We start from the raw sequence: 56955 nt of genomic DNA, 5'->3' as shown, positions 1-56955 counted from the left end.
CTCACCCAAAAAGCCAAGCTTTGCAGCGAACTGGGCCTGTTTCAGGTGCTCAGTCTCTCCCTCAATGGCCTCATCGTGGAAAATTTGCCCTTCGACATGGTGGCCGATACGCCCATCAACGGCGAGCTCTGTATCGAGCAAGAGGCCCCTTTTCCACTGCAGGGACGACTGGTAAGGCGCATCAAGGTAAATGCCAACCATGCCACCTGGGCGCTGAGCTTTCAGATGAGCGAGAGCAACATAGAACGGCTGCGCCACTGGCTGTTCCAGCGTCATCAGGACGCCTTTACCGAGGCGTATCTGTCCTGATCAGTCGTGATACCGATAAAGACAAACAGGGGAGCGCCAGCCCCCCTGTTTCATCCTCTGTGGCATTCGCTTAGATATAAGCGACTTCCAGCACTTCGTACTCCACATCACCGCCCGGCGTCTTGACGATAGCGACATCGTCCACTTCCTTGCCAATCAGGGCACGAGCAATGGGTGAGTTGACGGAGATGAGGTTCTGTTTGATATCAGCCTCATCGTCACCCACGATGCGGTAGACCACCTCTTCCTCTGTCTCGCTCTTGAGCAGAGTAACGGTCGCGCCAAAAATCACACGGCCGTTGTTGGTCATCTTGGTGACGTCGATCACCTGGGCATTGGAGAGCTTGGCTTCAATCTCCTGGATGCGCCCTTCACAGAACCCCTGCTGCTCGCGAGCGGCATGGTATTCGGCGTTTTCCTTCAGATCGCCGTGCTCACGGGCATCGGCAATCGCTTCGATAATCTGGGGACGAAGCTCGGTCTTGAGATAATCGAGCTCTTCGCGCAGCTTCTCAGCGCCGCGAACAGTCATCGGAGTATGATTCATAGTCGAAACCTGGGTTGCTTGAAAATAGAAGCTGCGGCTATCTGCAAGGAGGCCGCAGCAATCGGTTCGGATGAGGCATCTTAATATGAAGCCAACACAAAATCCACGTCAGCCCCCTGATGCAGATCCCACTTGCGGCATCGTCATTACTCTCGCCTACTTCCCTTCCGGCACTGAAATGGGCGCCGATACGGTCGGTTTGCCCTGCATGATGGCGATCTCCACCCGCCGGTTCATCCGACGATTTTCCGGAGTGGTGTTGGGCACCAGTGGCTGGGAATCCGCCATCCCCTGCACCACCAGCCGCCCCGGATCAAAACCGGGGACCTTGATCATCTGGTGCGCCACCGCCACCGCCCGTTGCGATGACAGCTCCCAGTTGGACTGGAACAGCTCATCTTCGGTCGCCACGTTGTCGGTGTGACCGGAGATGGTGATTTCCCCCGGCACATCCTTAAGCAGGGTCGCCACCTTGCGAATGACTGGCCAGAACTGGGGCTGCAGAAACGCCGAACCGGCCGGGAACGACGCTTTTTCCCTGATCCGAATAATGATCTGCTGGCCCAGCGCCTCAATCTCGATGGCGCCATCCTGGATCTGATCTTTCATCTGCTCGGCAAGGGCTTTTGCCAGGGTATTGGACTGCTGCTGCGCCTTCTGTGCATCCTGAGCGGTATCGCCCCCCGTCTGCTTGCCATCACTCTTGTCCTGACCACCGGCCTGATCCGACTCGCCGGGCAGAAATTCCAGCTCGGTCTGGGTCATATCGATGGTCTGCTGCATCACGGTATCAATGGGCGTGGGCTCCGGGCGGCCGGGCCTGAACTCCTGGGCGATCACCGAGGTTCCCTTGGGAATATCTTTCACTTCGAGGATGTTCTGTACACCGAATGCCTTGTCCATGGAGCCGGCTATCTGCTTGAACTTCTGCACATCCATCTCGGCAAAAGAGAGCAGCAACACGAAGAAGCACATGAGCAGCGACATCAGGTCGGCAAAGGTGCCCATATAACCGGGCAGCCCAGGTGGCGGGCACTTGCAATCAGACATAGCGCCCCCTATTCGGTGCCGGTATTACGTTTGGACTGGTTCAGATAGTTCTGCAGCATGGACTGGATCACCCGCGGATTCTGACCATCCTGAATCCCCATAATCGCATCGAGGATCAGGGTACGACTGAGTTTCTCCTCCCCGCTGCGCAGTTCCAGCTTGTCGGCGATGGGAATCGCTATCATGTTCGCCTCAATCGCACCGTACAGGGTGGTGAGCAAGGCCACCGCCATCGCCGGACCGATCGACTTGGGGTCACTCATGTTGGCCAGCATGGCCACCAGGCCCACCAGAGTACCGATCATACCCATGGCCGGGCCCAGATCCCCAAGGGTACGGAAAACCTTGATGGCAATGACATGGCGCTCTGCTGTCAGGTCAATATCCTTTTCCATCACGGCACGCACCACATCGGCATCGTGACCATCCACCAGCATGTCGATCCCTTTTTTCATAAATGGATTGGGGATCTCTGCGGCCTCCAGTGCCAGAAAACCCCCTTTGCGAGCCGCGTCAGCCAGTTCAACGGCTTTGGTGATCAGGTCTTCAAGCTTGTCGCCCTTGTACATAAAGGCTTTACCCGCCACCTTGAATGCCATCAGGAACTGGCCAATGTTGAACTTCATCATGGCGATGAAGATGGAACCCAATATGGTGATGTAGACCGATGGCATATCCACGTACATACTCATGGGCCCGCCCAGCAGCATGCCGTACACCACCACCCCGAAACCCAGCACTATCCCTATAAGACTGCCTAGATCCACGTCCCTACTCCTGTCACCGGTTCTTATGTCTATTTATAGTTTGTTGAATTTTCTGCTATTGCGACCCATGCGGCAAGCATGCATCCACTGAGAATGATGGCTCATTATCGGCCAGTTTAGCGAGAGTTTGAGGGGGCAGTGCTTTTCTGCCTCCCCCCTGTGGACGGTCGATGTTAATATAAGCCGTTTTTTTCAATCCCCGAGGATGGACATGGCCAGTAAAAAAATCGACCGCCTGAGTTTTGATGCCACTCTGGAAGAGCTGGAAACCATCGTTCATCAGCTGGAACAAGGTTCCCTACCCCTGGAAGAGGCGCTCAAGCAGTTCGAGCAAGGCGTTCATCTGGTACGGGCCGGTCAGCAGAAGCTGGAACTGGCCGAACAGAAGATCCAGATCCTGCTCAGTCAAGCCGATGGCAGTGACCAGCTCGCCTCCTTCCAGCCAGAACAAGGAGAGGAGTGAGTGGCGCTGGACCATTTTTCCCGTCTGCATCGTCAGCGTATTGACGACTGTCTGTCAGCACAACTTGAATCCTTGCCCGCCATGGCGCCGCGTCTGCGCGATGCCATGAGTTACGGCCTGCTGCTGGGCGGCAAGCGGGTTCGCCCGTTTCTGGTCTACGCGGTCGGCGAGATGCTGGGCGTCAAGAGCGAACTGCTGGATGGCCCCGCGGCGGCCGTGGAGTGCATCCACGCCTACTCCCTGCTGCACGATGACCTGCCCGCCATGGATAACGACGACCTGCGTCGCGGTCAGCCAACCGTTCACAAGGCGTTTGACGAAGGAACTGCCATTCTGGCCGGTGATGCGCTGCAGACCCTGGCGTTCTCCATTCTGGCCGACCACCCCATGCCCGATACCTTGATGGCCAACCGGGTGCGGATGCTGAGTACCCTCGCCCGCGCCTCCGGCTATCTGGGTATGTGTGGCGGTCAGGCGCTGGATCTGCAGGCCGAAGGGCGCCAGATCTCGCTCGCCGAGCTGGAGCAGGTACACCGTCACAAGACCGGTGCGCTGATTGAGTGCGCCGTGGCGCTCGGCGCCCTGTGCAAAGCCGATGTCGATGACGCCACACTGGCTGCGCTGCAAACCTACGCCGCAGCCATCGGGCTGGCCTTCCAGGTGCAGGATGACATCCTCGACATCACAGGTGATACCGCCACCCTGGGCAAGCCGCAAGGTTCTGACCTGGCGCTGGAGAAGAGTACCTATCCTGCCCTGCTCGGACTCGAAAATGCCCGTGAGCTGGCTCGCGAACTGCATGGGAAAGCCTTAACAGCCCTGCAATCCTTGCCCTACAATACGGACATTCTGGAAGCGTTTGCCGATTACATCATCGAGCGAACCCACTAAACGCTGGATAACAGTAACAATATGAGCGTTGATATTAGCAATTTCCCCAACCTGGCCCTCGCGGACACTCCGGTCGAGCTGCGTTCCTTGCCCAAAGATCGGCTGCCGGTGCTGTGCAACGAGCTGCGCGAATATCTGCTGCGCTCTGTCAGCCGCTCCAGCGGACACTTTGCCTCCGGTCTCGGCACGGTCGAACTGACCGTGGCCCTGCACTACGTCTACAACACCCCGTTCGATCGGCTGATCTGGGACGTGGGCCATCAGGCCTATCCCCACAAGATCCTGACCGGGCGCCGTGACCAGATCCACACCATCCGTCAGAAAGACGGTCTGCACCCCTTCCCCTGGCGTGGCGAGAGCGAGTATGACGTCCTCTCCGTCGGCCACTCCAGCACCTCCATCGGTGCAGCGCTCGGCATGGCGGTTGCCGCCGAGAGCGAAGGGCTGGGCCGCAAGGTGGTAGCGGTGATCGGTGACGGTGCCATTACCGCAGGGATGGCCTTTGAAGCGCTCAACCACGCTGGCGATGTGCACAAGGACATGCTGGTGATCCTCAACGACAACGAGATGTCCATCTCCGAGAATGTCGGCGCTCTCAACAACCATCTGGCCCGGGTCATGTCCGGCAAGCTCTACACCACCATCCGCGAAGGCGGCAAGAAGGTGCTGGCGGGGCTGCCACCGGTCAAGGAGCTGGCCAAGCGGGCCGAAGAGCACCTCAAGGGGATGGTGGTGCCAGGCACCCTGTTCGAGGAGTTCGGCTTCAACTATATCGGCCCCATCGACGGTCACGATATCGAGGCGCTGGTCGAGACCCTGCGCAATATGCGCAACCTCAAGGGCCCGCAGCTGCTGCACGTCAAAACCAAGAAGGGCAAGGGTTACGAGCCGGCAGAGAAAGATCCCATCGGTTATCACGCGGTGCCCAAGTTCAATCCGGACGAGTGCTCCCTGCCCAAGGCGAGCGGTGCCAAACCCACCTTCTCCGCCATCTTTGGCCAGTGGCTGTGCGACATGGCCGCCAAAGACGAGAAGCTGGTCGGTATCACCCCCGCCATGCGTGAAGGCTCCGGTCTGGTGAAATTCAGCCAGCAATATCCGGATCGCTACTTCGACGTGGCGATTGCCGAGCAGCATGCGGTCACGTTCGCCGCAGGCCTTGCCATTGCCGACAAGAAGCCGGTGGTCGCCATCTATTCGAGCTTCCTGCAGCGTGCCTACGATCAGGTGATCCACGATGTGGCTCTGCAAGATCTGCCGGTGCTGTTCGCCATCGACCGGGCCGGTCTGGTGGGTGCCGACGGCCCGACCCATCAGGGGGCGTTCGATATCAGCTTCCTGCGCACCGTGCCCAACATGGTGGTGATGACACCATCCGACGAGAATGAGTGCCGCCAGATGCTCTATACCGGCTATCTCCATCAGGGCCCTGCCGCGGTGCGCTACCCGCGCGGCAGCAGTCTGAGTGATGCTCCCATCTCGTCAGAGATGCAGGCGCTGGAGCTTGGCAAGGGACGTATCCTGCGAGAGGGCAAAGGTACAGCTATTCTGGCCTTTGGTACTCTGCTGCACCACGCGAAAGCGGCCGCAGAGGCACTGGATGCCACTCTGGTGGACATGCGCTTCGTCAAACCGATGGATGAGGCACTGGTGCTGTCGCTAGCGGCCAGCCACGATCACTTCGTCACTATCGAAGACAACGCCATCATGGGCGGCGCCGGTTCGGCGGTGAACGAACTGCTGATGCGCAGCAAACAGTGCAAGCCGGCGCTCAACCTCGGCCTGCCGGATCGCTTCGTTGAACAAGGCACCCAGCAGGAGATCTATGCCCTGCTCGGTCTGGACGATACTGGCATCCAGCGCAGTATCGAAACCTGGCTGCAAGCCTGATAAATACCTTTTGCTAAGGCGCTGTCCCAATTACATGTTGCATGGGGTGTCCCAGCGCCTCATGCAAACATGCTTTGATATTCAGCCCCTTCCCGCAACGCTCCAGCATCCTGCGCCAACCCAGATAATTCCTCAGATAGTGAGTCGCCACGCCATGGAAGCGCTCCATCCACTATTTCAACCGATGGTGATACCCGTTCACGTGCTAGATGTGTGATACGCACCGACCACCCGTTCGCCTTGGCGATTNTTTCAACCGATGGTGATACCCGTTCACGTGCTAGATGTGTGATACGCACCGACCACCCGTTCGCCTTGGCGATTGTGCACTACCTGATGGGTTACGCCCTGCTCTTTGCTGAAACAGGCATACACACCCGCTCCATCGCTACACAGTACCGCATCCGGTGATACCAGCAGCTGCAAGACCGCGATGACCGCCTCGGCATCTATTTTCTCCAACTGAAAATCCGCATGGTGGCCTGCTCGGTCTTGTACCACCATCACCGAGATGTAATCCGGCCCGGTTCCACGGGTTCGCCCCTTGCCACCACGATGTCTTGGCGGACGTGGTAGTCCCCGTTGCCCCTTGAACGATTCGAGGAAGCAGCACCAATAAAGTGACAATCTTGGCGGCAGGCAAGACGGGGGCAAGGCTTCTAACACCCCGCCCCTTCATCTCGATACCACCGAAGCCAACGGTCGATGGTCGATGGTCGATGGTCGATGGTCGATGGTCGAGCGCACATCGCCGGTAAGGTGATGAACATCAGTGATTGTGCGTCCTTAATGTAACAGCAAAATGGCCATCACGCGGCTAGCATGCCCTTTATCGCGCGTGGCATGGATGATTTTGTGAATAAGGCACCGTTGTGGTCGTGACAGGGGGGGAGGAGCGGCATCAACTCAGTCCTTTGGGTGTGGCCTGTTTTGTTTGGCGACTAATCTGATCGCACAAACTGGACTGAGTCCCCTTCCTCCGGTGATCTACTATTCGGAACAGCTATTTAGGTGATGATTCAGTTAGAACTGTATCAGGCCGGATCACTCTCCTGCACAGACGGCGCAAAGGGGCGCAGCCGCAGGAAGAACACCGGCAACACCACCAGCACCATCAGGAAGAAGATGCCGCCGCCGAGGGGCTCGAACAGCACGCCACAAATCGCCATAAGGGCCGCCACTGTCATGCCGAGGCCAAGGGCCGCATAGAGCGCCTGAGTCGGGATCAACTGCTCGGCCGGAAGCTGGCGAGTCATGAAGCGCACCGCCCCGAGATGACTCATACCGAACGTCACCGAGTGGAGCAGTTGCCCCAGCACCAGTACCCACAGCTCGGTCGAGGCCCCAAGCAATACCCAGCGCACCACACAACCGATGGCACCTGCGATAAAGAGGCTCTGGGCGCCAAAGCGCTGCAAGAAACGCTTGTCGGCGGCGAACATGCAGATCTCCGCTACCACCCCCAGCGCCCAGAGATAGCCGATGATGGTGCCGCTATACCCTTGCGCCTTCCAGTAGATGGCGCTGAAACCGTAATAGGCGGCGTGGCTCCCCTGCAGCAACGCCGTCAACAGCAGGAAGCGACGTACCGGCGCGCTGCGCAGGGTTGCCAACAAAGAGGCCTTGGCACGTTCGCCTTGGCTATCTTGCGGCGCCGGATAGAGCGGCAGCCAGCTGAGCAGCAGCATCAGCACCAACCCCGCCACCATGGTGTGCAAAATCCAGTCGCTACCGAAGTTGCCCACCAACGCCCCCACCAGCGTCGAGGCGACGATAAAGGCAAAGGAACCGCACAGCCGCACCTTGCCGTAATCGAGGTGGGCCTGCACCACCATGCGGGTCGCCAGCGCCTCTCCCACCGGCATCAGGGTCGGATAGATAAAGTTCGCCAGCAGGGTCAAACCCACCAGCCACCAGAGGTTATGACTGAGGTAGAAGCCGAGAAACGCCAGCAGACTGAGCAGGGAGAGCAATCGGGTCACTGGCAACAGATGGCCCGCCCCCTTGATCTGCCCCATCACCATCAGGTTGCCGGCAAAGCGGATCGCCATTCCCGCCCCCAGCAGAAGACCGATCATCTCGGCGCTGACTCCCACCCCCTCCAGCCAGAGCGACCAGAACGGCAAGTAAGCGCCGTAGACAAAATAGAAGGCGCCGAAAAAGAGCGCTAACCAGGAAAACGCGGGCATAGATCCTCTGCAACCGGATGACGGGAGCAGAATGATAACCCATCCGCCCCACAGATCCCGATGGAAACCCCGCGAAGAAAACGAAAAAACTTCAATAAAATTGAACCATTACCGAAGAAGCAGGGTCTACCTGATAACACCTCCTCCTGGTTAGTGTTGCAATCCTTCCACCCGCCCATGGCGGGTTTCTTTTTTTAGGCAAACATCTGCTCTGCGCCATCGTCGCAACATAGCTGCCGCAAAAAAGGGGCCGAAGCCCCTTTGATCATCTGCGTCTGTTGTTTGCTCTTTAGAATACGTATTTGACCCGTGCGCTCAGGTTGCGGCCCGGTTCGGTCATCAGGCTGTTATCGGAGCCCTCGGCACGACCGGCGATGCGCTCGTAGCTGGTGTACTCCTTGTCAAACAGGTTGAAGACCCCGACGTTGAGCTGCAGGTCGGTCATCGGGTTGAACTGGGCGTACATATCCACCACACCCCAACCGGCGCTCTTCACGTAATCGTTGCCTTTGGCATCCTTGCGCACCTTGTCCATGTCGTCGGCAAAGCGCAGCGCGGTGTTGAAGTTCCACTGGGACTGTTCCAGACGCACACCGACCGAGCCGTTGAGCGGGCTCAGGCTGTTGATGTAGTTGCCATCCCCATCCTTGCCTTCAATGTAAGCCAGGTTGCCCCAGACATTGACGATGTCGTTGAGCCAGTAATCCGCCTTGGCCTCAACCCCTTTGGTAGTCGCCTTGCTCAGGTTCTGGTACTGGTAGACGGCGGTGCGCCCTTGTTGACCCACTTCCACCATCTCGATGAAATCATCGAACTTGTTGTAGAAGCTGGCCACTTCGTAGCTAAAGCCGTGGCTGTTGCCACGCACGCCGAGATCGATGCCGTCGCTGCTCTCAGGATTGAGGTTCGGGTTGGGCTCGATGCGATAGCCGTAAGCCTGATGGTTCAGGGTGGAGAAGGCGCTGTCATACATGGGGGCCTTGAAGCCGTGGCTGTACTGGGCGAACAGGTTGGCCGCCTCGTGCGCCTTGAACACCAGACCCAGCTTGGGTGACAACTCCCCTTCGGAGAACTTGTGCAGCTGATCGCCTGTGTAGGCGGGATCGTTGTCCGGGGTCATCCGGTAGTAGTCATAACGGGCACCCGGGGTCAACACCCAGCGCTCGCCAAACTTGATCTCGTCAAAGGCCCACAGGGCGCTGCGTTCGCTGGTGGTCGCCGGGAAGCTCAGCTCGTTGTAGCCGACAAAATCACCGGGAGTGGTCGGCCCCTTGTAACGGGTACGTTCGTTGTCGGTATGCTCGTATTCAGCGCCCCAGGCCAGACGGTGATTCGCGACCGCCTTGTGGAACTGCAACTGGGCGCCGATGTTCTTCTGATCGAACACATTGTGATCCAGCGAGTTTTTGGTCACATAGGGGTTGCCGGGGCTGACCGGATACTTGGACGAGGCGTACTGATCCAGCGTCTGCTTGGTGCGACCGAAGTAGACCTTGGTATCCATCCGATCGGCCCAGCCTTGATTCAGTGCGATACCGTGATCCAGCACCAGCGAGAGGTTGTCGGTCTGCTTGTCGGTGATGGGCTGATCAAAGACACGGGCAGTGCCGGTCCCCACCTTGTTGAGCTTGACCGCATCCGGCTCCTCGCCATCGGTCAGGTAGTCAACGGTCAGCTTAAGGAACTGCTCATCGGAGAGGTTCCACTTGCTCTTGAGCAGCAGGGCGTGGGTACCGATGTCGAAGTCGTTCTTGCTGGAGTCGTAATTCTGGGTCACCCCGCCATCACGCCAAGTGTAGCGCAGCAGGTTCTCCACCTCGCCGGTGCGCAGGGCGCCGGTAAAGCCCGCCATCTTCTGGTGGCTGCTGGAGGCGTAACCGCTGGTCACATCCAGATAGCTATCCTTGCCCTTGAGGAAGTCGCTGGCATCCTTGGTGGTGATGGCAATCACGCCACCCAGCGCATCGGAGCCGTAGGCCGCAGACGCCGGCCCCTTGGCCACTTCCACCTGCTTGATCATGTCGGTATCAAAGTAGCTCTGGCCGACACCACCCTTGCTGTAGGCATCGTTCTGGCGCACGCCGTCGCGCACCACCTTGACCCGGTTTTCACCCATGCCGCGGATGACGAAGGTCTGGGCATCCCCCTGACCGCCGAGCACGGTCACACCGGGTTCGTAGCGGAACAGGTCGGCGACATTGGTGACGACCTGCTCTTCAATCTGCTTGGCGGTGATCACCGAGATGGGGCCGGAGACATCTTCCAGTTTTTGCTCCATCCGTGAGCCGCTGACGACCACGACTTCATCCGCCTTCTGGGTGGCAGCAAAGACCTGGGATGAGAGACCGGCCGCCACGGCAAGGGCAACCAGAGAGAGTGCGTTATGATGGGTCACAGCGAATCCTTATTGAGAACTGTTATCAAACAGGCCACATATTACCCAGCTCTCGACAAAGATCAACAAGAAACGAAATCATTCTCATTTTGCTTTGAACCAAATTGGTTTTACACTGTCGCCACGTGTTGCCCTTATTCTGTGTTAGCCCCCCGAGATGCACCGGCATCCGGGCATATCTGCCGTGAGATCCCATGATGAGACGACTTCCCCTGCTCGCCCTGCCGCTGCTGTTGGCAGCCTGTGCCACCCCCACCCAGCCGACCGTGTCATCACAGTTGCAGACGCTCTATGACTACCGACTGAGCAGCGAGGGCGCCGCAGACCTGACGCTGGAGCAGGCGATCGCGCGCATTGCCGACGCTGACATAATTCTGGTGGGCGAGCTGCACAGCCATCCCGCCGTGCATCTGCTGCAATCGCGCCTGCTGAGCGGGCTCTACACCGCCGGTCAGCAGCACGGTCGGCCATTGGCCCTCTCCATGGAGCAGTTCAGCCGCGCCGATCAGGAGACGCTGGATGCCTATCTGGCGGACCAGATTGGTGAAGCGGCCTTGATCCGCGAAGGCAACGCCTGGCCCAACTATCCGAGCGACTACCGCCCGCTGGTGGAATTTGCCAAGGCACACCGGATGCCGGTGATCGCCGCCAACGCCCCCAAACCGCTGGTGAGCTGTGTCGGTCAGGAGGGGGCTGAGTGGCTCGACAAGTTGCCCGCGTCGCGCCGCAGCCAGCTGGCCCGCCAACTGACGCTGGGGGATGATCCCTATCGCCAGAAATTTATGGCCTCCATGCACCACGGCGATGCCGACAGCAACGCCCGCCGCTTCGCCGCCCAGACCAGCTGGGACGACACCATGGCCGAGAGCATGGTGGATTATCTCGCCAAGCACCCGGGCCAGCAGATCATGCATATCGCCGGCAATTTCCACGTCGAGGGGGGGCTTGGGCTCGCCAGTCGCATCGCCAGCCGCAATCCGGCACTCAAGGTGGCGCTGGTCGTGCCCCGTACAGATGAGACCTCTGTTGCAGATCGCGCAGCCGATGTGCAGGTAACCATCATGCCGCTGCCTAAGCGCTGGCAAAACAGTGACGAGATGAAGCAAGATATGGGCGCGCTGCATCAATCCCGCAGTCGTGACTGCAGCCAGTGGCTGCAACCCTAATCTTCAAGGAAACGGCGGGTAAGAAAATGGATGTGTTACTGATCATCGATGTGCAGCAAGGCTTGTTCAACGAGCCCCGTTACCGCCAGGAACAAATGCTGGCCAATATCAACCGGGCGGCGGCCCATGTCAGGCAGCAACAGGGACGGGTCATCTATATCCAGCATGACTCGCCCCCCGGCACCGAACTGGAACCGGGCACCCCGGGTTGGCAGTTGCACAGTGCGCTGCAACCGGCCAAGGGAGAGAGCCGGGTACGCAAGACGGCCTGTGACAGCTTTCTCGACACCGAGCTCGCCTTCCTGCTGGCCGAGCAACCGGTCGATCGGCTCATTCTCTGTGGCTGTGCCACCGATTTTTGCGTCGACACCACGGTGCGCAGTGCCGCTTCTCATGGCTTCGAGGTACTGGTGCTGAGCGATGGCCACACCACCGCCGACCGCCCGCACCTGAACGCGCCCCAGATCATCGAGCACCATCACTGGATGTGGCGCCACCTCAGCCTGCCGGAGGGGCGCAGTGTCACCCTGCTCACCACCGACGAACTGCTGGCAGTAACACCCGCCCTGCAGCCGTGCTAATCTGCGAGCCTCGCCTCGTTTCTCACCGGAGTCTGTCGTGCGCCAGTTGTCTGCCACCCTGTTGTTGATTGTTCCCCTGCTGTCGGCCTGCTCCAGCTTGCCCGGACAGAAGTATGACGGGCCTGAACCCCTGTTTCTGACCCACATCAACGAGGAGGGGAGCAAGCGGTTCACCTTTGAAGCCGCGCCCAACGACACCTTGCCGCGCGGCCTCTCGGCGGCCCAGAGTCAACGGTTGCTGGAGCAGCGGGAGGCATTACAGGAGAACCTGCTGACCGAGACCCTGGCGACCAAGCAGTATTGCCGCCAGGGCTACATAGTGCTGAGCCAGACCTCCTGGAAGGTGCGGGGAGAGTGCAACGAAACGGCCACCGACGCCGATCGCCGCGCTTTTCCCAACAAGGCCAGCTGGCAGGACTGAACAGGCCGAATGAGATAACGCAATAAAAACGGGCAGCCCAGTGGCTGCCCGTTTTGTTATGACTGCTGTCGTGGTCGACAGGGATCGTCAGACCGGCGCATCGGCCGGACTGGTGAGCTCGGCACCGGTGTCGATGCGCTTGTGCCCTTCCACCAGATGGACGAAATCCACCAGCTCGTCACCGGAGACCGCGAACGCCTGGCCGAAGCCCTTGACGAACAGCCCCTGCTCCGGCTTGAGGCGGAACAATTTGAAATCCTTGAGGTTGGAGAGACCCTTGATGATCTCGCCAAAACGCCCTTCCAGCGCCGCGACCGCCTTGCTCCAGCGAGCGTCGTCACGGGCGACCACTTCGGCCACCGCATCGAAGGTGAGGCGCTTGCGGGCAAACAGCTCGCGGGCACCGATCTCATCTTCGATCAGCATCAGGGATACCCGGGGCACCTGTTGCAGGTTGCGGGCGTGGCGGGCGATCTCGGAGATCAGCACATAGTAGCCATCTTCCTGCAGCACGAACGGGGCATAGCTGGCGTTGGGATTGCCTTCGCCATCGACGGTGGCGAGCTGCAGGGTACGGCAGCTATCGCGAAACTCGCGGATCTCCGGTTGCAGGCGGTTCTGCAGACGCTCCTGACGTTCACTCATGCTTTGACTTCCTCTTGAGAGTTGTGGCGCAGCGCCATGAAACGGGTGACCTGATCGGCCAGCAGCTGGCGTTTCTCGTCGCGCCCCAGATAGACCTTGAACATGCAGCGGCCGGAGTGAGCGAAGAACTGGAAGGAGTGCCCCTCCTTGCCCATGAACAGCTTGCTGACCAGCGCAATCCCCGCCACGTTGTCGAGTTTGAGGTGACCATGCAGCTCACCGTCGCGGCCCATCAGGTTGTAGTAGCCGCGTGCATCCTTGCCTTTCGGGAAGGGGGCTTTTACCTCGAAGATGGAACCTTCTGATTCGACGATGGTGGTCACCGGGCCCCAGTCGGCCAGATCTTCCAGCAGACCCTGCGCGCGATCGGCGGGCAACAGGGTCACCAGCTCGGCGGGCAGATGGCGAACCACCTCCCATTCGCTGATGGCAAGCTGGGCCGCCAGGGTGGACGGATGAGCGCCGGGATCCTGCTCCAGCAGCGCGTGAATGCGTTGTGCAATGCTCATGTTTTCTCCCTCTGCGAGACCATGTTGTCCCGCTGTTTATCATGGCGGCTACTCTAATAAAGCACCGAAACCAATGCAATTGATAATTGCTATCATTATCAGTGCATTTTTTTCAAAGCCTTGATATTCTCGGCGGCACACCCGTTTCATTCACCCCTTCGGAGGTTAGCATGGGCCGTCGTCTTGCCCTCGCCATCACCCTGCTCTGCAGTTCACTGTCCCCCTTCTCTGCCGTTGCCGCCGACGGACAGCAAGAGCGTATCGTCAGTATCGGCCCCGCCACCACAGAGCTCATTCTGGCCCTTGGTGGTGAATCGAGCCTGATCGCCACCGATGTCAGCAGCCCCTTGCCAAAAGGGCTGCCCAAGGTGGGCTATCACCGGGCACTGGCCGCCGAAGGGATCCTGAGCCTCTCCCCCACCCGACTGGTGGGCAGCGACGAGATGGGCCCAGCCCCGACCCTGGATCAGCTGCGCCGTGCCGGGGTCAAGGTGGAGGTGCTGGCTACCGCACCGACCCTCGCCAACCTCAACCAGCGTATCGACACCCTCGCCAGCCTGCTGGGCGATAAAGCCGCTGGCGATCGCCTGAAGGCAGAGATCCAGGCCCAGACCGCTCAGCTGGCGGCGCAAGCCAAACAGAACAAACCGCTCAAGGTCGCCTTCCTGCTGCTGCACAAGGGGCAACCCACCAGCATCGCCGGAGGTGACACCACCGCCAGCGCGCTGGTCTCGCTGGCGGGTGGCATCAATCCGGTCGCCGAGTTGCGCAACTACAAGCCGGTATCCGCCGAATCCCTCATCGAGATGCAACCCGATCTGGTGCTGGTCAGCGGTCGTGACTGGCAGCAATATGCCGATCCGGCCACGGTGCTGGCAGAAGTGCCCGCACTGGCCGCCACCCCGGCGGGCAAGCGCAACGCCATTCACGCCATCGACGGTCACGCCCTGCAAGGGGGCCTGAGCCTCAACTCCCTGCAACAGGCGAACCAGATCGCCCAGTGGATCAAGCAGGGGTCATGATGCGCTTGCCCCTCTCCTGGCTGCTGGCCTTCACCACGGCCGCACTGGCGTTGTTGCTGCTCGGTTCGCTGGCAACCGGCCCCATGGCGCTCACTCTGGGCGAGAGTCTGCGGGCGCTGTTTGCCGGGCAGGAGAGCGGGATTGAGTCGCACAAATTATTGATAGTGCAGGAAATCCGGCTGCCTCGTACCCTGCTCTGCATCGCCGTGGGCGGGATCCTCGGGCTCTGTGGTGCCGTGATGCAGGGGCTGTTTCGCAACCCCCTGGCCGACCCCGGCATCATAGGGGTCTCCGGCGGTGCGGCGCTCGGCGCTGCGCTCGCCATCGTGCTGCTGGCACCACTCGGTCAGCAGTTGCAAACCACCATCGGGATTGGCCTGCTGCCGCTGCTCGCCTTTCTCGGCGGCGCCCTCACCACCACCCTGGTCTATCTGCTCGGCACCCGTGAGGGGGGCACCTCGGTCACCGTCATGCTGCTGGCCGGGGTCGCCATCACGGCGCTCTCCGGCGCGGTGATCGGCCTGCTCACCTATCTGGCCGACGATCAGATGCTGCGCAACCTGAGCCTGTGGCAGATGGGAACGCTGGCAGCAGGCAAACCGGCCGATGTGGCGCTGGCCCTGCTCACGTTGGCGGCGCTGCTGTGGCTCTTTATGCGCGATGCCAATCCCCTCAACGCCCTGCTGCTGGGTGAGGGGGAGGCCCGCCATCTGGGGGTCAATGTGCAGTCCCTCAAACGCCGCCTTATTCTGCTCACCGCAGCGGGCGTCGGAGTGGCGGTGGCGGTATCGGGGATGATCGGCTTCGTCGGGCTGGTGGTGCCCCATCTGGTGCGCCTGCTGGCGGGCCCCAACCATGTCCGGTTGCTGCCACTCTCGGCTCTGCTTGGCGCTGCCCTGCTGCTGGCGGCCGATATGCTGGCGCGTACCCTGCTGGCCCCGGCCGAGCTGCCGGTGGGCATCATCACTGCCCTGCTCGGCGCCCCCTTCTTCATCTGGCTGCTGGTAAAAGGCCGCCGCGCCCTGTGATACGGACTGTTATGCAACCACTCTCATCCGCACTCTCATCCTCACTCTCCGCCCCCCTGTTGAGCTGCAACCGGCTCAGCCTGCGTCGTGGCCAGCGCCAGATCCTGGATGGGCTCGATCTTAGTCTCGAGAGCGGCACCCTCACCGCCCTGCTCGGCCCCAACGGGGCGGGCAAGAGCTCGCTGCTCAAGTGCCTGACCGGCGAGCTGGAATATGAGGGTTCCATCACCCTGTTTGGCGCGGATCGCCAGCAGTGGGACCGCGGCCAGCTGGCCCACCGACTCGGGGTATTGCCGCAAAGCTCCTCACTCAACTTCCCCTTTCTCTGCGAGGAAGTTGTCGCCATGGGGCGCCTGCCCCACAGTGAACCGGCGGCGCGGCGTGACGAGATAGTGGCGGCGGCCATGACCCATGCCGGAGTCGAGCATCTGGCCAAACGGCTCTATCCGGGGCTCTCCGGCGGCGAGCGGCAGCGGGTGCAGTTTGCCCGGGTACTGGCGCAGATCTGGCAGGCACCTTCCCCGACCGAGCAGGCCGAGCAACCCCGCTTGCTGCTGCTCGACGAGCCCACCTCGGCGCTGGATCTGAAATACCAGCATCAGCTGCTCACCATGGCGCGCGCCCTGGCCAGCCGCAATACCGCGGTGCTGGTGGTGCTGCACGACCTCAATCTGGCGGCGCGCTATGCCGATCGGCTGGTGATGCTGGAACGGGGCAAGCTGATGGCCGATGGCACACCTGCCGAGGTGCTCACCCCTGAGCTGATTGCCCGTCTCTATGACTATCCGGCCCAGGTGATCCACCACCCCGAGAGCGGCCTGCCGATGGTGGTGTGAAGGAGGGGCCGCCGCACGCGAAGACAAACGCTTTTATTTGCCTGCATCTATTTGCCTGCTATTTGCCTGCGTCCCGCCCCTCAAACTGCATTAAAATTCATCATCGCCAGATATGTGGTGTGAATATCCTCACACTTTGCTCAGGCAAAACCCCCGCAGCATCACCGTCTACTTATAATGGCGCCGCCTCACAGAAGGCATAACTCATTGATGCTACGGAATAATTACAATGAAAAATATCAACAAAACCCTACTGGCTGCCGCCATCTCCCTCGGGATGCTGGCTGGCTGCAACAGCGACAACGACTCAAAGGCAGCTGATCCCATGGTTCGTTTTGCCACCTTCAACCTCTCTTTTGACCGCACTGCCGCCGGTATGCTGACCGGTGAGCTGGCACTGACCCGCACCGAGCAGGATGCCCTGCTGGCCCGCCTCGCTGAAGGAAGCCTGAGCGGCGCCACTGAAACCAAAGCCAAGAACGTGCAGCAGATCCGCAACGTGGCGGAGATCATCCAGCGCACCCGCCCGGATGTGTTCCTGCTCAACGAGTTCGACAACGACGGCAAAGGCGAGAGCACTGCCGACCTGAAAGCCTTCAACGACAACTATCTGGCCCACGCCCAGCACGCGGAGGTGACGTCCATCAGCTATCCGGTGATGCAGAACTTCGCCACCAACACCGGCCTGATGAGCGGTTATGACCTCAATCTGGATGGCAATATCAACAACGGTCCCGACGATGCCTGGGGCTTTGGCAACTACCACGGCCAGTACGCCTTTGCGGTGATGTCCAAATATCCGATCGATACCAAGCAGATCCGTACCTTCCAGCACTTCAAGTGGAAGGATATGCCGGGCGAGAAGAACCCCATCATCGATGACTGCAACAATCCCAAGGTCAAGATCCCGGCCAGCCGCCAGTGTGGCGACGCCTGGTATTCAGATGCAGCCTGGCAGCAGTACCCGCTCTCCTCCAAGAACCACGCCGATGTGCCGGTGCTGATCAAGACCGAGAAGGGTGAAGAGGTGATCCACTTCCTGATCTCCCACCCGACGCCGCCGATCTTTGCCAACGCGGCACGCCATACCGTCAAGCACAACCGTGCCGAGATCGCCTTCTGGAACGACTACGTCAAGGGTCTCAACTACATGACCGATGACAAGGGCACCAAGGGTGGGCTGGCCAAAAACGCCAAGTTCGTTATCGCCGGGGATCTCAACGCCGATCCGCAAACCGGCGACGGTGACCTGACAGCCATTCAGGCGCTGCTGGACAATGCCCTGATGAATCAGGCCATCACCAATGGCACCCTGATCCCGGTCAGCGAAGGGGGCCCGGAGTGCGTCAGCAAGGGGGCCGACTGCAAGCGCAACCTTGATCGTCCCAACCCGGAGCGCATCACCAACTCCAGCGTACTGCAGCTGGATCACGTCATCCCCTCTGCCAACCTCAACGCGGTCAAGAGCGGCGTCTTCTGGCCTGCCAGCTTCGAGGCCGGTTATCACCTAGTCTATGATGCGAAACTCGGCATCGCCAAGGGAGTCAGTTCGGATCACCGCATGGTCTGGGTCGATCTCAAACTCGATTGAGCCACCCACTGACCATCAATTCGGGGGCCTCTTGGTCCCCTTTTTGTTGCCGCAATATCGCCACGTCTGTCGCAGGCTCAAGCACCATGCTGAGTAACCAGACAGTTACCGCCCGCCACGGCGTCAGGCGATTCGGCAAATCGTGCGCTGCGCCACCATTCCGATAACCCTGCCTTGCAAGGGGGTATGGGGTTTGCTAATACTCCGCGTCCATTAAATGACCAACCATTACCGGGGCAACGAGCCGTGGCGTTTGAACAATTCACTCTGGTGATCTCGCTGTTCCAGCAGCTCTGCGTCTATCTGGTGATCGCCTGGCTGCTCTCCAAGACGCCGCTGTTCATGCCGCTGACTCAGGTGACCCTGAGCTGGCCCCACAAGATCCTCTGCTACCTCATCTTCTCCGGCTTCTGCGTCATGGGCACCTACTTTGGCCTGAGGGTCGAGGACTCCATCGCCAATACCCGCGCCATCGGCGCCGTGCTGGGGGGCATCGTCGGCGGCCCGGCCGTGGGACTGCTGGTGGGGCTGACCGGCGGCATCCATCGCTATTCGCTGGGGGGCTTTACCGCGCTCGCCTGCACCTTCTCCACCATCGCCGAAGGGCTGCTCGGCGGGCTGGTACACCGCCACTTCGTCGCCCGCCACCGGCTCGATCTGCTGTTCAGCCCCTGGGTGGTTGGGTCGGTGGCCCTGGTCGCCGAGCTGATGCAGATGGGGATCATATTGCTGGTGGCCCGCCCTCTCGACGACGCCGTCCACCTTATCGAGAACATCATCGCCCCCATGCTGGTGGCCAATACCCTGGGGGCCGCCATGTTCATGCGGATGATCCTCGATCACCGCGCCATGCTGGAGAAATACTCGGTTGCCTTCTCCGCCCGCGCCCTCAAGATCGCCGAGCGGGCGATGCGGGTGCTGGACAAGGGCTTCACTCAGGAGGCGTGCCAGCAGATGGCGCGCATTCTCTACGAGGAGACCGGGGTGGGCGCGGTGGCCATCACCGATCGGGAGAAGCTGCTCGCCTTTATCGGCATCGGCGAGGATCACCACCTGCCAGGCACCGCCATCAACTCTCAGCACACTTTCAAGGCGATCCAGCACAACGAGGTGGTCTATGCCGATGGCAACCTCATCCCCTACAGCTGCACCATCCACCCAGGCTGCAAGCTCGGCTCCTCGCTGGTCATTCCGCTGCGGGGGGAAGAGGGATCCGTGGTGGGCACCATCAAGCTCTACGAGCCCAAGCGCAAGTTCTTCTCCTCCATCAACCGCACCCTGGGGGAAGGGATCGCCCGGTTGCTCTCCGGCCAGATCCTGGCGGGCAAATACAACGAGCAGAAACGGCTGTTGGCCCAGTCGGAGATCAAGCTGTTGCAGGCACAGATCAATCCGCACTTCCTGTTCAACGCCCTCAATACCCTGTCGGCGGTGATCCGGCGCGATCCCGAGAGCGCCCGCACCCTGGTACACAACCTATCCACCTTCTTTCGCAAGAACCTCAAACGGCAAGGGGACGAGGTTACCCTGGCCGACGAGCTGGAGCATGTGAACGCCTATCTGCACATCGAACAGGCCCGCTTCGCCGAGCATCTGAGCGTGCAGATCCATATTCCCGAGCCACTGCTGGAGTACCGGCTGCCCACCTTCTCCCTGCAACCCATCGTCGAGAACGCGGTCAAGCACGGCATCTCCCAGATGTTCGAACCCGGCCTGCTGACCCTGACCGCCCGGGTTGAGGCCCAGCGGGTGGTGCTGGAGGTGTGCGACAACGCCGGGCTCTATCAGACGAAGCAGGAGGGGAGCGGCCTTGGCATGAACATAGTGGATCGGCGCATCAAGGCCCGTTACGGCGCCGAATACGGGGTCGCCATCGACTGCGTCCCCCATCAATCCACCCGGGTGAGGATCACCCTTCCCCTGCAGGAGAGCCCATGCTGACCGTCCTGATCGTTGACGATGAACCCCTCGCCCGCGAGGAGCTGCGCCTGTTGCTGGAGCAGGCTGGCAATATTCGCCTGCTGGGAGAGTGCGCCCACGCCATGGAGGCGCTGCCCGCCATCCATCGCCTCAAACCCGACCTGCTGTTTCTCGACATCCAGATGCCGCGCATCAATGGGCTGGAGCTGGTGAGCATGCTGGACCCGGACTTGCGCCCCCACATCGTCTTCATCACCGCCTATGACGAGTTTGCCCTGCGCGCGTTTGAGGAGAACGCCCTCGACTACCTGCTCAAACCGGTCACTGCACAGCGGATGAACAAGGCGCTGGAGCGCATCCAGCGGCTACTGTCGCCAAAAGGTGAGCTGGCGGGCCAACCGCTGCCGGATCCGACCCGCATCGCCCAGCCCCTGCGCAGCATCCCCTGCACCGGCCATAACCGCATTCTGTTGCTGCCCCTTGGCGAGGTGGAGTTCATCCACAGCGATCTCACCGGCAACCGGGTGATCAGCGGCCAGCAGCAGGGCACCACCGAGCTGACCCTGCGCACCCTGGAAGAGAAAACCGGCTTCGTGCGCTGTCACCGCCAGTACCTGCTCAACCCGGGGCAGATCCGCGAAATCCTGCTGCTGGAGGGCGGGTTGGCGGAGGTGGTGACCCAGGGCGGCCACAAGGTGCCGGTGAGCCGCCGCTACCTCAAACCTCTCAAGGAGCTGCTCGATATTCCCTGATGGTGCGGGCCACTCATCCCGCACTAGCTCTACCAGCGACCACTCACCCGCTGACCACGGCCGTCGGCCCCCCCCGCCAAACCACTCGGGGTCGCTTTTCTGCCACTCGCGGGCAGAACCCGGCCACTGACCTTTTCTTCGCTCCCCTTTCCCCACCGCATGAGTAGAGTGCAGCCTGAGCCCGGCCAGACTGGCCACAGGAAAAGGAAACTCCCCCATGCAACACGCAATCACTTTTGTCATTGCGGCCCTCTGCATCCTCGCCATCGCATATCGCCTCTACGGCGTGTTCTTTGTGCGCAAGGTGCTGCAGGCTGACGACAAACTGGTCACCCCCTCCCACCAGCTGGAAGATGGCAAGAACTATGTGCCGACCAACAAGTGGGTCAACTTCGGTCAGCACTTCGCGGCCATCGCCGCGGCCGGCCCGCTGGTTGGCCCGGTTCTGGCGGCCCAGTACGGCTACCTGCCCAGCTTTCTCTGGCTGCTGATCGGCTGCGTCATCGGCGGCGCGGTGCACGACACCGTGGTGCTGTTCGCCTCCATGAAGCATCAGGGCAAGTCCCTCTCCGAGGTGGCGAAGGCCGAGCTCGGCCCCATCGCAGGCTGGTGCACGGGGCTCGCGATGCTGTTCATCATCACCATCACCATGGCGGGTCTCTCCATGGTGGTGGTACACGCACTGGAGCGTAACGCCTGGGGCGTGTTTGCGGTGTTCATGACCATCCCCATCTCCATGGTGGTGGGAATTTGGCACAAGCTGACCGGCAACCTGCAAGCCGCCTCCTGGGTCGGGTTTGCCGCCGTGCTGGCCTGTGTCTTCTTCGGCCCCTATGTGCAGGAGAGCGCCTTCGGTGCCTGGCTGACCCTGCGTGCCGAGACCATCAGTCTGGCGCTGCCGATCTACGCCTTCTTCGCCACCGCGCTGCCGGTCTGGCTGCTGCTCACCCCACGCGGCTACATCTCCAGCTTTATGAAGATCGGCGTGTTCGGCGCGCTGGTGATCGGCGTGATCTGCATCAACCCGGAGATCCAGTTCCCCGCCATGACCCAGTTTGTCCACGGCGGTGGTCCGGTACTGGGCGGCCCGGTCTGGCCCTTTATCTCCATCACCATCGCCTGTGGCGCCATCTCCGGCTTCCACGCCTTTATCGGCTCCGGCACCACCCCGAAACTGGTGGACAAGTGGAACGACATCCTGCCGGTCGCCTTCGGTGCCATGTTGGCCGAGTGCGTAGTGGGCGTGATGGCGCTGATCGCCGCCACCGCCCTGCACCCGGCGGATTACTTCGCCATCAACGCTACCCCGGAGGCCTTCGCCAAACTGGGGATGCAGGTGGTGGACTTGCCCTTCCTCTCCCAGGAGATCGGCATGGATCTGAACGGTCGCACCGGCGGCGCCGTCACTCTGGCGGTGGGCATGTCCTACATCTTCACCAAGGTGCCCTGGTTCAGTAACCTCGCCTCCTACTTCTTCCAGTTCGTGGTGATGTTTGAAGCGGTCTTTATCCTGACGGCGGTTGACTCCGGCACCCGGGTCTCCCGCTACCTCATTCAGGACTTCTTCGGCGAGTTCTACCCGCCCCTCAAGCGCATCGACTGGATGCCGGGCGCCATCGGGGCCAGCGTGCTCGCCTGCGTGATGTGGGGTTATCTGCTGATGTCCGGCGATATCGGCTCGGTGTGGGCGCTGTTCGGGGTCTCGAACCAGCTGATGGCCTCGGTGGGCCTCATCATCGGTGCCACCATCATCTTGCGACTGGCCAGCAAGCGTCGTTACATGCTGACCTGCCTCATTCCGCTGGCCTACCTGTTCGTCACCGTCAACTACGCCGGTTACTGGATGATGAGCAACGTCTACTTTAACGCCGCGGCCAAGGGTTACAACCCGATGAACGGCATCATCTCCCTCATCATGCTAGTGCTGGGGATGCTGATCCTGCTCTCCGCCCTGCGCAAATGGAGCGAACTGTGGAAGCTGCGCCAGCAGCCCTCCTACAAGGTGGTCGAAGCGACCGCCTCCTGATGGGCGAGTTGCTTTACCCCTGACATGACCCCGCTGCGGCGGGGTCTTTTATTGGTGCTGGCTGGCGAGTTGACCACGGCTCATTAATCCACCGTTTGGCATTGAGTTATCCATCCATAGCCGTTGAATGGACCCCCCGATCACAGAACCGCCGCGCCAATGGTGGTAGCATGCCTCCTCTTGCCATCCGGCCGCAGCGCGGATCCGGTGGCCCTTCCTCCTCCGCTTTCAATTTTGAGGACGTATTGATGGAACTGCTTCTGCTTAGCAATGGTAAAGCCAACGAATTTCCGGGTCTGCTCGGCTGGGCCCGTGACCGGGTGCAGAGCCTGCTGGCTCGCAAACCGGTCAAGCGCATTCTGCTCATCCCCTATGCGGTGATCCGCAGCGACTGGGATGCCCGCGCCAACGATCTCACCGAGAGCCTCGGGATCGAGACCATCAGCATTCACCACTTCGATGATCCGGTCGATGCCATCAATCAGGCCGACGCCATCTTTATCAGCGGTGGCAACACCTGGCGCCTGAATCAGTTGCTGCATGAAAATGGCCTGATCGTACCGATCCAGCGTGCCGTACGCGAACGGGGCGTCCCCTATGTGGGCTGGAGCGCCGGTTGCAACGTGGCGACCCCGAGCATCCGCACCACCAACGACATGCCGGTCTGCAACGCCGCCGTACTGCCAGCGCTGGGGCTGTTCCCGCTGCAGATCAACCCCCACTATCTGGACGCCAGCATCAGCGGCCACATGGGCGAGACCCGCGATGAGCGTCTGGCCGAATTCTGCGCCATCAACCAGAGCGAATACGTGGTGGCCCTGCGCGAAGCGAGCCTGCTGCAGATCAGCGGCGATACCGTTGAGTACTGGAGCGCCCGCGATCAGGACTTCAAGATCTTCAAACACGGTCAGGAGCCGCAAGCCTTTATGGACGCAAGCCCGCTGGCCGAGCTGACGCCGTTCAAGGTGCGCTGAGCGCCACCGGCAAACGGGTCACTCACAACACCGTAGAAACGAAAGAGGGATGGCTCGGCGCCATCCCTCTTTTTTATCCAGTTTTTCAGCTGGTTGCAGCCTGATTACTCACCCTGCAGGGTCACCAGCACCTTGCGGGCGCCGCCATCGACGCGATGCTCGCCAAGCCAGATCCCCTGCCAAGTGCCGAGCGCCAGCTGACCATCGCGAACTGGTAGTAGCAGGCTCACCCCGAGCAGGGAGGATTTAATGTGGGCGGGCATGTCATCCACCCCCTCATAGGTGTGGCGATAGTAGGGAGCATCTTCCGGCGCCAGCCGGTGCAGATGGGCCTCCATATCGCTGCGCACGCTGGGGTCGCAGTTCTCGTTGAGGGTGAGCGAGGCGGAGGTATGTTGCAGCAGCAAGTGCGCCATGCCGACTCGGTAATCCGCCAGCATCGGCAGCTTGGCCACCAGCTCGTCCGTCACCAGATGAAAGCCCCGCGAACGGGGCTTTAAGGTCAACAGGCACTGCTGCCACATCAGACGTATTCCATAAAGACGCGGGAGGTGAGCTTGGTGATGAGCTCGTAGGGGATGGTGCCAATCTCGTCGGCCACCCGCTCCACCGGCAGCCCCTCGCCCCACAACACCGCCTCGTCGCCGGGCTTGTCGGTGGCGCCCGGCCCCAGATCGACGGTGCTCATATCCATGGAGACACGCCCCACCAGCGGCACGATGCGGCCATTGATCAGCACGGAGGTGCCGTTGGGCGCCATGCGCGGATAGCCGTCACCGTAACCGATGGCGATCACCCCGAGCCGGGTATCACGATCAGACACCCAGTTGGCGCCGTAGCCCACCGGCTCGCCCGCCTTGTGATCTCGCACCGCAATCAGCTGGGTCTTGAGGGTCATCACCGGCTGCAGGTCGTAATCGGCCGCCACCGTGTTGGGGAACGGCGACACACCATAGAGAATGACACCGGGGCGCACCCAGTCGCAGTGGGAGTCCGGCCAGGCCAGAATACCCGCCGAGTTGGCCATGGCCCGCTCGCCTGCCAGCGGTGCCGTGAGACGGCTGAAGAGATCGATCTGCTCGCGGGTGGTGGGCTGCTCCAGCTCATCGGAGCGGCTGAAGTGGGTCATGATGTTGAACGGCTGCACCACGTTCTTGCACTTGCCGAGTCGCTCGATAAAGGCGGGCATCTCGTCGGCACGTACCCCGAGGCGGTGCATGCCGGTGTCGAGCTTGAGCCAGGCCACCACGGGGGCTGGCAGCTCGACCTGCTCCAGCGCTTCGAGCTGCTCCCAGGTGTGAACCGCCGTCTGCAGGTTGTTGGCCGCCAGCACCGGCAGATCGTCGGCGGAGAAGAATCCCTCCAGCAGCACGATGGGCTTGACCACGGCGCAGGAGCGCAGCATCAGCGCCTCTTCGATGCGGGCCACCGCATAGGCATCCGCATCCACCAGGGTGCGGGCGACCGGCAGCAGTCCGTGGCCATAGGCGTTTGCCTTGACCACAGCGATGATCTTGCAAGCGGGTGCGTGGCGCTTGACCACGGCGAGGTTGTGGCGCAAGGCCGCAGTGTTGATTTGGGCAGTAGCCGCTTTCATGGTTTTCCCTTACGAGGGCACAAATGGTCTCCCCCTCATCGGGCCGAAGACCGCCACTCACTTATCGTCGTCGAAGGCCGGACCGGCATAATTGTCGAACCGGGAAAACAGGCCCTGACGGTTGGCCGCTGTCTGCTTGGGCTATCGGTCAGGGCAGTTGTGGTGATGGCTAATCCCCCATCACCCTGGGTTTACATCAATAGTCGTCATCAAACGCCGGACCGGCATAGTTGTCGAACCGGGAGAACTGACCCTGGAAAGTGAGGCGCACTCTTCCTATCGGCCCGTTACGCTGTTTGCCGATGATGATCTCGGCAATCCCCTTGTCCGGGCTGTCATCGTGATAAACCTCATCACGATAGATAAACATGATCAAGTCCGCGTCCTGTTCGATGGAGCCCGATTCACGAAGATCCGAGTTGACCGGACGCTTGTCGGCCCGCTGTTCCAGGCTTCGGTTCAACTGGGAGAGCGCCACCACCGGGCACTGCAGCTCTTTCGCCAGCGCCTTGAGGGAGCGGGAAATTTCACCGATCTCCAGGGTACGGTTGTCAGAGAGTGCTGGCACCCGCATCAACTGCAGGTAGTCGATCATGATCATCGAGAGGCCACCGTGCTCACGGGCGATGCGGCGGGCGCGAGAACGCACGTCGGTCGGGGTGAGGCCGGAGGCGTCATCGATGTACATCTTGCCCTTCTCGAGCAGCAATCCCATGGTGGAGGAGAGACGGGCCCAATCCTCGTCGTCGAGCTGACCGGTACGCACCTTGGTCTGGTCGATACGACCGACCGAGGCGAGCATACGCATGATGATCTGCTCGGAGGGCATCTCCAGCGAGAAGATAAGCACCGGCTTGTCGGCGGTCAGAGCGGCATGTTCACAGAGGTTCATGGCAAAGGTGGTCTTGCCCATGGAGGGACGGGCCGCCACGATGATCAAGTCCGAACGCTGCAAACCGGCGGTCATCTTGTCGAGATCGCCATAACCGCTCGACACCCCGGTCACCCCGTTGTGCGGGGTCTTGAACAGCTCTTCAATCTTGTCGACGGTCTGCTCGAGGATCAGCTTGAGGGGCTGGGGCCCCTCATTGGCGCTGCTGCGCTGCTCGGCAATCTTGAATACCTTGCTCTCGGCCAGATCGAGCAGATCGCCGGAGGTACGGCCCTGTGGCTCGTAGCCCGCTTCGACTATCTCGTTGGCGACCGAGATCATTTCCCGTACCACCGCCCGCTCACGCACGATCTCGGCGTAGGCGTTGATGTTGGCAGCACTCGGGGTGTTCTTGGCGATCTCCACCAGATAGGCGAAGCCACCGGACTCCTCCAACTGCTCGGAGCGTTCCAGCTCCTCCTGCAGGGTGATGAGGTCGATGGGGTTGCCCGCGTTGGAGAGGCGGGTCATGGCCTGGAAGATCAGCCGGTGCGGGCGGCTGTAGAAATCCTGATCGATCACCCGCTCGGCAACCCGATCCCAGGCATCGTTATCCAGCATCAGGCCGCCCAGTACGGACTGTTCGGCCTCAAAAGAGTGGGGAGGAACTTTCAGCTGTTGTGTCTTGGCGTCTTTTTTCGCCGTCACTTGCTCTGCCATACACATAAAAACCGCAGCGGGAAGGGGACGGGAATTTTACAAAAGAAAGCCAACTACGGCGAGCCCTATCTGGCGGCTCATACCATCATAAAGGGCCAGACCAGGGTCGGCTCACTCTTGTTGCTTTTGATTTTGCTACGCATTTTGCGCTCCTTGCGACTCAATCGCCTGCTTTTCATGCTGTGTACTCCTGCTCTTGACGCCTGATGACCAGACAACTCGTTCATGAATAATTCATGCCAACAGTGATATTGATGAATACAAGCTGCGACACATTTAGGGACAGGCAGCCTGCCATGCGCCTTGCTGAGCTTGCCAAAGCGGAGCATGCCCCACCCACAGACGAGAGTGAAAAGAGTCAAAATGAAAAAGATGCTGACCCTGTTTGCCGTGATCCTGGCCATTGGCCTGGGGGCACCTCACGCCGAAGCCAAGAAATTTGGCGGCGGCAAATCCTTTGGTAAAAGTTACAAAACTGCGCCGGCCCAGCCTGCGGCCAAACCGGTCGACACCAAGAACCCGGCACTGGGTGCCCAGACTGCGCCGAAAAAGAGCGGCATGATGGGTGGCCTGTTGGGCGGCCTGCTGGCCGGTGGCCTGTTTGCCTACCTGCTGGGCAGCGGTGCCTTTGAAGGTCTGCAAGGAATGGACTTCCTGCTGATCGCCCTGCTGGCACTGGGTGCCGTCTTCCTGTTCCGTGCCATGCGCCGGGGCAAGGTCGCGACGCCACAGCCACAACAGGCGGCCTATGCGGGCTATCAGCCACCGCAATCCGCTGCCCCGCAGCAGTTCGAGCAGAGCAACAGCGCACCGCAAGCCACCGGCTTTGCCGACAGCGACGTGCCGTTCCGCCTGCCGCCGGGCTTTGACATGAACAGCTTCCTGGCCGGAGCCCGCGATCACTATCGCACCCTGCAAGAAGCGTGGAACAAGAACGATCTGGAAAAAGTGCGCGAATACGTCAGCCCGGAGCTGTTCGAACAGCTCAAAGCCGAGCGCGCCGAACTGACTGGCGACCAGCACACCGAAGTGATGTACGTCGACACCCAGCTGGTACGCGCCGACTACGGCAGCGACTGGGCTCAGGTGAGCGTACGCTTCAGCGGCCGCTATATGGACCGTCAGGAGCAGGTTGAGGAAGACATCAAAGAGGTGTGGCACCTCGAGCGCGATCTGGCCAAGAACAATGCCCCCTGGCATATCGTCGGTATCGAGCAGCTGTAAGGCTTAGCGCCAATCAGTGAATCACTAGGCAATAGCCAGTCAGTTAAGTCTGACTGGCTATTTTTTTATAGGGCACAAAGCGACCAAATAGAGGCTGGCGCTGGCTCGTCATAACTGTTGGGGCGTGAAGTAACATGGTCATATTGTGCTGATGATGACACCGATTTGGTAACCCGTTTACAGATGACGTTTGCACATAGAGCCAAAAACACATCGCGGAACCGAGAGGGAATAATGTTGAGCAGCTGCCCTGTTAGCTTGGGAAAAGCCGCGAGCCTATTTGACAGACATAAAAAATCCGAAGCCAGAACAACCGGCTTCGGATTTCATCATCCAAGGAGGAGCAATTAATGAGCATTAATTGCTCGGTATGACTCCTATGGCAGATTTTTTATCATCGGCATGGCAGTGATCAGTGGTGATGGCCTTTGCCACCACAACCGCCGCCACCGCAGCAGCCGCCTTTACCCTGACCATCAGCATGGTCGTCACCGTGGTCGTGGCCATGATCGTGACCGTGGCCAGCACCACCACAGCAACCGCCCTGGTCGTGATCGTCATCATGGTCGTGACCATGACCGCCACAGCAGCCGCCGTGATCGTGGTCATGACCGTGATCGTGACCGCAACCACCGGCACCGTGAACGTGGCCGTGGGCCAGCTCTTCGGCAGTGGCAGCGCGCACGTCCTTGATCTCGACCTTGAAGCCCAGGGTCACACCAGCCAGCGGATGGTTGCCATCCACCTTGACGAACTCTTCGGACACTTCAACCACGGTCACCGGACGGTGGCCATCGTCGGTCTCAGCCACAAAAGTATCCCCTTCGGAGACTTCCATGCCGTCGAACAGCTCGCCCGGTACTTCTTGTACCAGCGTCTCGTCATATTCGCCGTAGGCCTGGCTCGGTGCCAGAGTCACTTCGAAGGCTTCACCTACCGCGCGACCTTCCAGCTCGGCTTCCAGGCCAGAGACCAGGTAACGGGTGCCGTGCAGATAGACCAGCGGCTCTTTGCCGACAGTGCTGTCGATGACTTCACCGTGCTCGTCGGTGACTGTGTATTCCAGCGTAACCACGCTCAGAGGAGCTACTTTCATGTCAGGATCCTGCGGATAGAAAAAAACGGGCTCAGAATACCCTAAAAAGCGGGCCGCGCATATGCCGTGCCGCGCCACCGGGTGACGAAAAAAACGGCAACAGCGTCAGCGGGGAGACCCGCATCGCACCAACCATTGACTCATCAGGGACGAAACACCCCGATCACCTCTTCCGCCTCGCGCGTCTGCTTGTCGACTTCGGCCGGCGTTTGTACCTGGGTGTCGCCACAGGCGACGCAGGTCACCTTCTCGACTCCATGCTCCAGATACAGCATCATGTTGTCCAACTTGCCGCACGCCGGGCAGACTGCACCGGCAATGAAGCGTTTTTTACGTCTGGTTTCCATATTTGTTACCTCCAGGCAGCATCATATCAGGGTTTTTACATGCATCACGCCATCGAGTATCACCATTTTTCCTGCCAGGGCCTGCACGCCGGCAACCGCAAACGGACCCCGGTCGGGCAGCTGTTGCGGATCACCCGGGGCGCCGCGCTGCTAAGACTGGGCCAGCATGAGCTGTTATTGCCCGCAGGCAGCAGCTTCTGGCTCTGCGCCGATGCCCTCGCCGCTTTCAGCCCGCTCAGCGGTTGCGATTACGATCAGCTGAATGTCTCCCTGCGCCTTGATCAACCGCAGCAGGCCGGCTGGCTACAGGCCACGCCGCTGCTCGATGCCCTGCTCGATTCGCAGGCCCGGTGGCAGCGACCAAAAGAGTGGCAAGGGGCCTATGGTCAGCGACTGCAGGTGATCCTGGATGAGTTGCAACAGTGCGCCATCAGCCAGCAGGGATACCATGATCTGCAAACTCGCTGGCAAGCCCTGGCCAGTGGCCAGCCAGAGTCTCTGCAACAGTGGGCACAACAGGCCGATGCGCCTGTAGAAGGCCTTGCTCTGCAACAGCAGTGGCAACTGCTGCAGGCGCTCAGACTGCTGAAGGGCGGCAGCAAGCCAGCCCAGGTGGCCAGCAAGCTGGGCTATGCCAATGAGGCCGCGCTGCAAGCTGCCTGTCAGCAGTGGGGCGTTAGCGGGGATGATGGCCAGTAGCCGATTGTCAGCGTGATAACGCCAAGAAAGTCGGTGAAACGAGTCCAGTTTTTTGCCAGATGGTCGCTAACAAGGGAGGGCCATTCCCCCCGTAATCCTTTATGCTAGAGGCCTGAAGTGACTGCCAACGTTTCGACCAACAGGACATCTGCCATGACGAGCAAAGCCAATCAATCCCAGGGCATGTTGCTGTTTCACCTTTCAGCCAAACAATCCTTTGCCATCGGTACCCTCAAGGTGAAGGAGATAGTGCCCTACACCCAGCTGACCGCAATGCCCCACTCGCATCCGACCGTGCTGGGGGCCGCCAATATGCGTGGCTCCACCATTCCAGTGATCGACATGGCGATGGCGGTGGGTTATCGCCCGATCAGCAAGGAGGAGATGCCCCACTGCTTCATCATCATCACCGACTGCCGCCGCACGTTGGTGGGCTTTCTGGTGCGGGGCATCGACAAGATCACCGAGTGCAACTGGCGCGATATCGAGTCACCGCCCGCCGCCCTCGGCCAAAATGTGTTCGTCACCGGTGTGACCCGGGTCAATGACCAGTTGATCCAGTTGCTGGATGTGGAGCTGATCCTCTCCCGGGTCTATCCGGATGACCCGAGCCACCTCTATCCGGTACTGACCGATGTGCAGCGCGAACGGATCAAGCCGATGCGGATCCTGCTGGTCGATGACTCTTCGGTCGCCCGCCGTCAGCTGATGGCGGCGCTGGACTACATCAATATCCCCTATGAAGTCCGCTCCAACGGCAAGGATGCATTGACCCTGATGCAGGAGCGGGCGAGCCAGAAGACCCCCATCGACATTCTGGTGAGCGATATCGAGATGCCGGGGCTTGATGGCTACGAGCTGGCCTTCGAGGTGCAGAGCGACAGCAAGCTGGCAGGGGCCTATATCATCCTGCACACTTCGCTCTCCAGCGAGATCAGCGTGGAGCGGGCCCATCAGGTGGGTGCCCACGAGGCGCTGACCAAGTTCGAGGCCAACGAGCTGATCCAGGCCATGCTGCGCGGTGCCGAGCATCACGATCATTTGCAACAATAAGCCAATGACTGGCGGGAGGTGCACACATCCCGCCCTCCTTATCTTCGACCCAGACCGACTGACCCCATGCTGACCGAGAGCCACTTCCACGCCCCCTGGTGGGCCCGCAATCCTCATCTGCAGACCATATTGCCCAAATGGCTGCGCCGCACCCCTGCCCGCTTTGTGGCGGAGCGGTTTGAACTGCAGGATGGGGACTTTGTCGATCTCGCCTGGAGCGGGGAAGTGAGCCTTGACGAGCGGCCACTGATAGTGGTGTTTCACGGGCTGGAGGGGAGCATTCACTCCCACTATGCCAAGGGATTGTTCGCCCATCTGCAACGAGAGGGCCGGGAGGCGGTGCTGATGCACTTTCGCGGTTGCAGCGGCGAGCCCAATCGCCATCTGCAGGCCTATCACTCCGGCGCCATCGGTGATGCGCAGGAGGTGATTGCCGCGCTGAGCCTGCGCTTCCCGGGCAAGCCACTGATCGCCATCGGCTTTTCGCTCGGCGGCAATATGCTGGTCAATCTGCTGGCCCGCGCCTGTCCTGCGGCACTGAAAGCTGCGGTGGTGGTCTCTGCTCCGCTGCAACTGGCGAGCTGCGCCGAGCGGGTCAATCAGGGTTTCTCGAAGGTCTATCAGAACTATCTGCTGCGCACCATGCGCCGCAACCTGCTCAGCAAGATCAGCCACCAGCAGCAAGCGAGTGAACGCTGGCAACCCAGACAAGTGGAGCAGATTGCCACCCTGCGTGATTTTGACGAGCAAGTCACCGCACCCTTGCACGGCTTTCACAGCGCCAGCCACTACTACCAGAGCTGCTCCGGTCTGCCGCTGCTGCGCCAGATCCCGATCCCGACCCTGGTCATTCACGCCGCCGACGATCCCTTTATGTCACACGCCGTCATCCCCCGGCCGGAGCAGCTCTCGCCCAAGGTACGCTATGAGCTGAGCCAGCGCGGCGGCCATGTCGGCTTTTTGCACGGCACACCCTGGCGGCCAAGGTTCTGGCTGGACGAACGGATCAGTCGCTGGCTGGATGAGTGTCTGCAGGGGCAATACGATAGCAGTTGCGCCCTTCGGCCTTAGCCCGATAGAGCGCCTCATCGGCACGGGCGATGACCCGGTCGAGAGATTCACCGCTTTTCCACAAGGCGATCCCCTGACTCACGGTGACATGGGCTGCCACGCTGGACTCGGCGTGGGGCAACGCCTGACGCGCCAATGCCGCCGCCACACGCTGGGCCACCGTCTCGGCGATAGCCAGCGTAGCCTTGGGCAATAACAGCACAAACTCCTCACCGCCGTAACGGGCCACCAGATCACCCTGATTACGCACCACCTCACGCAAGCATCCGGCAACGCTCACCAGCACCTCGTCGCCCCGTTGATGGCCATAGCAATCGTTCAGCTTCTTGAAAAAATCCACATCGAGCAGGATCACCGCAAAGGAGTGATCCTGCAGCATCGCCTGTTTGATCGCCAGCTCCCCCACCTGATTGAAGTAGCGGCGATTGGCCAACCCGGTCAGCGGATCCTGCTTGGCCTGACCATCCAGCCGGCACGCCAGCGCCAGATTTTCGTACTCTCTGGCCACCGCCAGCACAAACCACCCATAGAGCATGCGCCGTCCCGTCTCCAGCAACAGTGCCAACCCGATCACCAGCAATAAATGCATGAGCATAAAGGGAACCTCTACCGTCAGAGGGGCGCTCAGCAGATAGAGCCAGGGGGGCGCCATAAAGCAGTAACAGAGGCTCTTTTCGCAATAGAGGGCGATCAGGGAGGTCATCAGCAGCAGGCTGAGGGACATGAAGGCGAGACTGAAGCCGCCCTTCATCTCGGTGACGGCGGTGGCATAACCCACCAGCGCCCAACAGGAGCCCCAAAACAGCGCATAGCCCTGCAGTACGCGCAACCACTCTCGACCGGGCTTGCACAGTAACCACCAGCGCAACAGTGGGTAGAGAATATTGCCAGCCATCATGGCCCACAGTTGCCACTCGTAACGCCAGGGCAACCGGTTATCCATGATCAGCTCGGCATGCTGGTAAACGTAAAAACGGACCAGCAGCAGCAGGCAGCCAAGCAGATTGGCCACCCAGAACCAGCGGATCCCCTGACTCAATGCCTGCCGGCGAATGCTCCAGAGATGGTCGTCAAAATCGGCAGCGTGCGGACGAGAACCGACAGAAAACATCTCAGGCCGTCCCCGGAATCATACAAATACCTTGCGCTTGATGGTCACAGATAGACAATAGCGACATTGCAGCTAAGACAACTTCAATCATGATCATTCCCTGGCAAGAACTGGACAGCGACACCCTGACCAACCTGATCGAACACTTTGTGTTACAGGAAGGAACCGAGTACGGGGAGCAGGATGTGCCGCTCGGCGTCAAAGTAGACGCAGTAAAAACGCAATTACAGCAAGGCAAGGCAGTCATCGTCTATAGCGAGCTGCACGAATCGGTGAATATCGTGATGAAAGATCGCTTCGTCGAACCGTCTTGACCAAACCGAAATTCTGACCTTATAACGGAACTCCCAAGGAAGAGAGAATCCCATGTCGGCCAAGCACCCCATTATTGCCGTTACCGGTTCGTCCGGTGCCGGCACCTCCACCTCCACCAACGCCTTTCGCTCCATGTTCCATCAACTGGGATATACCGCGGCGGTGGTGGAAGGCGACAGTTTTCACCGCTACACCCGACCGGAAATGGATGTAGCGATCCGCAAGGCGCGCGAACAGGGGCGCCACATCAGCTATTTTGGCCCGGAGGCCAATGACTTCGGCCTGCTGGAGAGCTTTTTCCAGGGCTATGGCCAGGATGGCAATGGCCAGTATCGCCGTTACCTGCACAGCTTTGACGAGGCGGTGCCCTTCAACCAGATGCCCGGCACCTTCACCCCCTGGCAGCATCTGCCCAACAATACCGATCTGCTGTTTTATGAAGGGCTGCACGGCGGCGTGGTCACCGAGGATCACAATGTGGCACGCCACGTGGATTTTCTGATAGGCGTAGTGCCCATCGTCAACCTGGAGTGGATCCAGAAGCTGATCCGCGATACCTCGGAGCGAGGGCATTCACGCGAAGCGGTGACCGACTCCATCGTTCGCTCCATGGATGACTACATCAACTTCATCACCCCGCAGTTCTCGCGCACCCATATCAACTTCCAGCGGGTGCCGACGGTGGACACCTCCAACCCCTTCAGTGCCAAGGTGATCCCGAGTCTGGACGAGAGTATGCTGGTGATCCGGTTTCGCGGTATCAAGCAGGTGGACTTCCCCTACCTGCTGTCGATGATCGATGGCTCATTCATGTCGCGGATGAACACCATAGTAGTGCCGGGCGGCAAAATGGGTTTTGCGATGGAGCTGATCCTGCGCCCGCTCATCCAGCAGTTGCTCGAAACCGGCAAAATAACCTGATTCAAAGGAGTTCACGATGCGGCTTGCTTATCTCTCTGTGGCTCTGCTCGCCCTGCTGGGCGGTTGCAGCAGCGGGCCGGCGGCCCCCACGCTCGAATCCGGCACCATGCTGGTTCGCCCGCTTGGCACTTGGACCTATGGCGCGACCCCGCGCTACGCCCTGGCCGAGCAGTATCAATTCGCCGGTGAGCTGGCGGAAGGATGGCTGGAGCCGATGCAGCAGGCGGTGAGCCGGGAGCTCAATGGCAAGGGGTGGCAAAGCGCACCGCTCGACGAGGCGGATCTGTGGGTCGCCATCGGCGTCGCAGGCGGCAAGGATATCAGCGACGGCGAGATTTTCGCGCGCCTCGGCATGACGCCGGGGGTCTATGCCTCGGCCAACGAGCGCAAAGGTTCGCTGGCCATCGTGCTGCTCGATCGCAAAACCCAGAAAGCGGTCTGGAGCAGCATCATCCAGCTGACCAGCGATGTGAGCATTGCCGACAGCCAGCGCCAGGCGCTCAGCCAGCAGCTCGCGGCCGAACTGCTTCATAGCGTCCCGACCAACTAACGCTTGTTTAGCGATAATGGATAGATAGAAAAACGGCTTGCCTCACGGCAAGCCGTTTTTTTGTGATCTCAACCTCTTGACCCAAGCTGGCGCTGGCCAGATTGGGGGGACACAGCCGCACACCTTCAGACCTGTGCAGCCACTTATTTGAGGGTGCAGGTCAGCAGGGTCACCCCTTTCTGGGTGAGCAGTCCTTGCTTGTCCTGATTCCAGAAGGTGGTCACACCGTCTGAATATTTGGCACCGGACTCAGCCTCGACGCGGCCCAGCTTGTGGTAAACCCCGGCATAGGGGAACTGCACCATGTCAGCCTGGGCATCATAGGTGATGGCCAGCATCTCTTCGCCACACTGGTACTGGCTGTATTGATACTGGGTAGGCTGTGGACTGCTGCAAGCAGCCAGACCCAGCAGGGGAAGCAGAGCGATCAATTTTTTCATTGCACTTTCCTTATGTGGTGGCCTTATGTAATGACCTTGTGCCGTGGCCTGAGGTGATGGCCTTATGGCAGGGATTCAACGAAACAATCGTCAGTTATCAAGCTTCAACAATTTGATAACTATGGGTAATTTGTACCGCTTTTTCCAACATCAGGGAAACAGAACAATATTTTTCCATCGACAGATCCACCGCTCTGGCTACCTGCTTCTCTGCCAATCCCTTGCCTGTCACCACGAAGTGCAGATTAATCCTCTCGAAGACCCGTGGCACACTATCAACCCGCTCGCCACTGACATCGACATGACATGCAGTCACCGACTGGCGCGCTTTCTCGAGGATAGAGACCACATCGATAGAGCTGCAGCCGCCGACTGCCAGCAGGATCATCTCCATCGGGCTGGCGCCCTCACCGGGGTTGGCGCCATCCAGAATCACCTTGTGACCGGATTCACTCTCACCCACAAACTTCATTCCTTCCACCCAGCTGACCCTGGCTTTCATCTCACGCGTCCTCAGTTGTTGTCGCCATAGTATGATCTGCCTAGCATACCCCAGCCATCGGACTAGCGGCATATCTCGATGCGCAGACCCGGCGGGGAGGCGACTGTCGGGATGGAAATAGATCAAAATCAACATCTCCGAGCGCTATCTTCCCTAGAATGGCCGCAGCGGCGCAGCAGGCATTACTCAAAGGGCTCTTTCAAAAGCCCGCAAAGCCTTGTCAGCACAGGCAAAGGCTCTTATCCTACTGCGACCAATACAAGGAATGGCAAGATTGGCAACTTGCCCGGACGCACAAGTCCATAAAAAGACACTACAGAGGAATTCTCATGGTCATTGGCAAACCGCAAAGCGATCCCACCCTGGAATGGTTCTTGTCGCACTGCCACATTCATAAGTATCCCGCCAAGAGCACCCTGATCCATGCGGGTGAAAAAGCGGAGACCCTCTACTACATCGTCAAGGGCACGGTGGCCGTCTTGATCAAGGACGATGAGGGCAAAGAGATGATCCTCTCCTATCTCAACCAGGGCGACTTCCTGGGCGAGATGGGGATGTTCGAAGAGAACGAGAATCCCGAGCGCTCCGCCTGGGTTCGCGCCAAAGGATCCTGCGAAGTCGCAGAGATCTCCTACAAGAAGTTCCGCCAGCTGATCCAGGTCAACCCGGACATTCTGCTGCGCCTCTCTGGCCAGATGGCCAAGCGCCTGCAGCACACCAGCCAGAAAGTGGGTAACCTCGCCTTCCTGGATGTGACCGGCCGGATCGCCCAGACCCTGCTCAACCTGGCCAAACAGCCGGATGCCATGACCCACCCGGATGGCATGCAGATCAAGATCACCCGCCAGGAGATCGGCCAGATCGTCGGCTGCTCCCGTGAAACCGTGGGCCGCATCCTCAAGATGCTGGAAGAGCAGGAGCTCATCTCTGCTCACGGCAAGACCATTGTGGTATTTGGCACTCGCTGATGACCCGTCCACGGGCCTGACAGAGGCCTTGGGATAAAAAAGGCTGCTACGGCAGCCTTTTTTGATCCTCTCCCCTATAATCCCGAACGCCCTTCCTGTTTCGGCGTTCGCCAAGAGAGTTTCTATGCACCTTCAATGTCCCCGTTGCCGCAGCCCGCTCCATCTTCATGAAGCTTCCCAAGGCCGCTATTGCGACAACAAGCATCACTTCGATCCGGCACCGGAAGGTTATCTGGATCTCATCCCCGGCAAGAAGAATCCCAAAGACAGCGACAGCCGCGCCCTGATGCGCGCCAAGCACCACTTTCTGGAAGCTGGCCACCAACTGCCGCTGGTCGAGGCCATGACCGCCCTGCTCTCTCCGCTGGCCCCGCAAGAGCTGATCCATCTTGGGTGCGGTGAAGGCTACTACTGCCGTGCGCTGGCAGAGCGTCTGCCCGGCTGGCAGTTTGCTGGTGTTGATATCGCCAAGAACACCATCTTTGCCGCCAAAAAAGCGCAACCGGACGGCCAGTTTGTCATTGCCGATCCCGCCCGCGCGCCGCTGCAGCCGGGCTCGGCTCAGGTGCTGCTGGTCAACGATCTCAAGGTAAGAAGCGAATTGCTGGCGGAGTGGCTGGCCCCCGGTGGCTATCTGCTCTATCTGCAGCCTGGCCCCCGCCATCAGTGGCAACTGCGGGTCAGCCTCAACCCGGTGAGTATGGAACACCCCCTCAGCTGGCCGACCCTCGGTGGCCTCAATCAGGTGGCTCAACAACGCTGTCAGTTCAGCCTCAGCATGGATCACGCCATGCGCAGCTTTATTCTGGAGACCAGCCGCCTCGGCTGGCGCGCTACCGGTGAACAGCGTCACGCTTTCGCTCAACAGGGCCCAGATGAGCTGGAACAGGATCTGCTGCTGACCCTGTGGCAAAAACCGCTCTGATCATGTTCAAAACGGCAGTGTTTTATACAAACACTGCCGTTTTTCTGTCTGCAGTTAAAAACTAATCTCTTGATTCTGAACAACAAAAATACCCCCCCCCACACACACCAATAATGACAATAAAGTCATCAACAAGTAACCCTCCGCTGATTCAGCTCCAGTCAAGGTAAACGGCTCTACCTTGTCCCCATCGGCTCTAATCCGATCACGAATCAACAAGGACCGGTACAGGTCCAAGTGTTTACATCAGAGGAATAAAGCATATGAAAAAGTCTGCACTGACTATCGCCATCTCCAGCCTGCTGCTGGCCAGCGGCGCCCATGCTGCTACCGTTTACAACCAGAACGATACCAAGCTGGAGATCGGTGGCCGTGCTCAGGGCGCTTACTACGGCACTGACAACAACGCAGCCGAAGGCGATCAGAGCTATTTCCGTGTAAACATGCGCGGCGAGACCAAGATTGCTCCCGAGATGAAGGCATTCGGTTTTGCCGAGTACAACCTGCCGACTTCCGGTTCCGACAATGATGAACTGCGTTATGCCTACGCTGGCATCAAGCACGACCGTTTCGGCGCATTCAGCTACGGTCGTCAGGATGGCCTGTTTGGTATCGTGAACGACTACACCGACGTTCTGCCCGAGTGGGGCGGTGACGGCCTGGGTAAAGGCACCGAAGTATTCGGTACCGGCCGCACCAATGGCGTAGCCAAGTACATGTTCAACCAGAACGGCCTGACCCTGGGTGCCCAGTTCACTGGTAACAACACTGCCCAGAATGCAGATCGTTCCCTGACCTCTTGGTCAAAAGGTTCCAAAGAAGGCTTTGCAGTAGCTGCTGCCTATGACTTCGATATGGGCCTGGGTCTGTCCGCTGCCTACAACCAGGCTGGCAAAACTGCAGACCAAGTTAAATTTGCCTCTTTCGGTGCTGACAGCGATGCCAAACTGATGGGCTTCGGTGCCAAATATGCATCTGGCAACCTCTACCTGGCTGCTACCTATGCTCACGGTGAAGATCACATCTTCGTCAAGAACGGCTATGCCGAGAAGAGCGATGGTTACGAAGCTGTAGCCCAGTACACCATCGGCAAGTTCAAGCCATCTCTGGCTTACCTGCGCACTGACGTGAAGAATGACACCAATGTCAGCTTCGATGACACCCTGACCGAATACGTATCCATCGGTGCCTGGTACAACTTCACCGACAACTTCAACGCCTACGTTGACTACAAGGTCAACCTGCTGGACGACGGCGCGGTTTCCGGTACCAGCAAGCTTGGCCAGAACACTGACGACGTTGTTGGTGTGGCTCTGCAGTACAACTTCTAAGGATTTAGAAGTCAGTTATACCCTGTGATACCAATGTCTACTGTTTGAATTACTTCCGGCCGCTATGCGGCCGGTTTTTTTATTGCGCCTTTTCAGCGCCTTGCATATAACTATCGAGCAGATTGAGGGCGATATCAGCTCTGTTGCAGGGAATGCCAAAGGAGAGATGCAAGGATGGGACAAGCAGACCGGAACACAGACTGGCAACACGGGTGGTTGCTGTTGCCACTGCTGTTGATATCGCTCATCTGGAGCAGCACGGCAGATGCCAGCTGGGATCAAAGCCTCTATCGCCAGCTGGGTCTGGCAGGCAAGCTGGACAAACAGACCTTTCGCCAAGCACTCAACAGTTATCAAACCGTGCGCCACAAGCGCAAATCTATTCTCACCATCATCGATTACAGCAAGCCCTCTACCCAGCGCAGGCTGTTTGTCATCGACATGAAACGCCACAAGCTGCTCTATCACACCTGGGTCAGCCATGGCCGCAACTCGGGTGAGCTGGCCGCAGAACGCTTTTCCAACCAGCTCAACTCCCGACAAAGCTCCCTCGGTGTCTATCGCACCGCAGAAACCTATCTGGGCAAGCATGGCTACTCCCTGCGGCTGGACGGGCTCAGCCCCGGCAAGAACAGCAATGCCCGAAAACGCGCCATCGTGGTGCATGGCGCCACCTATGCCAGCCCGACCCATCTGCGCAAATATGACAAGCTGGGCCGCAGTTGGGGTTGCCCGGCCCTGCCCAAGGAGCAGGCCAGAGCCATCATAGATACCATCAAGGGGGGCAGCATCATCTACGCCCACGGCTAGCGGGCACGGCAGCAGAAAACGCAAGGCCAGCAATCGCTGGCCTTGTTTGTTACGCTTTTCACGCTAAACGGGGCGCGTTATTGGCGCACCACCAGTACCGGGCAGGGTGCATGACGCACCACGGATTCCGCGACACTGCCTACCAGCAGATGGCTGATGCCGGAGCGGCCGTGACTGCCCATCACGATCAGCTCCACCTCATCATCCTTGGCTTGAATCACGATCTCGTCGGCGGCGCGGCCAAAGCGAATATCAAAGGTGGCAGGGATCGGCAACGTCGCCACCAGCTCTTTGAGCTGGGCTTTGGCCTGACGCTCCATCTCGTGGGTGATCTCGACTGCCGTCATATGCAGGATTTTGTAGCTGTCAAAACCGTGCAGTTGATCGACCACGTGGATCAGCTTGAGCTGGGCCTGATGGCTCTGCGCCATGAATACGGCATAGTCGAGTACCGCACGGGACATTTGGGAAAAATCGACCGGACAGAGCAGCGTTTTGATCGATGGCATAATGCAGTCTCCTCTCCTGATTGGGGCACTATTGAATCTTTTCATCATCATAACAACCCGACCGAAAATAACCCTCGACCCTGTCGCAAAATGGAGATGCGAGATTTTTTCTACGTCCTGTCACGATCAATGCCATGGTATAAAGCAGGGTATCCGTTTTCCCTTTGCCCCAACGAGACCTGCGCTGACCATGTTACGCATCTGCCTGTTACTCTGTTGTTTGTGCACGGTGGTTAATTGCCGGGCAGATTCTATTGAGGTTTATTGCGATGACTGGCCCGGCTTTTGCCAACAAGATGGCAAAGGCATTTATCTCGATCTGGTTCGCGCCATCTACCAACCCCACGGTTATCAGGTAACCCCCCATATCGTGCCCTATAAACGTGCTCTCGCTGTGATTGCCAAACAAGGAGGCGATATGGCGATGAGGGTATACCGCGATGAGGTCACCGGTGTCCGACAACCGCGCTATCCCGCATCAGCGGATGACCTGACCGTGTTCATGCTCAAAAAATGGCAGCCCAAGTGGCAGGGAGAAAAAAGCCTGCAGGGACAATCTGTGGTATGGCGGCGGGGCTGGGCATTCGACAAATACATTGCAGTCACCATGCAGTGGCATGAAATCGATAGCGATGAGATGGCTCTGCAACTGCTCGGCAAAGAGCGCTATCGCTATTACCTGACTGCCGGCGTGCTCTGTGCGAATGAGGACATTCCCCCCAACCTGCATCGAGCCTTCCTGCGCTGGATCCCGACCTACCCCATCTTTGCCGACACCCCCCAAGGCAACCGGATGATGGATCTCTGGGATAAGGGGATGGTTGAGTTGATCCGTAGCGGGACTCTGGCTGACATCTATAAGCACTATCAGCTCTATGACTACTACCAAGGGTTTATCAGGGAACTGGAACAGAAAGCCGCCGCCAGCCCGGCACCTGAATGATAGCCCTGAGCTAATTACGTCCCCCTCATCCTCTTCGCCAGGCGATCATAGAGGATCACATTGACCGAAGCGGCCAGATTCATGCAGCCCTGAGTAGGCACATAGACCACATCTTTCACCGCCCCGTAGAGCGCGGGATCGAGGGTGCCATCCTCCGGCCCGAAGATATAAAAGGCGTGCTCCGGGTGGACATAGTCGGGGAGCGGCGTGGCGCCGTCGATCAGATCGACCACCACGGGCACACAACCCTTGGGGATAAACGCCATCAGGTCATCCACCCCGAGCAGCGGGATCTTCTCCACCATCTGCTTGGTATCGGTGGCAAAGCGGCGCGCCAGCTCGAAGCGGTTGCCGGTGTAGTAAACCTCGTCCACCCCGTAGCAGCCCGCAGCCCGCATCACGGAGCCGACATTTTCCGGGGATTTGGGATTGACCAGCCCCACACAGCAGAATGCACTCTTTTTCATCATCTCTCCTCCTCTTGCGGCGGCCATTATAAGCCGTTGCAGGGCCACCGACCCGTTAAAAGTACCTCGCCAGGCTCAACGACTCGTCACCCCATCACGGATGTCGATTTTTTGTGCGCAACCCGACAGATTTTGTACAAACCGATAGCCAGCAAACGCTTATCGGAAATAATAGACAAACGTTTGTAAATGGATGTTTGTCTATGACTGAGCGTGAACAAGAGATCCTCGCCCTGCTGCGTCAAGATCCCATGATTGCCCAGCAGGAGCTGGCCGATCGCCTTGGCATCAGCCGCTCCGCGCTGGCCAGCCACATCTCCAGCCTGATCCGGCAGGGGTATGTGCAAGGCAGAGGTTATGTACTGCGTGAGGGCCCCTACGTGGTGGTGATCGGCGGTGCCAATATGGATATTTGCGGCACCAGCCACGACAACCTGCTGCTCGGCGACTCCAACCCGGGCAAGGTGCGCACCTCGGCGGGCGGTGTCGGCCGCAATATCGCCGAGAATCTGGCGCGGCTCGGCAGCGATACCCGGCTGCTGACCGCGGTCGGCAACGACCAGTATGGCCACCATCTATTGGAGGTGAGCCAGCGGGCCGGTGTCGATGTGCGCCAGACCCTGGTGCTCGATGGCCACGCGACCTCCTGCTATCTCAGCCTGCATGATGGCAGCGGCGAAATGAGCTGCGCCATCAACGACATGGCCATCATCGAGCAGCTCACCCCAGCCCGCCTGACCCCGCTCGGCGGCTTTCTCGGCGGTGCCAGACTCTGGGTACTCGACACCAATCTGGCCATCCACACCCTCGACTGGCTGTTCGAGCGACAGGGGGATCACGCCATCTTTGTCGATACCGTCTCGGTAGCCAAGGTGGAGAAGATCCGCCCCTGGCTCGGCAAGATCCACACCCTCAAACCCAATCGCAGCGAAGCAGAGCAGCTGTGCGGCATGACCATCGCCGGGCCCGAAACCTGGCCCATGGTAGCCGCCTGGTTCCACCGTGCCGGGGTCAAGCGACTGTTCCTCAGTCTGGGTGAACAGGGGATCTTCTACAGCGATGGCGAGCAGCAAGGCCACCTGCCAGTGCTGGGCAGTCCGGTGCTCAATGTGACCGGCGGCGGGGATGCCTTTATGGCCGGCCTCGCCCACGCCTGGCTGCAACAGCTCGACATTGCCCAGACCACCCGCTTTGCCCTGGGCTGCGCCGCCCTCACCGTCAATTGTTCCGATACCGTTTTTTCCGGTCTGAGCAAGACCACCGTTGACCGCATACTGGAGGAGTACTCATGCTGAACGCTTACCTCGATATCCAACCGGAAGTTGCTGCCGCGCTGGCCGCTGGCAAACCGGTCGTCGCCCTCGAATCCACCATCATCTCCCATGGCATGCCCTATCCGCAGAACGTGGAGACGGCCCGTCAGGTAGAGCAGGTAGTGCGCGATAACGGCGCCATCCCGGCCACCATCGCCATCCTCAACGGCCGCCTCAAGGTGGGTCTCGATGCGTGTGCGCTGGAAGCGCTGGGCCGGGCTGGTCACGACGTAACCAAGTGCAGCCGCCGCGACATTCCGTTCGTACTGGCGCGCAAGGGGATGGGTGCCACCACGGTCGCCTCGACCATGATCATCGCCGCGATGGCGGGGATCCGGGTTTTTGCCACCGGCGGGATCGGCGGAGTGCATCGCGGCGCACAGGAGACCTTCGATATATCGGCCGACCTGCAGGAGCTGGCGCAGACGCCGGTGGCCGTAGTCTGTGCCGGTGCTAAATCGATCCTCGATATCGGGCTGACGCTGGAGTATCTGGAGACCCAGGGCGTGCCGGTGATCGGCTATCAAACGGGCGAGCTGCCGGCCTTCTATACCCGCGAGAGCGGCTTCAAGGTCGATTACCGGCTCGATACCCCGGCCGCCATCGCCGAGGCGCTGCGCCTCAAGTGGGAGCTGGGACTAGCGGGCGGCGCCGTGGTGGCCAATCCCATCCCTACCGCACACGCCATGCCTAAAGCCGACATCGACGCAGCCATTTCCCGGGCGCTCCATGAAGCGGACGAGCAGGGGATCAAGGGCAAGGCCTCTACCCCCTTCCTGCTGGCCCGCGTCTGCGAACTGACCGGCGGCAACTCGCTGGCGGCCAACATCCAGCTGGTACTGAACAACGCGGCACTTGGCGCCCGCATCGCAGCCAGCCTCTGAGCGCACACCGATACCTCGCCATGTAAAAGAGGGCCTCGCGGCCCTCTTGTTGTTTTTGCTATCTGCAGCGCTATTGCAACGCTGTGTTATTGCAGCACCACGCGTCCATTGAGCGGTTGCACCGGCCGGTTGTTGGGGTGGTGCATCACCGCCTTGAAGGCGTCGATCTGGGCCTGACTGACCTCGACCGGCCGCTTCATCACCAGCCAGCGCACCCCTTCCGAACAGGGCGGCGTGGTGAGAGAGCCGCTGAAACGATAGTAGTCACGGCTCTCGGGCAGCAGTTGCTCTGCAGCGAGCGGTGCCTTGAGGGCCTGGATCTCGCCCACCTTGGCAGGTAATGCGCTCCAGGCTGCCGCCAGTGCTTGATTGGCCTTGCCAGCTTCGAACATCACTGCCACCACGGCGATCTCGCCCTTGTCACTGACGTGCACCAGATGCCCTTCCAGCGGATAGGATTTGCCCTCGATGAGGTTTTCACTCGGGGCGTGGAAGTGGAATTGCTTGAGCTCAAACGTGGTGCCATCGAGTTGCAAGGTGCTGCCCGGGGCATAACCGACCTGCACGGTGTGACCGTTGTTGACCACGGTCTTGCCACCCGCCTGATAGTGGAGCGCCAATGGTGCCAGCTTGGCCTCAACCAACCCGTTCAGATCGACCGGCGACTGATTGCTGCCCGCACACTGACCAAACTCCGGGGTCAGCTTGGCCCAGTGAGCAGGCCCCGCCTCGCCGCTATATTCCCAATGAGGGGTGGCAGCAAACACGGCAGGGCACAGCAGCAAGGAGCAGGCCAACAGAGACTTTCTCATCATACATCCTTATCTTGATTGAAAAGCACGACCATCCCCTCCCCGCGATCACGGTACATGCAGGGATGGCATATCTGGTATGCGGGATACAGAGCATCAGAGCGACTTTCTAATGGTAACGAGCACGGGCTGGTCAATCGGTTTGACCGCCACTCAATACAGAGTCGTTTGGCAAGTATATGGTGAGGGATCGGCAGAGACTGTGGAAGGGGGTGAATTAATCAGCCTGTCAGCCACTCATCGTCAGTCTGACGCGGGCCAAGGTGCTGGGTGTCACGCTTTCATAACAACCATCCATCACAACCATCACGGGAGTCCAAGCTCCCGCGCAGGTCGCTGATAACGGCAATTAACGGTCGCGATTCAGGGCGATCAGGCGATCAAGAATCGCCTCGCCATCGGCACGCAAGCCGTTGTGCTCATATTCATTGGTGATCCAGGCACGGCTGCTGCCAAGGCCACGCAGGGTCTCGCGGCTGTAGTCAAACTCCACATACATATCCTCGGCATAGACGGCGCAGGCTACCGGCACCTGGTTTCGCGCCAGCTGGGCCGGGTCATAGAGCGCCCCCCAGTCCGCCTTGTTGGCCAGCAGATGGGCCGCCTCTTTCAGGGGCAGCAACTCGCGGTACTGCTCGAACATCCAGGGGTAAACCATCTCGCCGGTGAAGGCGAAATCCTTGCCAGGCACCCAGTTCACCGCCGGGAACTCCCCTCTGACCCGAGCCGCCGCCCAGCGAGTCGCCTCCCCTTCGGCGTAGATAGCCTCGTGCAGGATGGCGAACAGCGGGTTGGTATTGAATGGCTGCATGCTCTGCACCTGATAGAGAAAGGCCGGGCTCAGCTTGTCGCCGATAAAGGCCTCTTCCAGCAGGTAATAGAGCTCCTCGAAAGCACCCGTAGCGCCGAGATCCAGCCCTTGCTGCTGGAACTGCTCCACCGTCAGGCGCTGGCCGTTGGGCAGCCGCACATCGTGCTGGTGCAGATGGTTGGCCAACCGGTTGGCAATCCCCTGCGCATGGGGGAAGCGGGCGAAGAAGCCGCGGTTCTTGTCGGCCACCCGCTGATAGGTAGCGCGGTAAACCTCCTCGGCACTGCGGCCAATCGGCGCGATGCCGCCGGTGATATAGACCTCCCGCAGACTGTCGGGAAAGAGCGAGAGATAGGTCAGACAACAAAAGCCGCCAAAGCTCTGACCAAGCAGGCTCCAGCGATGCTTGGGGCAGAGCTCCTGCCGGATGAACTCGGCATCTTGCACTATGCTGTCAGCGCGAAAATGGCCGAGATACTCCGCCTGCTCGGCCGGCGTCATGTTAGCCAGACTATGCCCGTGGATGGGGCTCGACATCCCGGTGCCACGCTGATCCAGCAGCAGCACTCTGAACTCCTGCAACGCCCGCTTGAGCCAACCACTGTTGGCCGTCGGGCGCGGCGCCCCGAATCCAGGCCCCCCTTGCAGAAACAGCAGCCAGGGCAACTTATCATCGAGCTTGTCTTTGCGGCAGATGGTACGGGCAAACAGGGTAATGCAGTCGCCATCCGGCTCATCATGATCGAGGGGAACGGTAAAAAAGTGCGGCTCGCACTGAATGCCGTCCAGTACATAGCTCAAGGGACTGTTCATCTGGGATCTCTCCGTCAGGATGGGAACATCATTGACCCCATCATATCCCCGCCCTGCCCCGGGGTCACTCCGGTTTTCCAAAATGTTAACAATGGCTTAAAGGTCGAAACATCACCAGATAACGCACGGTTCAACAGTGCTGAATTAATTGTTTTGCGGGGGAGATTGACGCCATGGCGCCATTCAACAAAGATGGCTCGCCTGCACAGGCGTGCAGCCATTCAGGCCGACAAAATGGATAAGGGAACGTGATGAAACCGAAGTGGATCAGGGCCAGAAAAAGAGAGAAGAAGCCATGCCCTGGCAGCATGCTGCAGACCGGAATGCTGCTGTTCAGTGCAACCTGTGGCGCGACGCTCTTTTTGGCAGCATGCAACAGCAACTAGAAATGAAAAAGCCCGCTCGATTGAGCGGGCTTTTCGAATTTGGCTCCTCCTACTGGACTTGAACCAGTGACATACGGATTAACAGTCCGCCGTTCTACCGACTGAACTAAGGAGGAATTATGGTGCCCAGAGACGGAATCGAACCGCCGACACGGGGATTTTCAATCCCCTGCTCTACCGACTGAGCTATCTGGGCAACGGCGCGCATTAAACCCTTTCCAGCGCAGAGTGTCAACCATGATGGCACGATAAAAAGCGCGTTCGCTCAACAACTGAACGCGGCGACCATTTATTCGCCGTTCCGGTCCCGTTTACCGCACCTGCTGGCTACCGCACCCCCTACAGGCAGTGCCAATATGATGGAAATTCGACACTCTGTGGGTCCGCCGCATTGAGCCAAATCCACTCTGCGAGTATGCTTTGCCGCAATGATACCGCCTGGAGGCAACATGAGTCTGAATATGCAAGAGTGGCGTGATGAGACCACCGAGATCGTCAACGAACTGCTGGCCGATGGCAGCAATCCCGATGTGGATTACGACATCGAGCACCACTTCGCCTGCCAGGATTTCGACCGTCTGGAAAAAGCAGCGGTTGACCTGTTCAAGGCTGGTTTTGAAGTGACCGATGCCGAAGAGATGGAGCTGGATGACGGCGCCACCATCTTCTGCTTCGATGCCACCATCGAGTGCAAACTGAATGTTGAAGCGATCGTCGCCGATATCGCCAAGATGCTGCCCATCCTGGAAAAATACGGGGTGGATTACGATGGCTGGGGCACCTACTTCCAGGATTGATCCTGCCTCCATCGTAAAACAACAAGGCCACCTTTCGGTGGCCTTGTTGTTTCTGGCGATATCTCACGCCAGATAGCTGGCAGCGAACTCCGCCGGCGGCAGAGGCCGGCTGAACAGATAGCCCTGTAGCCGATCACACCCCGCCTCGGTCAACCACAACTGCTGTTCGGGTGTCTCCACCCCTTCGGCGGTGATCCGGATCCCCAGCTCATGGCCCAACCCGATGACCGAACGCACGATGGCGGTGGTTGCGGTATTGCTGGCGAGCCCCTGGGTGAAGCTGCGATCCAGCTTGAGGGTCGCTACCTGCAAACGCGGCAGATAGGCCAGCGAGCAGTAACCGGTACCGAAGTCATCGATGGCCAGCTGAAAACCGGCGGCGATCAGGTTGTCGAGGTTGGTCTCAATCTCGTCGGCGTTCTCCATCAGCACCCCTTCTGTGATCTCCAGCTCCAGCTGACTGGCTTTGAGCCCATGGCGGACGATGCAGGCAGAGACCCGCTCACAGAGTGCCGGATCACGGAACTGCAACGGCGAGAGGTTGATGGAGAGCACCATATCCGGCTGCACAGTTTGCCACTGCGCCAACTGGGCACACCCCTGCTCCAGCATCAGCTGGCCAAGTTGGCCGATGATCCCCATCTCTTCCGCCAACGGAATGAACTCGTCGGGGGAGATCATCCCCAGCTCGGGATGAGGCCAGCGACAGAGCAGCTCGGCGCCGTGCAGGCGGTGAGTGCGGGTGCAGATGATCGGCTGATAGACGGCAACCAACTGGGCGGACTTGATGGCGAGCGGCAACTGGGCGGCGATCAGCTGACGCCGCTTGAGGCGGGCATGCAACTCGGGATCAAACAGGGTGCAGTACTGCTGCTGCCGCTTGCCCTGCGCCAGCGCAGCCTCGGCATGGCTGAGCAACCGCTCGGCATCGCTTGCCCGCCCCTGAGCCAGCCCCAGAAACACCGGGATCTGGATGCGATGATCTTCCACCTGATAGTGCTCCATCAACTGCTGCTGCAGATGCTGGCTCCACTCCTGCAGCGGCTCGTTGAAGTCGGGCAGCAGCAGGCTGAAGTCATCGGCCGCGACCCGACAGAGCAGGGCGCGCGGCGGCACCAACTGCTGCAACCGCTTGGCCACCTGGCTGAGCAGGCGGTCGGCAATCCGGATCCCGAAGCGATCGTTGATTTCGCGAAAATGGTGCAGATCGACCAGCACCAGCGTGGCGCTGCGGCCCCCCAGATGACGGCTGGTCTGCAAGAAACGGGATAGTTTGAGCAGCCCGGTCAGACTGTCGTAGTGCTGCTCCTGCTGCAACTGCGCCTGAGTGGTGCGCAGACCGGTGATGTCGCGCCCCAGCGTCAGGATCCCGAGGGAGTGGCCGTCACCATCGGGCACATCGACCCGGGTGATCTCCATGTGTCGCCCCTGCCCGCTGGCATCCAGCAGACAACACTCGCCGTGCCCCATCCCCTGTGGCGCCGCCAACCGGAACGGCAACTGCTGGCCCAGCACCTCCTCCGACTCCTGACCGATAAAGTCGAGGAATGCCTGATTGCACTCCAGTAATACGCCGTTGTGATCATCAAAGCGGATCAGGTCAGGAATGGCATCGAGCAGAAAACGCTGCAACAACTGCTGCTTTTTGACGGTCTGTTCCAGGCTCTTGCGCTGGGCAATCTCGTTGACCACCCCGAACACCGCACATGCTTCACCTTGCGCCGTGTAAAGCGGGATCTTGTGCACCTCCATCCAGCAGGTATCGCCGCCCCGGTTGCAATGCAGTTGCTGATGCAGCAACGGCACACCTCCTGCCAGCAGCTGATCATCCTCACCGCGAAAGACATCGCCCCAGGGCATTTGCGCATCACTCTTGCCCACCACCTCGGCAGGCGAGCCCAGATGGGCCTCGCTGGCAAACTCGCGATTGACGAACAGATAGCGCCCATGCTTATCCCGACAGAAGATACTCATTGGCAATTGGTCGATGATCTGCTGCAGCAGATCCGGGGTGAGCATGTTGGTCACAGGGGCGCTTATGGAGGAATTTCGAGCAAATCTATGATAGCAAACCCATTTTGTAAAGCACCCCGATATTCCCCCCATTACACCCGATTCAGGATGCTTGCTGACAGAGGTTGTCGCTCCGGCGATAATAGGCGCCGGTTGGCCAATGGCCTGATGATATGGACGAGAGAGACAAGATGAAAAAGATGATGGGGAGCGCATTGGCGCTGCTGCTGATTGGTTGTGCGGGTGACAATAACGGTGGTGAGGAGTATCGCTACAACCCGCCGATTGCCAAGGCAACCAACAACACTCAGGAGATGGCGATCCCGGTGGATCTGGTGTGGGCTCGCGCCGAGAAGTGGTTCACCGATCACGGTCTCACCATCGAGAACAGCCAGCGTGGCTCCGGCCTGATGACTGCCAACGTCAACCAGTCAGCCGACGGGCTGGAGTGGCTGGACTGCGGCACCATGGGTTCCAAAGTTGCACTGGGCAACCCGAACCTGCAGATCAACCTGATCATCACCCAGAGCGGCAACAGCAGCGTGGCCACCGTCAACGTCAAGGGCAACACAGAGCTGTTCTTCGTTGAATCCTCAGGTGAGCGCGTACCGGCCCCGTCCATCAAGCCGGTCTGTGTCTCCCGCGGCTCCCTGGAGCAGAGCCTGTTCGCCACCCTAGGCAACTGATTTCGCTTCCCAGCAAAGATAAAAAAAGCGGCAGATTGCTCTGCCGCTTTGTGTCCATCTGGCTGGATTACTTGTCGATATCCAGCATGTGATTGCTCGGATTTAACATGTAATCGATCACCTGGTTGGCCGTGGTCCCCGACCCCCCCGTCAGGGTGTCGAAGGTGTGGTTCATCAGCACTATCTCCTGGGTTACCGGTGCAGTACCGATCTCCTTGACCTGCAGATGCACCCCCTCACTGTCCTGGAACACCGAGAGCAGGCTCTTCAGGGAGCTCTCGCTCTTGCTGACATCGCTGTCGAGCAGATCGCTGAGATCCAGCTTGTCCCCTTCCGACTTGCTGAAGTCGACGATGTAATCCTTGGCCACCTTGCCGACTTCGGTATCCCCCTTCAGCCAGATGAAGGTATCGGCACCGCTATCCCCCTTGAGGATGTCATTGCCAAGCCCGCCGACCAGGGTGTCATTGCCCAGACCACCGCTCAGGGTATCGTCGCCGATACCGCCAAACAGGGTGTCGTTGCCGCTGCCACCGTATAGGGTATCGTTGCCGCTCTCGCCATAGAGGGTGTCGTTGCCGCTGCCACCGAACAGGATGTCGTTGCCAGCCCCGCCGAACAGGAAGTCATCGCCCCCCTGGCCGAACAGGATGTCATTGCCATCACCGCCGATTAGCACGTCAGCCTTGTCGTTGCTAGAGGACTGATCGAATTCGCTGGCGTGATCCGTGATGTAGGAATGCACCTGGGCATCTGTCACCGATCCCGCACTCAGCTTGCCAGCCACATACTGCTTGATGGCCGCGTAGCCTTCACCGCTGATGCCGGTGAAGCGTACCGCGTCGCCAAACAAGATGTCGTCACCAGCTCCGCCATCGAAGCGGTCGGCCCCCGGCAGGTTGTTGACGGAGCTACCTAAGATGGTGTTGGCCAAGTCGCTAGCATTGACGCCGGTCATGATGACGCCGTCAGAGTCGTAGGACTTGAGATCGTTATAGGAAATGTTGTTACCCAATCCGATCGCCTCGACGGTCACCCCTTTTGCTGTCAACAGTTGGTAACCCAACAAGGCGTCGGCCTGAACGTCCTCGGTGCTGTTTAGCCCATCCCCACCCAGCAGCTGGATCTGGTTCTGGCCGTTACTGCCCTTGACGATGACGCCCAACGTCTTCATTGGAGACCAACTGCCAATGATGTTTTGAGCCCACTTGATCACTTCTCCCTTTTCATTGACCACTTTAAGCCCGTTATAAGTCACGGTATTGCCGATCACATAGCTGCTGAGGTTCAAAGAGGTAGTACTGAGATAGGTATCGCTTTCATAGAACCCATCCAAAACCTTGATTTCACTCAACTTTGTTGTCGTGGCGAGAACGTAATAGGTCGGCTCGCCATCGGTGATGAAATAGGCCAGGTTTTTCGCATCCATATTGCTTGTCGCCGTGCTGCTGGCAAACCAGTCCGCCGCCTTGCTAAACGCCGCCTCATAGTTGGTGCCACCATCGGCGGACATCCCCTTGAGGGCATCAAGCAAGGTCTTCAATGCCCCGCTATCGGCCAGATTGACACTGACACTGCCGCGAATAGTAGTATCGAAATCCGCGAGGAAGAGATTGACGGTCCCTGCATTGTCAGAGCCCGCGCTGGTCTTGAGGCTGGTAAAGACCTGCTCCAGCTGTGTACGGATCGTCTCCATTGCCTCGTCACCGATACTACCGGAACTATCAACGATGAAGGCAATGTTGTAATTCTGGCCCGGCAGCACCACGCTGCCATCCAGATCCCCCACCACGATATTGTGCTCGCTACCATAGTTGCGAGTCTGGCTTCCCTGTTCCCCTTCCGTGCTCTGGAAATAACTCAGCCGGATGCTGTCATTATCACTGGCCGTGTTGGTCTGATTTGCATGCAGCTCACGAGTGGTCGCCTCCACCTTAAGATCCACCTGACCTGCCTGGGCACCCGGCACCCGCAGAGTGAGGCCACTGAGGGAGACATCCAGGGCACTGCTGCTCCACAGGCCACTGCTCGCAGGCAGGCGGAGTGTGCCCTCCGCCCCGACCGTACCGAGCAGATCATTCCCCTGATAGAGCTTGCTCCCTGCCGGCAAGCCGCTCAGCAACAAGCTGTCGAGTACTTCACTGCCATCGCTGTCCGTGAGGGAAACCTTGATATCGATCGGGTAATCCACCTGGGGCGGCTGTACCAGGGTCAGCTCCCCCGTGGTCTGATTGATTGCGTAAATGCCGTCATCGAACTGTACGTGTTCGATATCGTGGAGTGCCTTGATGACCCCGACGCCCCTTTCATTAACAATGAAATTAAACCAGGCATCATGGACTGAGTGGCCGCTCCCTTTCTGAACCACGTAATCGGCCCGGTTGCCGCGCAGCACGGCAATATCATCGCCCGTGTCACCATAGAGGCCATCATTACCCAGACCGGCCACCAGGATGTCATTGCCAGTCCCGCCATAGAGGGAATCACCCTGCTCTGCGTTGCCGCCAACCAACAGGTCATCTCCACCCTTGCCGTAGAGCATGTCGCTGCCGCCCTTGCTGCTCAACAGGTAGTCATTCTTGGTATTGGATCCATTCAGCTGATCATTACTGCTGCTGGCATCTCGCTGCGGAGCACCGACTACCAGTGCGGTCCGGTCGATAGTGCCTGACTGGAAACTGTCGGTGCTGATGCCAGAGCTCGGGAACCCCTGGTAGAGGGGGGTACCATTACCACTCAGCACCACATCCACGGTCGGCTTGTCGGCCACCGCCGCCACATCGATCACCAGCTTGCTGCCATTGCTGAGGTTGGCGCCATCGCTTATCTGGTAACCGATGCTGGCATAGTCGCCCTGCCGGTTGCCGACCAGAGCGCCGTTGCCGTTGGCTGCATTGGTGCTCGATTCATTCAGACCGGGCACAAAGCGCAGATGACCAGCACTCACCTCGGCATAAGAGATGAGGGCACCACTCGACACAGCAACCCACTGGCCTGCGGCATTGAGGTACTCGAGCTTGCCACTGAGAGGTAGAGTGCCGATCTTCACACTGAGATCGCTCGTAGCCTGGTCATCGCTGGCACCAAACTGGGACCATGTCAGCACCTGGGGCTTGTCTTCCTGCCCGGCACTGTGGCCCCCTGCAGCGGTCGGCGCCCGATCGTTGTCAAGGATGGTACCGGTGCCGCTCTGGCCACCTATGGTCACCGACAGGGTCTCGTTTGCCTCGACCAGACGATCGTTCACCGTCGGAATGGTCACGGTGAAACCGGATACCCCGGCTGGCACCGTGATCTTGCCGGTGGCACTGCTGTAGGTCACCCCGTTGCTGAACTGGGCTGTGCCCCAATCCAGGTTGGATGCGGGGTTGATGCCGTTGCCCCTGATGGCGAAGTCATATTGCGTCGCCTCCTGGGTCGCGTCGGACAGGGTCACCGTATGTTCCAGGCTACCGCCTTCAGTCACGCTGTCGACAGAGATCCCCTGAACGATGGGCGTAAAGAGCGGCTTGGTGGCAAACGACCCGATACTCACATCCCCATCGCCATCCGTCACCTGGATCCGGAAGTCGATGTCGCCATCGCCCTGGGGCTTGGACATGTTCTGGTACTGGAAGAACTCCCACTTGCCGGTGGCCGGGGTGAACTCTAGCCTGAACACCAAAGTGCCGTCACTGGCTTCGCCATACAGGGTATTGGGTAGGCCTGCTTTGCTGGAAATTGAGATCTCTTTACCAGTAGCTGTCATCAAACCCACTTCATTGGATCCCAAAAGCTCTATATGTCCCTTGCCATCAGCCCCCCATTGCGGTGCAACAGTACCCGAACCATAGGCAATTGCCTGCGGCGTATCAGCCCCCAGAAACTCGATAGACTTGACGGTAAAGTCGCTGTTGTCCTTGATGTTGAAAGCGTTGCCGTTGTCGGTCGCCTTGATCACCATGGTGTCAAAACCGCCCTGCTGCACCTGGAAGTTTTGGTTGTACTCTCCCCCCGCAGCATCCGATCTGAATGGTAGTGTGGAGACCAATTCGTTGTCGCGGTAAAACTCTACCACTCCACTTTCCAACTCTTTGCCAAACATCTGGCTGAACTTGATATTGGCGCCATAGGCCACGGTCCCCGGATCAAGCTTGACGACCAGCTCTTCAGACGCGGACTTGCCATTCTCAAAGAGACGGAAATCCACTTCATTGGCAAGCTCGAGGTAGGGACTATCACTACTGGCAACACCGAGTCCCTTTTCTGATGCATTAATCTTTGCCTCGATCAAGTTTGAATCAGTCGCAGATTTGAACCCTTTAGCGGTGATTTCAAACTTGCCCAGATCCAGCTTCGTCCGGTCGGAGGGCACCGAGTATTGCGTCAAATCAAACAGGCCGGTCAGTACATTCGGTATGTATGTCTTGGCAACGGAGACCACTTCAGTATTCCCGGCAATCGGAGCGTCATCTTCGACAGTAATCGCCAAAGACTTGGTAACCGTCTCGTCTCCATCATGAACAGAGACATCTATCTTGAGATCGATGGTGTCTTCCTGGGTTGTATCAGCGTGATCCAACGGCTGCTTCAGGGTCACTTCATAACCCCAGTCACCTTTGCTACTACCAACTGGCGCTGTCAGCTTGACCTCAAGAACAACGTTGTCCTTGCTACCGGCATAACCAATCAACGTTTTGCTGCCAGCATCCCAACTCCACTCGACCTTAACACCACCAGAATAAACTGGTTTAACACCATTATCGGTTGGCCATCCCAGTGAAACAGTCAAGTTGTTGCTGTCAATATCACCGACGGTAATCAGTCCCTTGGCAACGACCTCATCAGTAGCATCTTTCTGGCCATCTTTACCCAGTTCATCTTTCAGCCCACCGAGGAGACCTTCTTCGGAGACAACAGCATCGTTGGAGATGTTCAGCGTCGGGGCGTCATTAACAGACTCAACCTTGATTGCTACAGTCGCAGGCGTCGGGTCTGCCAGACCATCATTGTCCATAGCAACATATTTGAAGCTAGTGTCACCGCTCCAGTTGGGTTCCGGTTTGAAGGTCAACTTGCCCGCATCCGCCAACGCAATGCTCTGATTCGCCACCACGGCCACACTCCCCAGGAACAGGGTGCCGTGGGTCGGCAAACTCTGGATGGTAAAGCTCACCACTGTGCCGTCAATATCGCTGCCAGAGAGCGACGGAATAACAATGCTTGCGGCATCCTCTTGGCCTGTAGCCTGTTTATCCTCCGTATTGGGCGCTTCGTTAAGCACCGTAGCCGTATCACTGCCCGGCAGGGAGACATTGCCCGCCTTGTCGGTCTGGGTCGCCATCACCGTCAACGACTTGCCGTTGGCCGGGGCAGTCTCGGTCCAGCTGATAGTGCTGTTGTTGTAAGCAAAACCGGTCGCCGACTGGCCATTGGCCAGTTGCAGCACCCCGTTCACCAGCTTCAGCTCGACCGTGCTGGTTGCATCACCATTGGTGATGGTCAGGGTCACTTTGCCGCCCGCAGTCAACTCGGTATGGTTGACCTCGGCCTTCACCTGCACCTGATCATTGCCAATCTCGCTTTTACTCAGCAGCTGATCGTTGTTGACGTCATCCATGATGGTGACTTTCGGGGCATTAGCCTCTGCGCTATCCACCACCACGTCCTGACTGACGGTTTTGCTGTTGCCCGCCACGTCGGTCACGGTGGCCACCACCGGGTAGGTGCCATCCGCCAGCTCGGTGCCGGTCAGATCCACGCTCCAGTTGCCATCAGTGTCAATCACCAGGCCGTTGGCCGTGGTGTACACCACGTTGTTGATGGTCACCGCCAGGGTGCTGTTGTCACCCAGGTCGACCGTGCCCCGGAACACCAGGGTGTTGTCGTTGGTGATGAAATCACTACTCGAGGCGCCGGTGTCTTGGGTGATGCCGGTGATCGTGACAGTCACGCCGTCGCCATCCTGGTCAATGCTGGTATCAATCACCATGACCTGGGTGTCGGTGGCGGTGTTACC

52 protein-coding genes, 2 tRNA genes and 2 pseudogenes (1 of these 56 only partly in view) are annotated in these 56955 nt (G+C 59.4%); 31 read left to right on the top strand and 25 right to left on the bottom strand.

The features are described 5' to 3' along the window. Nucleotides 1–309: the 3' portion of a PilZ domain-containing protein gene (locus BSP75_RS17535; RefSeq protein ID WP_075114046.1), read on the top strand. The gene continues 273 nt to the left of window position 1, outside the view; the window shows 309 of its 582 coding nt (coding positions 274–582); the start codon falls outside the window, past its left edge; the stop codon is at nucleotides 307–309. 70 nt (nucleotides 310–379) lie between these two features. On the opposite strand, the gene greA is transcribed toward BSP75_RS17535, so the two are convergent. The 3 genes from greA to pomA all read right to left on the bottom strand — a co-directional run bounded on the left by greA (nucleotide 380) and on the right by pomA (nucleotide 2673). Continuing rightward, nucleotides 380–856 carry a transcription elongation factor GreA gene (gene greA, locus BSP75_RS17530; protein ID WP_005338833.1) on the bottom strand — a complete coding sequence of 159 codons (477 nt, stop codon included), beginning with the start codon at nucleotides 854–856 and terminating at the stop codon, nucleotides 380–382. A 156-nt stretch (nucleotides 857–1012) separates the two neighbouring features. Next, nucleotides 1013–1906 carry a flagellar motor protein MotB gene (locus BSP75_RS17525; protein ID WP_075114045.1) on the bottom strand — a complete coding sequence of 298 codons (894 nt, stop codon included), beginning with the start codon at nucleotides 1904–1906 and terminating at the stop codon, nucleotides 1013–1015. A gap of 8 nt (nucleotides 1907–1914) precedes the next feature. Next, nucleotides 1915–2673, bottom strand: a complete 759-nt coding sequence (gene pomA, locus BSP75_RS17520) for a flagellar motor protein PomA (RefSeq protein WP_042060088.1) — start codon at nucleotides 2671–2673, stop codon at nucleotides 1915–1917. 211 nt (nucleotides 2674–2884) lie between these two features. Between pomA and xseB the strand changes: the two genes are divergently transcribed. Genes xseB through dxs form a run of 3 tightly spaced genes read left to right on the top strand, consistent with a single transcriptional unit; the run spans nucleotide 2885 to nucleotide 5917 of the window. Beyond that, complete coding sequence (gene xseB, locus BSP75_RS17515; protein WP_075114044.1) at nucleotides 2885–3136, top strand: exodeoxyribonuclease VII small subunit; 252 nt, start codon at nucleotides 2885–2887, stop codon at nucleotides 3134–3136. Beyond that, the gene (ispA, locus tag BSP75_RS17510) at nucleotides 3137–4027 is read left to right on the top strand and encodes a (2E,6E)-farnesyl diphosphate synthase (RefSeq protein ID WP_005343523.1); all 891 of its coding nucleotides are present in this window, start codon (nucleotides 3137–3139) and stop codon (nucleotides 4025–4027) included. It begins immediately after the preceding gene. 21 nt (nucleotides 4028–4048) lie between these two features. Further along, nucleotides 4049–5917 (top strand): 1-deoxy-D-xylulose-5-phosphate synthase, encoded by a 1869-nt coding sequence (gene dxs / locus BSP75_RS17505; RefSeq protein WP_075114043.1) that lies wholly within the window; start codon nucleotides 4049–4051, stop codon nucleotides 5915–5917. A 13-nt stretch (nucleotides 5918–5930) separates the two neighbouring features. On the opposite strand, the pseudogene BSP75_RS17500 reads toward dxs, so the two are convergent. From BSP75_RS17500 to BSP75_RS17490, 4 genes and pseudogenes are all read right to left on the bottom strand, one after another. Further along, nucleotides 5931–6523: pseudogene (locus BSP75_RS17500) on the bottom strand (transposase); the annotation flags it as partial. Continuing rightward, nucleotides 6522–6802, bottom strand: a pseudogene (locus BSP75_RS21310) (IS630 family transposase); the annotation flags it as partial. The pseudogenes BSP75_RS17500 and BSP75_RS21310, both read right to left, overlap by 2 nt. A 149-nt stretch (nucleotides 6803–6951) precedes the next feature. Next, on the bottom strand, nucleotides 6952–8106 hold the full coding sequence (locus tag BSP75_RS17495; RefSeq protein WP_075114042.1) for a 3-phenylpropionate MFS transporter: 1155 nt from the start codon (nucleotides 8104–8106) through the stop codon (nucleotides 6952–6954). Between the two features lie 289 nt (nucleotides 8107–8395). Further along, entirely contained in the window at nucleotides 8396–10501 is a 2106-nt protein-coding gene (locus tag BSP75_RS17490; protein WP_075114041.1) for a TonB-dependent hemoglobin/transferrin/lactoferrin family receptor, read from the bottom strand. A 194-nt stretch (nucleotides 10502–10695) separates the two neighbouring features. Here BSP75_RS17490 and BSP75_RS17485 point away from each other — a divergent pair, with 194 nt between their 5' ends. Genes BSP75_RS17485 through BSP75_RS17475 form a run of 3 tightly spaced genes read left to right on the top strand, consistent with a single transcriptional unit; the run spans nucleotide 10696 to nucleotide 12669 of the window. Next, nucleotides 10696–11667, top strand: a complete 972-nt coding sequence (locus BSP75_RS17485) for a ChaN family lipoprotein (RefSeq protein WP_042658524.1) — start codon at nucleotides 10696–10698, stop codon at nucleotides 11665–11667. Nucleotides 11668–11693: 26 nt separating this feature from the next. Then, nucleotides 11694–12248, top strand: coding sequence for a cysteine hydrolase family protein (locus BSP75_RS17480; protein ID WP_042658523.1), 555 nt, complete (start codon nucleotides 11694–11696; stop codon nucleotides 12246–12248). A gap of 37 nt (nucleotides 12249–12285) precedes the next feature. After that, on the top strand, nucleotides 12286–12669 hold the full coding sequence (locus BSP75_RS17475; protein WP_042658522.1) for a hypothetical protein: 384 nt from the start codon (nucleotides 12286–12288) through the stop codon (nucleotides 12667–12669). An 87-nt stretch (nucleotides 12670–12756) separates the two neighbouring features. Here BSP75_RS17475 and hutZ read toward each other — a convergent pair whose 3' ends face one another. Both hutZ and hutX read right to left on the bottom strand, forming a co-directional pair. Next, entirely contained in the window at nucleotides 12757–13314 is a 558-nt protein-coding gene (gene hutZ / locus BSP75_RS17470; RefSeq protein ID WP_075114040.1) for a heme utilization protein HutZ, read from the bottom strand. After that, the gene (gene hutX / locus BSP75_RS17465; protein WP_075114039.1) at nucleotides 13311–13823 is read right to left on the bottom strand and encodes a heme utilization cystosolic carrier protein HutX; all 513 of its coding nucleotides are present in this window, start codon (nucleotides 13821–13823) and stop codon (nucleotides 13311–13313) included. Before hutX ends, hutZ begins: the two co-directional genes overlap by 4 nt. Nucleotides 13824–13993: 170 nt before the next feature. Here hutX and BSP75_RS17460 point away from each other — a divergent pair, with 170 nt between their 5' ends. The 8 genes from BSP75_RS17460 (at nucleotide 13994) to pepE (ending at nucleotide 23972) form a co-directional block, all read left to right on the top strand. Next, nucleotides 13994–14845, top strand: a complete 852-nt coding sequence (locus tag BSP75_RS17460) for an ABC transporter substrate-binding protein (RefSeq protein WP_075114038.1) — start codon at nucleotides 13994–13996, stop codon at nucleotides 14843–14845. Then, on the top strand, nucleotides 14842–15873 hold the full coding sequence (locus tag BSP75_RS17455) for an iron ABC transporter permease (RefSeq protein WP_075114037.1): 1032 nt from the start codon (nucleotides 14842–14844) through the stop codon (nucleotides 15871–15873). Before BSP75_RS17460 ends, BSP75_RS17455 begins: the two co-directional genes overlap by 4 nt. A gap of 11 nt (nucleotides 15874–15884) precedes the next feature. Continuing rightward, complete coding sequence (locus BSP75_RS17450) at nucleotides 15885–16709, top strand: heme ABC transporter ATP-binding protein (RefSeq protein ID WP_075114036.1); 825 nt, start codon at nucleotides 15885–15887, stop codon at nucleotides 16707–16709. A 229-nt stretch (nucleotides 16710–16938) separates the two neighbouring features. Next, entirely contained in the window at nucleotides 16939–18300 is a 1362-nt protein-coding gene (locus tag BSP75_RS17445; RefSeq protein ID WP_075114035.1) for an endonuclease/exonuclease/phosphatase family protein, read from the top strand. 246 nt (nucleotides 18301–18546) lie between these two features. Next, on the top strand, nucleotides 18547–20241 hold the full coding sequence (locus tag BSP75_RS17440; protein ID WP_075114034.1) for a sensor histidine kinase: 1695 nt from the start codon (nucleotides 18547–18549) through the stop codon (nucleotides 20239–20241). Further along, nucleotides 20235–20972: a two-component system response regulator BtsR gene (gene btsR / locus BSP75_RS17435; RefSeq protein WP_075114033.1), complete on the top strand. Its 738-nt coding sequence runs from the start codon at nucleotides 20235–20237 to the stop codon at nucleotides 20970–20972. The genes BSP75_RS17440 and btsR overlap by 7 nt, the downstream gene beginning before the upstream one ends. A 217-nt stretch (nucleotides 20973–21189) precedes the next feature. After that, nucleotides 21190–22998: a carbon starvation protein A gene (locus tag BSP75_RS17430; protein ID WP_033114626.1), complete on the top strand. Its 1809-nt coding sequence runs from the start codon at nucleotides 21190–21192 to the stop codon at nucleotides 22996–22998. A 248-nt stretch (nucleotides 22999–23246) separates the two neighbouring features. After that, a complete protein-coding gene (gene pepE, locus BSP75_RS17425; RefSeq protein ID WP_042060919.1) occupies nucleotides 23247–23972 on the top strand; it encodes a dipeptidase PepE in 726 nt (241 codons plus the stop codon). A 104-nt stretch (nucleotides 23973–24076) separates the two neighbouring features. Here the strand turns inward: pepE and BSP75_RS17420 are convergent, their stop codons facing one another. From BSP75_RS17420 to dnaB, 3 genes are all read right to left on the bottom strand, one after another. Further along, on the bottom strand, nucleotides 24077–24496 hold the full coding sequence (locus tag BSP75_RS17420; protein WP_075114032.1) for a secondary thiamine-phosphate synthase enzyme YjbQ: 420 nt from the start codon (nucleotides 24494–24496) through the stop codon (nucleotides 24077–24079). Next, the gene (alr, locus tag BSP75_RS17415; RefSeq protein ID WP_042060915.1) at nucleotides 24496–25569 is read right to left on the bottom strand and encodes an alanine racemase; all 1074 of its coding nucleotides are present in this window, start codon (nucleotides 25567–25569) and stop codon (nucleotides 24496–24498) included. Before alr ends, BSP75_RS17420 begins: the two co-directional genes overlap by 1 nt. Nucleotides 25570–25765: 196 nt before the next feature. Further along, nucleotides 25766–27160 carry a replicative DNA helicase gene (dnaB, locus tag BSP75_RS17410; RefSeq protein WP_033136212.1) on the bottom strand — a complete coding sequence of 465 codons (1395 nt, stop codon included), beginning with the start codon at nucleotides 27158–27160 and terminating at the stop codon, nucleotides 25766–25768. A gap of 363 nt (nucleotides 27161–27523) precedes the next feature. Between dnaB and BSP75_RS17405 the strand changes: the two genes are divergently transcribed. Beyond that, the gene (locus BSP75_RS17405; protein ID WP_058053005.1) at nucleotides 27524–28384 is read left to right on the top strand and encodes a Tim44-like domain-containing protein; all 861 of its coding nucleotides are present in this window, start codon (nucleotides 27524–27526) and stop codon (nucleotides 28382–28384) included. Between the two features lie 412 nt (nucleotides 28385–28796). Here BSP75_RS17405 and slyD read toward each other — a convergent pair whose 3' ends face one another. Both slyD and BSP75_RS17395 read right to left on the bottom strand, forming a co-directional pair. Continuing rightward, entirely contained in the window at nucleotides 28797–29480 is a 684-nt protein-coding gene (gene slyD / locus BSP75_RS17400; RefSeq protein WP_058052998.1) for a peptidylprolyl isomerase, read from the bottom strand. Nucleotides 29481–29623: 143 nt separating this feature from the next. Next, nucleotides 29624–29827, bottom strand: coding sequence for a YheV family putative zinc ribbon protein (locus BSP75_RS17395; protein WP_005335287.1), 204 nt, complete (start codon nucleotides 29825–29827; stop codon nucleotides 29624–29626). 39 nt (nucleotides 29828–29866) lie between these two features. Here BSP75_RS17395 and BSP75_RS17390 point away from each other — a divergent pair, with 39 nt between their 5' ends. The 3 genes from BSP75_RS17390 (at nucleotide 29867) to BSP75_RS17380 (ending at nucleotide 32650) form a co-directional block, all read left to right on the top strand. Next, nucleotides 29867–30526, top strand: coding sequence for a hypothetical protein (locus BSP75_RS17390; RefSeq protein WP_075114031.1), 660 nt, complete (start codon nucleotides 29867–29869; stop codon nucleotides 30524–30526). A gap of 153 nt (nucleotides 30527–30679) precedes the next feature. Then, a complete protein-coding gene (locus tag BSP75_RS17385; RefSeq protein ID WP_042658491.1) occupies nucleotides 30680–31579 on the top strand; it encodes a chemotaxis protein in 900 nt (299 codons plus the stop codon). Nucleotides 31580–31645: 66 nt separating this feature from the next. Continuing rightward, the gene (locus tag BSP75_RS17380; RefSeq protein WP_075114030.1) at nucleotides 31646–32650 is read left to right on the top strand and encodes a hydrolase; all 1005 of its coding nucleotides are present in this window, start codon (nucleotides 31646–31648) and stop codon (nucleotides 32648–32650) included. Here BSP75_RS17380 and BSP75_RS17375 read toward each other — a convergent pair. Beyond that, nucleotides 32586–33761: a membrane-associated sensor domain-containing protein gene (locus tag BSP75_RS17375; protein WP_075114029.1), complete on the bottom strand. Its 1176-nt coding sequence runs from the start codon at nucleotides 33759–33761 to the stop codon at nucleotides 32586–32588. The two genes, BSP75_RS17380 and BSP75_RS17375, sit on opposite strands and share 65 nt — an antisense overlap. An 89-nt stretch (nucleotides 33762–33850) precedes the next feature. On the opposite strand from BSP75_RS17375, the gene BSP75_RS17370 reads away from it, so the two are divergent. From BSP75_RS17370 to BSP75_RS17360, 3 genes are read left to right on the top strand one after another with little or no spacing between them, the layout of a single operon-like run. Next, entirely contained in the window at nucleotides 33851–34075 is a 225-nt protein-coding gene (locus tag BSP75_RS17370) for a YheU family protein (RefSeq protein WP_075114028.1), read from the top strand. Between the two features lie 52 nt (nucleotides 34076–34127). Continuing rightward, the gene (locus tag BSP75_RS17365; RefSeq protein WP_075114027.1) at nucleotides 34128–34997 is read left to right on the top strand and encodes a phosphoribulokinase; all 870 of its coding nucleotides are present in this window, start codon (nucleotides 34128–34130) and stop codon (nucleotides 34995–34997) included. A 16-nt stretch (nucleotides 34998–35013) separates the two neighbouring features. Further along, nucleotides 35014–35547: a DUF4136 domain-containing protein gene (locus BSP75_RS17360; protein WP_042060890.1), complete on the top strand. Its 534-nt coding sequence runs from the start codon at nucleotides 35014–35016 to the stop codon at nucleotides 35545–35547. Between the two features lie 143 nt (nucleotides 35548–35690). On the opposite strand, the gene BSP75_RS17355 is transcribed toward BSP75_RS17360, so the two are convergent. Beyond that, complete coding sequence (locus tag BSP75_RS17355; RefSeq protein ID WP_042060888.1) at nucleotides 35691–35987, bottom strand: MliC family protein; 297 nt, start codon at nucleotides 35985–35987, stop codon at nucleotides 35691–35693. 97 nt (nucleotides 35988–36084) lie between these two features. After that, complete coding sequence (locus BSP75_RS17350; RefSeq protein ID WP_075114087.1) at nucleotides 36085–36489, bottom strand: OsmC family protein; 405 nt, start codon at nucleotides 36487–36489, stop codon at nucleotides 36085–36087. 329 nt (nucleotides 36490–36818) lie between these two features. Between BSP75_RS17350 and crp the strand changes: the two genes are divergently transcribed. The 4 genes from crp (at nucleotide 36819) to BSP75_RS17330 (ending at nucleotide 40523) form a co-directional block, all read left to right on the top strand. Next, nucleotides 36819–37457: a cAMP-activated global transcriptional regulator CRP gene (gene crp, locus BSP75_RS17345; protein WP_033135974.1), complete on the top strand. Its 639-nt coding sequence runs from the start codon at nucleotides 36819–36821 to the stop codon at nucleotides 37455–37457. A gap of 124 nt (nucleotides 37458–37581) precedes the next feature. Beyond that, on the top strand, nucleotides 37582–38382 hold the full coding sequence (locus BSP75_RS17340; protein ID WP_075114026.1) for a putative RNA methyltransferase: 801 nt from the start codon (nucleotides 37582–37584) through the stop codon (nucleotides 38380–38382). A gap of 263 nt (nucleotides 38383–38645) precedes the next feature. Then, entirely contained in the window at nucleotides 38646–39713 is a 1068-nt protein-coding gene (locus BSP75_RS17335) for a porin (protein ID WP_075114025.1), read from the top strand. Nucleotides 39714–39887: 174 nt separating this feature from the next. After that, nucleotides 39888–40523, top strand: coding sequence for a murein L,D-transpeptidase catalytic domain family protein (locus tag BSP75_RS17330; protein ID WP_075114024.1), 636 nt, complete (start codon nucleotides 39888–39890; stop codon nucleotides 40521–40523). A 77-nt stretch (nucleotides 40524–40600) separates the two neighbouring features. On the opposite strand, the gene BSP75_RS17325 is transcribed toward BSP75_RS17330, so the two are convergent. Continuing rightward, nucleotides 40601–41032 carry a universal stress protein gene (locus BSP75_RS17325; protein WP_042060878.1) on the bottom strand — a complete coding sequence of 144 codons (432 nt, stop codon included), beginning with the start codon at nucleotides 41030–41032 and terminating at the stop codon, nucleotides 40601–40603. Nucleotides 41033–41222: 190 nt separating this feature from the next. On the opposite strand from BSP75_RS17325, the gene BSP75_RS17320 reads away from it, so the two are divergent. Beyond that, the gene (locus BSP75_RS17320) at nucleotides 41223–41975 is read left to right on the top strand and encodes a hypothetical protein (RefSeq protein WP_075114023.1); all 753 of its coding nucleotides are present in this window, start codon (nucleotides 41223–41225) and stop codon (nucleotides 41973–41975) included. 14 nt (nucleotides 41976–41989) lie between these two features. Here BSP75_RS17320 and BSP75_RS17315 read toward each other — a convergent pair whose 3' ends face one another. Further along, nucleotides 41990–42442, bottom strand: coding sequence for an RNA methyltransferase (locus BSP75_RS17315; protein ID WP_075114086.1), 453 nt, complete (start codon nucleotides 42440–42442; stop codon nucleotides 41990–41992). A gap of 203 nt (nucleotides 42443–42645) precedes the next feature. On the opposite strand from BSP75_RS17315, the gene BSP75_RS17310 reads away from it, so the two are divergent. Together BSP75_RS17310 and BSP75_RS17305 are read left to right on the top strand one after the other, a co-directional pair. Next, a complete protein-coding gene (locus BSP75_RS17310) occupies nucleotides 42646–43737 on the top strand; it encodes a PfkB family carbohydrate kinase (protein WP_075114022.1) in 1092 nt (363 codons plus the stop codon). After that, nucleotides 43731–44639 carry a pseudouridine-5'-phosphate glycosidase gene (locus BSP75_RS17305; RefSeq protein WP_075114021.1) on the top strand — a complete coding sequence of 303 codons (909 nt, stop codon included), beginning with the start codon at nucleotides 43731–43733 and terminating at the stop codon, nucleotides 44637–44639. The genes BSP75_RS17310 and BSP75_RS17305 overlap by 7 nt, the downstream gene beginning before the upstream one ends. 86 nt (nucleotides 44640–44725) lie before the next feature. Here BSP75_RS17305 and BSP75_RS17300 read toward each other — a convergent pair whose 3' ends face one another. From BSP75_RS17300 to BSP75_RS17285, 4 genes are all read right to left on the bottom strand, one after another. Further along, entirely contained in the window at nucleotides 44726–45451 is a 726-nt protein-coding gene (locus BSP75_RS17300) for a carbonic anhydrase family protein (protein ID WP_075114020.1), read from the bottom strand. A gap of 349 nt (nucleotides 45452–45800) precedes the next feature. Beyond that, the gene (locus BSP75_RS17295; RefSeq protein ID WP_075114019.1) at nucleotides 45801–47075 is read right to left on the bottom strand and encodes an alpha/beta fold hydrolase; all 1275 of its coding nucleotides are present in this window, start codon (nucleotides 47073–47075) and stop codon (nucleotides 45801–45803) included. A gap of 426 nt (nucleotides 47076–47501) precedes the next feature. After that, nucleotides 47502–47577 (bottom strand) — tRNA-Asn (locus tag BSP75_RS17290). A 4-nt stretch (nucleotides 47578–47581) separates the two neighbouring features. Continuing rightward, nucleotides 47582–47657, bottom strand: a tRNA-Phe gene (locus tag BSP75_RS17285). A gap of 265 nt (nucleotides 47658–47922) precedes the next feature. On the opposite strand from BSP75_RS17285, the gene rraB reads away from it, so the two are divergent. Further along, entirely contained in the window at nucleotides 47923–48258 is a 336-nt protein-coding gene (gene rraB / locus BSP75_RS17280; protein WP_033136151.1) for a ribonuclease E inhibitor RraB, read from the top strand. A 63-nt stretch (nucleotides 48259–48321) separates the two neighbouring features. Here the strand turns inward: rraB and BSP75_RS17275 are convergent, their stop codons facing one another. Continuing rightward, nucleotides 48322–50277 (bottom strand): EAL domain-containing protein, encoded by a 1956-nt coding sequence (locus tag BSP75_RS17275; protein ID WP_075114085.1) that lies wholly within the window; start codon nucleotides 50275–50277, stop codon nucleotides 48322–48324. 185 nt (nucleotides 50278–50462) lie between these two features. Here BSP75_RS17275 and BSP75_RS17270 point away from each other — a divergent pair, with 185 nt between their 5' ends. Continuing rightward, nucleotides 50463–50957, top strand: a complete 495-nt coding sequence (locus BSP75_RS17270; RefSeq protein ID WP_075114018.1) for a hypothetical protein — start codon at nucleotides 50463–50465, stop codon at nucleotides 50955–50957. A gap of 67 nt (nucleotides 50958–51024) precedes the next feature. On the opposite strand, the gene BSP75_RS17265 is transcribed toward BSP75_RS17270, so the two are convergent. Further along, a complete protein-coding gene (locus BSP75_RS17265; RefSeq protein WP_253186650.1) occupies nucleotides 51025–56889 on the bottom strand; it encodes an Ig-like domain-containing protein in 5865 nt (1954 codons plus the stop codon). Nucleotides 56890–56955 lie beyond the last annotated feature (66 nt).

Source organism: Aeromonas sp. YN13HZO-058 (assembly GCF_001921245.1).
GTDB classification, from domain to species: domain Bacteria; phylum Pseudomonadota; class Gammaproteobacteria; order Enterobacterales; family Aeromonadaceae; genus Aeromonas; species Aeromonas allosaccharophila.
This window is presented reverse-complemented; position numbering and strand designations above follow the sequence as displayed.

Bases quoted from the DNA above. Each gene is read 5' to 3' on its own strand.
- greA (WP_005338833.1), bottom strand. From the start codon at position 856: ATGAATCATACTCCGATGACTGTTCGCGGCGCTGAGAAGCTGCGCGAA.
- BSP75_RS17525 (WP_075114045.1), bottom strand. From the start codon at position 1,906: ATGTCTGATTGCAAGTGCCCGCCACCTGGGCTGCCCGGTTATATGGGC.
- xseB (WP_075114044.1), top strand. From the start codon at position 2,885: ATGGCCAGTAAAAAAATCGACCGCCTGAGTTTTGATGCCACTCTGGAA.
- dxs (WP_075114043.1), top strand. From the start codon at position 4,049: ATGAGCGTTGATATTAGCAATTTCCCCAACCTGGCCCTCGCGGACACT.
- BSP75_RS17495 (WP_075114042.1), bottom strand. From the start codon at position 8,106: ATGCCCGCGTTTTCCTGGTTAGCGCTCTTTTTCGGCGCCTTCTATTTT.
- BSP75_RS17485 (WP_042658524.1), top strand. From the start codon at position 10,696: ATGATGAGACGACTTCCCCTGCTCGCCCTGCCGCTGCTGTTGGCAGCC.
- BSP75_RS17480 (WP_042658523.1), top strand. From the start codon at position 11,694: ATGGATGTGTTACTGATCATCGATGTGCAGCAAGGCTTGTTCAACGAG.
- hutZ (WP_075114040.1), bottom strand. From the start codon at position 13,314: ATGAGTGAACGTCAGGAGCGTCTGCAGAACCGCCTGCAACCGGAGATC.
- hutX (WP_075114039.1), bottom strand. From the start codon at position 13,823: ATGAGCATTGCACAACGCATTCACGCGCTGCTGGAGCAGGATCCCGGC.
- BSP75_RS17460 (WP_075114038.1), top strand. From the start codon at position 13,994: ATGGGCCGTCGTCTTGCCCTCGCCATCACCCTGCTCTGCAGTTCACTG.
- BSP75_RS17455 (WP_075114037.1), top strand. From the start codon at position 14,842: ATGATGCGCTTGCCCCTCTCCTGGCTGCTGGCCTTCACCACGGCCGCA.
- BSP75_RS17450 (WP_075114036.1), top strand. From the start codon at position 15,885: ATGCAACCACTCTCATCCGCACTCTCATCCTCACTCTCCGCCCCCCTG.
- BSP75_RS17445 (WP_075114035.1), top strand. From the start codon at position 16,939: ATGAAAAATATCAACAAAACCCTACTGGCTGCCGCCATCTCCCTCGGG.
- btsR (WP_075114033.1), top strand. From the start codon at position 20,235: ATGCTGACCGTCCTGATCGTTGACGATGAACCCCTCGCCCGCGAGGAG.
- BSP75_RS17430 (WP_033114626.1), top strand. From the start codon at position 21,190: ATGCAACACGCAATCACTTTTGTCATTGCGGCCCTCTGCATCCTCGCC.
- pepE (WP_042060919.1), top strand. From the start codon at position 23,247: ATGGAACTGCTTCTGCTTAGCAATGGTAAAGCCAACGAATTTCCGGGT.
- BSP75_RS17420 (WP_075114032.1), bottom strand. From the start codon at position 24,496: ATGTGGCAGCAGTGCCTGTTGACCTTAAAGCCCCGTTCGCGGGGCTTT.
- alr (WP_042060915.1), bottom strand. From the start codon at position 25,569: ATGAAAGCGGCTACTGCCCAAATCAACACTGCGGCCTTGCGCCACAAC.
- dnaB (WP_033136212.1), bottom strand. From the start codon at position 27,160: ATGGCAGAGCAAGTGACGGCGAAAAAAGACGCCAAGACACAACAGCTG.
- BSP75_RS17405 (WP_058053005.1), top strand. From the start codon at position 27,524: ATGAAAAAGATGCTGACCCTGTTTGCCGTGATCCTGGCCATTGGCCTG.
- slyD (WP_058052998.1), bottom strand. From the start codon at position 29,480: ATGAAAGTAGCTCCTCTGAGCGTGGTTACGCTGGAATACACAGTCACC.
- BSP75_RS17395 (WP_005335287.1), bottom strand. From the start codon at position 29,827: ATGGAAACCAGACGTAAAAAACGCTTCATTGCCGGTGCAGTCTGCCCG.
- BSP75_RS17390 (WP_075114031.1), top strand. From the start codon at position 29,867: ATGCATCACGCCATCGAGTATCACCATTTTTCCTGCCAGGGCCTGCAC.
- BSP75_RS17385 (WP_042658491.1), top strand. From the start codon at position 30,680: ATGACGAGCAAAGCCAATCAATCCCAGGGCATGTTGCTGTTTCACCTT.
- BSP75_RS17380 (WP_075114030.1), top strand. From the start codon at position 31,646: ATGCTGACCGAGAGCCACTTCCACGCCCCCTGGTGGGCCCGCAATCCT.
- BSP75_RS17375 (WP_075114029.1), bottom strand. From the start codon at position 33,761: ATGTTTTCTGTCGGTTCTCGTCCGCACGCTGCCGATTTTGACGACCAT.
- BSP75_RS17370 (WP_075114028.1), top strand. From the start codon at position 33,851: ATGATCATTCCCTGGCAAGAACTGGACAGCGACACCCTGACCAACCTG.
- BSP75_RS17365 (WP_075114027.1), top strand. From the start codon at position 34,128: ATGTCGGCCAAGCACCCCATTATTGCCGTTACCGGTTCGTCCGGTGCC.
- BSP75_RS17360 (WP_042060890.1), top strand. From the start codon at position 35,014: ATGCGGCTTGCTTATCTCTCTGTGGCTCTGCTCGCCCTGCTGGGCGGT.
- BSP75_RS17355 (WP_042060888.1), bottom strand. From the start codon at position 35,987: ATGAAAAAATTGATCGCTCTGCTTCCCCTGCTGGGTCTGGCTGCTTGC.
- BSP75_RS17350 (WP_075114087.1), bottom strand. From the start codon at position 36,489: ATGAAAGCCAGGGTCAGCTGGGTGGAAGGAATGAAGTTTGTGGGTGAG.
- crp (WP_033135974.1), top strand. From the start codon at position 36,819: ATGGTCATTGGCAAACCGCAAAGCGATCCCACCCTGGAATGGTTCTTG.
- BSP75_RS17340 (WP_075114026.1), top strand. From the start codon at position 37,582: ATGCACCTTCAATGTCCCCGTTGCCGCAGCCCGCTCCATCTTCATGAA.
- BSP75_RS17335 (WP_075114025.1), top strand. From the start codon at position 38,646: ATGAAAAAGTCTGCACTGACTATCGCCATCTCCAGCCTGCTGCTGGCC.
- BSP75_RS17330 (WP_075114024.1), top strand. From the start codon at position 39,888: ATGGGACAAGCAGACCGGAACACAGACTGGCAACACGGGTGGTTGCTG.
- BSP75_RS17325 (WP_042060878.1), bottom strand. From the start codon at position 41,032: ATGCCATCGATCAAAACGCTGCTCTGTCCGGTCGATTTTTCCCAAATG.
- BSP75_RS17320 (WP_075114023.1), top strand. From the start codon at position 41,223: ATGTTACGCATCTGCCTGTTACTCTGTTGTTTGTGCACGGTGGTTAAT.
- BSP75_RS17315 (WP_075114086.1), bottom strand. From the start codon at position 42,442: ATGAAAAAGAGTGCATTCTGCTGTGTGGGGCTGGTCAATCCCAAATCC.
- BSP75_RS17310 (WP_075114022.1), top strand. From the start codon at position 42,646: ATGACTGAGCGTGAACAAGAGATCCTCGCCCTGCTGCGTCAAGATCCC.
- BSP75_RS17305 (WP_075114021.1), top strand. From the start codon at position 43,731: ATGCTGAACGCTTACCTCGATATCCAACCGGAAGTTGCTGCCGCGCTG.
- BSP75_RS17300 (WP_075114020.1), bottom strand. From the start codon at position 45,451: ATGAGAAAGTCTCTGTTGGCCTGCTCCTTGCTGCTGTGCCCTGCCGTG.
- BSP75_RS17295 (WP_075114019.1), bottom strand. From the start codon at position 47,075: ATGAACAGTCCCTTGAGCTATGTACTGGACGGCATTCAGTGCGAGCCG.
- rraB (WP_033136151.1), top strand. From the start codon at position 47,923: ATGCAAGAGTGGCGTGATGAGACCACCGAGATCGTCAACGAACTGCTG.
- BSP75_RS17275 (WP_075114085.1), bottom strand. From the start codon at position 50,277: ATGCTCACCCCGGATCTGCTGCAGCAGATCATCGACCAATTGCCAATG.
- BSP75_RS17270 (WP_075114018.1), top strand. From the start codon at position 50,463: ATGAAAAAGATGATGGGGAGCGCATTGGCGCTGCTGCTGATTGGTTGT.